47 protein-coding genes and 1 tRNA gene are annotated in these 57,452 nt (G+C 73.1%); 20 read left to right on the forward strand and 28 right to left on the reverse strand.

What is annotated here, in order from left to right:
* The first annotated feature begins 169 nt into the window (after positions 1-169).
* The 4 genes from EDJALFJO_RS17190 to xerC all read left to right on the forward strand — a co-directional run bounded on the left by EDJALFJO_RS17190 (position 170) and on the right by xerC (position 4,171).
* Positions 170-679 carry a hypothetical protein gene (locus EDJALFJO_RS17190; protein ID WP_088287461.1) on the forward strand — a complete coding sequence of 170 codons (510 nt, stop codon included), beginning with the start codon at positions 170-172 and terminating at the stop codon, positions 677-679.
* A gap of 203 nt (positions 680-882) precedes the next feature.
* On the forward strand, positions 883-2,706 hold the full coding sequence (locus EDJALFJO_RS35040) for a replication initiator (protein ID WP_088287463.1): 1,824 nt from the start codon (positions 883-885) through the stop codon (positions 2,704-2,706).
* A gap of 14 nt (positions 2,707-2,720) precedes the next feature.
* A complete protein-coding gene (locus EDJALFJO_RS17200) occupies positions 2,721-2,960 on the forward strand; it encodes a helix-turn-helix domain-containing protein (protein WP_088287465.1) in 240 nt (79 codons plus the stop codon).
* Entirely contained in the window at positions 2,960-4,171 is a 1,212-nt protein-coding gene (gene xerC / locus EDJALFJO_RS17205) for a tyrosine recombinase XerC (RefSeq protein WP_088287468.1), read from the forward strand. Before EDJALFJO_RS17200 ends, xerC begins: the two co-directional genes overlap by 1 nt.
* Before the next feature lie 27 nt (positions 4,172-4,198).
* On the opposite strand, the gene EDJALFJO_RS17210 is transcribed toward xerC, so the two are convergent.
* The 9 genes from EDJALFJO_RS17210 to dnaA all read right to left on the reverse strand — a co-directional run bounded on the left by EDJALFJO_RS17210 (position 4,199) and on the right by dnaA (position 17,363).
* Positions 4,199-4,275: transfer RNA gene (locus EDJALFJO_RS17210), tRNA-Ile, on the reverse strand.
* A 116-nt stretch (positions 4,276-4,391) separates the two neighbouring features.
* A complete protein-coding gene (locus EDJALFJO_RS17215; RefSeq protein WP_233149909.1) occupies positions 4,392-4,895 on the reverse strand; it encodes a DUF3566 domain-containing protein in 504 nt (167 codons plus the stop codon).
* A 250-nt stretch (positions 4,896-5,145) separates the two neighbouring features.
* Positions 5,146-7,728, reverse strand: a complete 2,583-nt coding sequence (gene gyrA / locus EDJALFJO_RS17220) for a DNA gyrase subunit A (RefSeq protein WP_088287534.1) — start codon at positions 7,726-7,728, stop codon at positions 5,146-5,148.
* Positions 7,729-7,946: 218 nt separating this feature from the next.
* Entirely contained in the window at positions 7,947-9,935 is a 1,989-nt protein-coding gene (gene gyrB, locus EDJALFJO_RS17225; RefSeq protein WP_233149911.1) for a DNA topoisomerase (ATP-hydrolyzing) subunit B, read from the reverse strand.
* Positions 9,936-10,329: 394 nt separating this feature from the next.
* On the reverse strand, positions 10,330-10,647 hold the full coding sequence (locus EDJALFJO_RS17230; RefSeq protein WP_233149919.1) for a DciA family protein: 318 nt from the start codon (positions 10,645-10,647) through the stop codon (positions 10,330-10,332).
* 393 nt (positions 10,648-11,040) lie between these two features.
* On the reverse strand, positions 11,041-12,189 hold the full coding sequence (gene recF, locus EDJALFJO_RS17235) for a DNA replication/repair protein RecF (protein ID WP_088287474.1): 1,149 nt from the start codon (positions 12,187-12,189) through the stop codon (positions 11,041-11,043).
* 140 nt (positions 12,190-12,329) lie between these two features.
* Positions 12,330-13,241 carry a phosphogluconate dehydrogenase (NAD(+)-dependent, decarboxylating) gene (gnd, locus tag EDJALFJO_RS17240; RefSeq protein WP_088287477.1) on the reverse strand — a complete coding sequence of 304 codons (912 nt, stop codon included), beginning with the start codon at positions 13,239-13,241 and terminating at the stop codon, positions 12,330-12,332.
* A 223-nt stretch (positions 13,242-13,464) separates the two neighbouring features.
* Positions 13,465-14,595 carry a DNA polymerase III subunit beta gene (gene dnaN, locus EDJALFJO_RS17245; protein ID WP_088287479.1) on the reverse strand — a complete coding sequence of 377 codons (1,131 nt, stop codon included), beginning with the start codon at positions 14,593-14,595 and terminating at the stop codon, positions 13,465-13,467.
* A 1,124-nt stretch (positions 14,596-15,719) separates the two neighbouring features.
* Positions 15,720-17,363 carry a chromosomal replication initiator protein DnaA gene (gene dnaA / locus EDJALFJO_RS17250; RefSeq protein WP_088287481.1) on the reverse strand — a complete coding sequence of 548 codons (1,644 nt, stop codon included), beginning with the start codon at positions 17,361-17,363 and terminating at the stop codon, positions 15,720-15,722.
* A gap of 527 nt (positions 17,364-17,890) precedes the next feature.
* Here dnaA and rpmH point away from each other — a divergent pair.
* From rpmH to EDJALFJO_RS17295, 9 genes are all read left to right on the forward strand, one after another.
* Complete coding sequence (gene rpmH / locus EDJALFJO_RS17255) at positions 17,891-18,028, forward strand: 50S ribosomal protein L34 (RefSeq protein WP_088287484.1); 138 nt, start codon at positions 17,891-17,893, stop codon at positions 18,026-18,028.
* A gap of 23 nt (positions 18,029-18,051) precedes the next feature.
* Positions 18,052-18,429, forward strand: coding sequence for a ribonuclease P protein component (gene rnpA, locus EDJALFJO_RS17260; protein ID WP_088287486.1), 378 nt, complete (start codon positions 18,052-18,054; stop codon positions 18,427-18,429).
* A gap of 83 nt (positions 18,430-18,512) precedes the next feature.
* The gene (gene yidD / locus EDJALFJO_RS17265; protein ID WP_088287536.1) at positions 18,513-18,812 is read left to right on the forward strand and encodes a membrane protein insertion efficiency factor YidD; all 300 of its coding nucleotides are present in this window, start codon (positions 18,513-18,515) and stop codon (positions 18,810-18,812) included.
* Between the two features lie 12 nt (positions 18,813-18,824).
* Entirely contained in the window at positions 18,825-20,015 is a 1,191-nt protein-coding gene (gene yidC / locus EDJALFJO_RS17270) for a membrane protein insertase YidC (RefSeq protein ID WP_088287488.1), read from the forward strand.
* 374 nt (positions 20,016-20,389) lie between these two features.
* Complete coding sequence (locus tag EDJALFJO_RS36465; protein ID WP_198950398.1) at positions 20,390-20,866, forward strand: R3H domain-containing nucleic acid-binding protein; 477 nt, start codon at positions 20,390-20,392, stop codon at positions 20,864-20,866.
* 11 nt (positions 20,867-20,877) lie between these two features.
* Positions 20,878-21,624, forward strand: coding sequence for a 16S rRNA (guanine(527)-N(7))-methyltransferase RsmG (gene rsmG, locus EDJALFJO_RS17280; protein WP_198950392.1), 747 nt, complete (start codon positions 20,878-20,880; stop codon positions 21,622-21,624).
* A gap of 787 nt (positions 21,625-22,411) precedes the next feature.
* On the forward strand, positions 22,412-22,669 hold the full coding sequence (locus tag EDJALFJO_RS17285) for a hypothetical protein (protein WP_088287492.1): 258 nt from the start codon (positions 22,412-22,414) through the stop codon (positions 22,667-22,669).
* Between the two features lie 781 nt (positions 22,670-23,450).
* A complete protein-coding gene (locus EDJALFJO_RS36470) occupies positions 23,451-26,168 on the forward strand; it encodes an AAA family ATPase (protein WP_369812547.1) in 2,718 nt (905 codons plus the stop codon).
* Positions 26,165-27,334, forward strand: coding sequence for a ParB/RepB/Spo0J family partition protein (locus tag EDJALFJO_RS17295; RefSeq protein WP_088287494.1), 1,170 nt, complete (start codon positions 26,165-26,167; stop codon positions 27,332-27,334). Before EDJALFJO_RS36470 ends, EDJALFJO_RS17295 begins: the two co-directional genes overlap by 4 nt.
* Positions 27,335-27,441: 107 nt before the next feature.
* On the opposite strand, the gene EDJALFJO_RS17300 is transcribed toward EDJALFJO_RS17295, so the two are convergent.
* Both EDJALFJO_RS17300 and EDJALFJO_RS17305 read right to left on the reverse strand, forming a co-directional pair.
* Positions 27,442-28,437, reverse strand: coding sequence for a D-alanine--D-alanine ligase (locus EDJALFJO_RS17300; protein WP_088287496.1), 996 nt, complete (start codon positions 28,435-28,437; stop codon positions 27,442-27,444).
* A 62-nt stretch (positions 28,438-28,499) separates the two neighbouring features.
* Entirely contained in the window at positions 28,500-29,834 is a 1,335-nt protein-coding gene (locus tag EDJALFJO_RS17305; protein WP_088287497.1) for a PLP-dependent aminotransferase family protein, read from the reverse strand.
* Positions 29,835-30,068: 234 nt separating this feature from the next.
* On the opposite strand from EDJALFJO_RS17305, the gene EDJALFJO_RS17310 reads away from it, so the two are divergent.
* Genes EDJALFJO_RS17310 through EDJALFJO_RS17320 form a run of 3 tightly spaced genes read left to right on the forward strand, consistent with a single transcriptional unit; the run spans position 30,069 to position 31,420 of the window.
* The gene (locus EDJALFJO_RS17310) at positions 30,069-30,317 is read left to right on the forward strand and encodes a hypothetical protein (RefSeq protein WP_088287500.1); all 249 of its coding nucleotides are present in this window, start codon (positions 30,069-30,071) and stop codon (positions 30,315-30,317) included.
* Positions 30,317-30,973 (forward strand): GNAT family N-acetyltransferase, encoded by a 657-nt coding sequence (locus EDJALFJO_RS17315; protein ID WP_088287502.1) that lies wholly within the window; start codon positions 30,317-30,319, stop codon positions 30,971-30,973. Before EDJALFJO_RS17310 ends, EDJALFJO_RS17315 begins: the two co-directional genes overlap by 1 nt.
* Before the next feature lie 6 nt (positions 30,974-30,979).
* Complete coding sequence (locus EDJALFJO_RS17320) at positions 30,980-31,420, forward strand: hypothetical protein (RefSeq protein WP_088287504.1); 441 nt, start codon at positions 30,980-30,982, stop codon at positions 31,418-31,420.
* Positions 31,421-31,453: 33 nt separating this feature from the next.
* On the opposite strand, the gene EDJALFJO_RS17325 is transcribed toward EDJALFJO_RS17320, so the two are convergent.
* The 10 genes from EDJALFJO_RS17325 to EDJALFJO_RS17370 form a co-directional block, all read right to left on the reverse strand.
* Positions 31,454-32,653, reverse strand: coding sequence for an N-acetylmuramoyl-L-alanine amidase (locus EDJALFJO_RS17325; protein WP_233149915.1), 1,200 nt, complete (start codon positions 32,651-32,653; stop codon positions 31,454-31,456).
* A gap of 8 nt (positions 32,654-32,661) precedes the next feature.
* Positions 32,662-32,985 carry a thioredoxin gene (gene trxA / locus EDJALFJO_RS17330; protein ID WP_088287506.1) on the reverse strand — a complete coding sequence of 108 codons (324 nt, stop codon included), beginning with the start codon at positions 32,983-32,985 and terminating at the stop codon, positions 32,662-32,664.
* Between the two features lie 203 nt (positions 32,986-33,188).
* Positions 33,189-34,217, reverse strand: coding sequence for a thioredoxin-disulfide reductase (gene trxB / locus EDJALFJO_RS17335; RefSeq protein WP_233149916.1), 1,029 nt, complete (start codon positions 34,215-34,217; stop codon positions 33,189-33,191).
* A 177-nt stretch (positions 34,218-34,394) separates the two neighbouring features.
* Positions 34,395-35,759, reverse strand: coding sequence for a hypothetical protein (locus EDJALFJO_RS17340; RefSeq protein WP_143448627.1), 1,365 nt, complete (start codon positions 35,757-35,759; stop codon positions 34,395-34,397).
* Between the two features lie 5 nt (positions 35,760-35,764).
* A complete protein-coding gene (gene sigM, locus EDJALFJO_RS17345; protein WP_088287546.1) occupies positions 35,765-36,385 on the reverse strand; it encodes an RNA polymerase sigma factor SigM in 621 nt (206 codons plus the stop codon).
* A 49-nt stretch (positions 36,386-36,434) separates the two neighbouring features.
* The gene (locus EDJALFJO_RS17350; RefSeq protein ID WP_088287510.1) at positions 36,435-38,510 is read right to left on the reverse strand and encodes a protein kinase family protein; all 2,076 of its coding nucleotides are present in this window, start codon (positions 38,508-38,510) and stop codon (positions 36,435-36,437) included.
* Positions 38,511-38,720: 210 nt separating this feature from the next.
* Positions 38,721-39,092, reverse strand: a complete 372-nt coding sequence (locus EDJALFJO_RS17355) for a hypothetical protein (protein WP_088287512.1) — start codon at positions 39,090-39,092, stop codon at positions 38,721-38,723.
* Between the two features lie 55 nt (positions 39,093-39,147).
* Positions 39,148-41,253, reverse strand: a complete 2,106-nt coding sequence (murJ, locus tag EDJALFJO_RS17360) for a murein biosynthesis integral membrane protein MurJ (RefSeq protein ID WP_198950393.1) — start codon at positions 41,251-41,253, stop codon at positions 39,148-39,150.
* Complete coding sequence (locus EDJALFJO_RS17365; RefSeq protein ID WP_088287514.1) at positions 41,250-43,760, reverse strand: DUF6049 family protein; 2,511 nt, start codon at positions 43,758-43,760, stop codon at positions 41,250-41,252. The genes murJ and EDJALFJO_RS17365 overlap by 4 nt, the downstream gene beginning before the upstream one ends.
* Positions 43,757-44,242 (reverse strand): NUDIX hydrolase, encoded by a 486-nt coding sequence (locus EDJALFJO_RS17370; protein ID WP_088287550.1) that lies wholly within the window; start codon positions 44,240-44,242, stop codon positions 43,757-43,759. Before EDJALFJO_RS17370 ends, EDJALFJO_RS17365 begins: the two co-directional genes overlap by 4 nt.
* Before the next feature lie 154 nt (positions 44,243-44,396).
* On the opposite strand from EDJALFJO_RS17370, the gene EDJALFJO_RS17375 reads away from it, so the two are divergent.
* A complete protein-coding gene (locus EDJALFJO_RS17375; protein ID WP_369812548.1) occupies positions 44,397-45,845 on the forward strand; it encodes a CCA tRNA nucleotidyltransferase in 1,449 nt (482 codons plus the stop codon).
* A gap of 24 nt (positions 45,846-45,869) precedes the next feature.
* On the opposite strand, the gene EDJALFJO_RS17380 is transcribed toward EDJALFJO_RS17375, so the two are convergent.
* The 3 genes from EDJALFJO_RS17380 to EDJALFJO_RS17390 form a co-directional block, all read right to left on the reverse strand.
* Positions 45,870-46,925, reverse strand: a complete 1,056-nt coding sequence (locus tag EDJALFJO_RS17380; RefSeq protein ID WP_088287518.1) for a GNAT family N-acetyltransferase — start codon at positions 46,923-46,925, stop codon at positions 45,870-45,872.
* Positions 46,912-48,021, reverse strand: a complete 1,110-nt coding sequence (locus tag EDJALFJO_RS17385) for a GNAT family N-acetyltransferase (protein WP_088287520.1) — start codon at positions 48,019-48,021, stop codon at positions 46,912-46,914. Before EDJALFJO_RS17385 ends, EDJALFJO_RS17380 begins: the two co-directional genes overlap by 14 nt.
* 67 nt (positions 48,022-48,088) lie before the next feature.
* Complete coding sequence (locus EDJALFJO_RS17390; protein WP_198950394.1) at positions 48,089-49,381, reverse strand: MFS transporter; 1,293 nt, start codon at positions 49,379-49,381, stop codon at positions 48,089-48,091.
* A gap of 344 nt (positions 49,382-49,725) precedes the next feature.
* Here EDJALFJO_RS17390 and EDJALFJO_RS17395 point away from each other — a divergent pair, with 344 nt between their 5' ends.
* Positions 49,726-50,109: a hypothetical protein gene (locus EDJALFJO_RS17395; protein ID WP_088287522.1), complete on the forward strand. Its 384-nt coding sequence runs from the start codon at positions 49,726-49,728 to the stop codon at positions 50,107-50,109.
* A gap of 137 nt (positions 50,110-50,246) precedes the next feature.
* On the opposite strand, the gene EDJALFJO_RS17400 is transcribed toward EDJALFJO_RS17395, so the two are convergent.
* The 4 genes from EDJALFJO_RS17400 to EDJALFJO_RS17415 form a co-directional block, all read right to left on the reverse strand.
* Positions 50,247-51,320, reverse strand: a complete 1,074-nt coding sequence (locus EDJALFJO_RS17400; RefSeq protein ID WP_088287524.1) for an inositol-3-phosphate synthase — start codon at positions 51,318-51,320, stop codon at positions 50,247-50,249.
* Positions 51,321-51,413: 93 nt separating this feature from the next.
* Entirely contained in the window at positions 51,414-52,028 is a 615-nt protein-coding gene (locus tag EDJALFJO_RS17405) for a PadR family transcriptional regulator (RefSeq protein ID WP_088287526.1), read from the reverse strand.
* A 291-nt stretch (positions 52,029-52,319) separates the two neighbouring features.
* Positions 52,320-53,867, reverse strand: a complete 1,548-nt coding sequence (locus EDJALFJO_RS17410; protein ID WP_088287555.1) for an SPFH domain-containing protein — start codon at positions 53,865-53,867, stop codon at positions 52,320-52,322.
* 146 nt (positions 53,868-54,013) lie between these two features.
* Complete coding sequence (locus EDJALFJO_RS17415) at positions 54,014-54,502, reverse strand: hypothetical protein (RefSeq protein WP_088287528.1); 489 nt, start codon at positions 54,500-54,502, stop codon at positions 54,014-54,016.
* Positions 54,503-54,814: 312 nt separating this feature from the next.
* On the opposite strand from EDJALFJO_RS17415, the gene EDJALFJO_RS17420 reads away from it, so the two are divergent.
* Complete coding sequence (locus EDJALFJO_RS17420) at positions 54,815-57,193, forward strand: transglycosylase domain-containing protein (RefSeq protein WP_088287530.1); 2,379 nt, start codon at positions 54,815-54,817, stop codon at positions 57,191-57,193.
* A gap of 73 nt (positions 57,194-57,266) precedes the next feature.
* Positions 57,267-57,452 (forward strand): hypothetical protein (locus EDJALFJO_RS17425; RefSeq protein ID WP_143448628.1); only part of this gene is annotated, 186 nt, incomplete at its 3' end.

The raw sequence follows: 57,452 nt of genomic DNA on the forward strand, positions 1-57,452 counted from the left end.
CCCCCACGACCCCGTCGTCCCCGCCGACCCGGGAGGAGATCCCGATGGCCGTCTTCATCTCGCACCGGTCCCTTCGCCGCCCGATCGGCTACCTGCTGGCCCCGCTCGTCGTCCTCGGCACCGTGTTCGTGGCCGCCGGCATCGACCTGCTCGTCCAGGCGGTGACCCGATGACCGCCAACCTCGCGGCCGTCGAGCCGCACACTGCGTCCCGCGTCGTTCCGCTGGCCGTCGGTTCGGACGTCGACCCCGACACTGACCCGGATGCCGCGGTGGTCGTCGACCTGGGCCCGGACTGGGCCGGGATCCGTTCCTTCGCCGCCTCGATGGGCGCTGTCGTGCTGGGTGGTCCGGTCGTCGGGCACGCGGTCGCCGGCCCGGCAGGAACCGTCATCGGCGCCGGTGCCGTCGCGGCGTGCCTGTTCGTCTGGGCGCACGTCTGGGCCTGGCTCCGGACCCGCCGCGTTGACGCGTACGCAACAACTGCACCCGCACAAACGTTATCTGTCGCAGCGGGTCCGGCCGGGTGGGCGTGGTTCTGCGACACCTGCCGGACCGTCTCTGTGGAGGCCTCGTCGCCGGCCGAAGCACTCGACCTCGCCACCGTCCACGACGGCCTGCACCACGGCCGCCCGACCGCACGCGTCACCCGCGCCGCACTCACCCGGGAACCGGCATGACGGCGGCCGACACCGCGACGGCTGAGCGGGCCTGTGGCGGGGACACGACCCGGTCGGTGCTGGCGTCCTGGCGGGACCGTCCCGGGCCGTCGAGCGTCAACAGCGTCTTGACACCTGACAGTCACCCGGCGGGGGTGCCTGGTGTGGAGTGGGTGCGGCCTGGTTCGCGGGAGGACCGGGCTCGTCAGCCTCGTGCGAAGACGGTGCTGCGGGACGTCGCGGTCGAGTTCGGGGTCTGCGTCCGCCCGGTCCTGCTGCGTCGTACCGACACCGCGACCGGTGAGACGACCGTTGTGGAGACGCCGTGCGGGTCGACCCGGGACAAGCAGTGCCCACCCTGCGCCAAGCGCGCCCGAGCCCTACGCGCCCAGCAGTGCCGCGAGGGATGGCACCTCACCGAGGAACCCGACCTCACACCCGACCCTGGCGACGCTGGTCACCGCGACCTCGTCAAGGAACGCGCGGACCTCGTGGACGCCCGGGAGCAGGCCGTCGAGGACGCCGCCCTCGACCCGGACGACCAGGGCAAGGCCGACGTCCTCGCCGCGGTTGAGCAAGCGCTGGCCGAGCTGGACGAGCAGCTCGCCGGCAAGGGCGTGAAAGGCCGCCCCGAACCGGATGCGGTGAAGCGGCGGGCACGGTCCACCCGACGCCGGCACGACGTCCCCGATCTCCCGAAAATCCCGGCCACGGCCAGCACCCTGGGCCGGACCTACGCCGACCCCGTGCGTGGGATCGAGTTCCGGCCCTCGATGTTCCTCACCGTCACCCTGCCCTCCTACGGACCCGTCCGCGACGACGGCACCCCCGTCGACCCCACGACCTACGACTACGCCCGCGCCGCGAAGGACGCGTTGCACTTCGGGAAGGGCATCGACCGGCTCGCGCAGAACCTGCGCCGCGTCGCCGGCTACCAGCTTCAGTACTTCGGCACCGTCGAACCCCAACGCCGCCTCGCCCCACACGCGCACTTCGCCATCCGGGGCACGCTCCCGCGGGCCGTGGTCAAGCAGGTCGTGGCGGCGTCCTACTCGAACGTGTGGTGGCCCTCGACCGATCGGGTGGTCTACGACGGTGTCACCGTCCCGGTCTGGGACCCCGGCGTCGTCGACGACCAGGGCGCCACCGTCGGCGGGTACACCGACCCCGGCACCGGGACCGTCCTGCCGACCTGGGAGCAGGCGATGGACGACCTCGACGCAGAGCACGCCGCCGCGGGGGAGGCCGGGGAGGCGATCGAGCCGCTGCACTGCGTCCGGTTCGGGACCCAGGTCGACGTCAAGGGCGTCCTGGCCGGCAGCCCGGAAGCGGACCGTCTGCTGGGGTACCTGGTGAAGTACCTCGTCAAAGACCTCGGCGACGACCTCGGCGACGACGACGAGCACACCCCCGACCCCACCGGCGCGCGCCTCGACACCCTCACCGACGGCGGAGTCCAGCCTTCGGCGGAAGCCAGCGACGGCCCGGGCACGGATGCGCCCCGTGTGCGTCGTCGTGCTCGAACCCCGGAGGAGCGCGCGTCCGCCGCCCGCCGCGCCGACCACCGCACCCGTCTCGTCGCTGCTCTGCGTCATGAGCCGTGCTCGCCGCGGTGCGCGAACTGGCTCCGGTACGGGATCCAGCCCAAGGGTGCCAAGCCGGGACTGCGCCCGGGGGCGTGCAAGGGCAAGGCGCACCGGCCGTCCCATCTCGGGTACGGCGGGCGGCGGGTGCTGACCTCGAGGAAATGGACCGGCAAGGACCTCACCGACCACCGCCACGACCGCAAAGCCCACGTCCTCGCGGTCCTCGGCAAGACCGACGAACTGACCGCCCACCTCGCCGGCGACCCCCACCCCGGCGGACGACACATCGCATGGGAACTCGCCCGACCCACCGACCCCGACGTCGCCCCCGCTGAGACCCGGCTCTACCTCGCCGTCGCGAAACGCGTTCGGCAACGCAACGCCTACCGCGCCGCACATGCCGCCCGCGACCACGACGACGGCGCACCGCTCGACAGCTCGGCATCCGACCCCGCCGCCTGACCGAAGGAGACACCATGCAGACCGCTCGTGACGACGTTTCGTCAGTCGACCTGTTCGGCAGCGGAGGCCAGCTCGGTGCACCCGTCTTGTACCGCGTGGCGGATGTGACCGCGCTGCTCAGCATCAGCCGGACCGTTGTCTTCGACCTGCTCCGCACGGGGCGCCTTCGCTCCGTCAAGGAAGGCCGGACACGGCTCATCCCGGCGGCCGCCGTCCGGGAGTACCTCGCCCTGCTCGAGCGAGAGGTCGCCTGATGGCCACTCGACGAAGCCGCGGTGACGGCGGCCTGCACTGGGACGAGAGTCGGCAGCGATGGATCGCCACTGCCAGTCTCGGCTTCGACCCGGCCGGCAAGCGTGTCGTCAAGCGCGGCAGCGGCCGGACCAAGACGGAGGCAAAGGCCAAGCTCAAGGCGATCTTGCGGGACTACGAGGACGGCCTGGCCATCGCGCCCACCGACTACACCGTCGGGGACGCGGTTCGGGAGTGGCTCGCGCACGGGTTGGGCGCACGGGACGCCAGCACGCTGACGACGAATCGGTGGCTGTGCGAGAAGCACGTGCTGCCGTACCTGGGGGCCCGCAAGCTGCGCGACCTCAGCGCCGACGACGTCGACCGATGGCTCGCGGACCGGTCACGGCTCCTGAGCAAGAGCACCTTGTCCAAGCTCCACTCCGCGCTGAACCGGTCGATCAAGCGGGCCATGGCGCGGGACAAGGTCAAGCGCAACGTCGTGCAGCTCTGCTCCGTGCCGGACGGTCGGCCTGGTCGCCCGTCGAAGGCTCTCACCTTTGTCCAGGCGGAAGCCGTCCTCGAGGCGGCCGAGGCGTCACCCGTTCGCGCGTACGTCGTGCTCTCGCTGCTTACAGGGGCGCGGACCGAGGAGCTCCGGGCGCTGACCTGGGCGAACGTCGACCTGCTCGGCCGCCCTGACCTCGACCCGCCGGTGCCTCCGAACATCCAGGTCTGGCGCTCGGTCCGTGCCCACGGCGACACGAAGACCCAGACCTCACGGCGCACCCTCGCCTTGCCTCAGCGCTGCGTCGAGGCGCTCTCGGACCACCGCCGTGGGCAGGTGCTGCGCCGCCAGGCTCGCGGGCTCGTCGACGTCCGGTCTGACCTCGTGTTCTGCACAGTCGAGGGCAAGCCGCTCGCCGCCGGCAACGTGCGACGGTCGTTCCGGTCCGCGATCGAGGCCGCAGACGGGGTGAACGCCTCAGACTGGACGCCACGTGAGCTGCGTCACAGCTTCGTCTCGCTGCTGTCGGACTCGGGTGTCCCGCTGGAGGAGATCTCCCGGCTCATCGGCCACAAGACGACGGTCGTGACCGAGACGGTCTACCGCAAGCAGCTGCGTCCGATCATGCAGTCCGGTGCGGTGGCGATGGACGGTCTCTTCGGCCAGAGGGCCGGGACAGTCACTCAGGTAGTCACTCAGTCACAGGCCGAGGGGCGGAACCGATGACCCTCGTGCCTGTGACCTGGTGCTTCGTGGTGGGCCTAAGAGGACTTGAACCTCTGGCCTCTTCCTTATCAGGGAAGCGCTCTAACCGACTGAGCTATAGGCCCGATGCACTGCCGCCGCAGCGGCTGCGCCGTAGGAGACTACCCCAGGTCGGGGTGAGGTCCCAAACCGGTTCGCCCCGACGGGTTCACCGTCCGGCGGAGCCGTGGAGAGGGGGCTGTCAGTCGTCGGAGAGCGTGACGTGCAGGCCGCCGACGAGGCTGGACGCGATGTTGTAGAGGAACGCGCCGAGGGTCGACAGCGCCATGATGATGACGACGTTGATGACCCCGATGAAGGTCGACAGCGAGATGACCCGGCCCAGCCCGACGTAGTCGTAGAGGCTGAACGTGGAGTTGCTGCCGTCGATGTCGCGGAGCACCTTGTTCACCGAGTCGAGCACGCCCATCGAGTCGATGACCGACCACAGGACGATCGCGCCGGTGACCAGGCCGATACCGAGGGCCACGGACAGCAGGAACGACAGCTTGAGCACCGACCACGGGTCGACGCGGGCCAGGGTCAGCCGCACGGTGCGCGGGCCGGCCACGGGCACGGCACCCGTCGGCGGCGCGGGACGCGCTGCGGACGACATCATGTCGGGCCTGGCCTGCGGCATCGCCGCGGCGGGCGCCGGCCCGGCGGTGCGCTCCTGGCGCCCCGCGGACGTCGGAGCGCCCCCCACACGAGGCGCACCCGCTGGCTGGTAGACCTGTTCGGACGGGCTCACGCCTCACCTCCGCTGGAACTGCTCTCACCTCGACGGTACGCCATGGGCGACGTCCCGTACGTCGTTCGAGAACCAGCGGTGCTCATGCCCCACCGCCCAGTAATCGCCACGATGCTACCCGTCAGACGCCTGCCTGGCCGCAGAGGTTGCGCCCGTCACCCGGCCGGCGACCCGCGGGTGCGGGCCGCCGGACCGGGCGCCGTGCTCAGGCCTCGTCGTCGTCCGGGGTGTCGCCGTCCGTGTCGCCGTCCGTGTCCTCGTCCGTGGCGGCGTCCTCGTCGGGCGCCTCGCCGTCGGCAGCGCCGGACGGCGTGACCGGCTCGGTCACCGCGTCGGCGACGACCTCGCCGTCCGCACCCTCCCCGTCGAGGTCCTCGTCGTCCCCGCCGAGCGCGCGCTCGGAGTTGCGGGCGACGGCGATGATCCGGTCGCCGTTGTCCGGCTTCGCGAAGACGACACCCATCGTGTCCCGGCCCTTCGCCGGGACGCCGGTGACGGGCGAGCGGACGACCTTGCCGTGCTCCATGACGACGAGCACCTCGTCGTCCTCGCCGACGACCATGCCGGCGACGAGGTCGCCGCGGTCGTCGTTGAGCTTGGCGACCTTGATGCCGAGGCCGCCTCGGCCCTGCACCCGGTACTCGCCGAGCGCCGTCCGCTTCGCCCAGCCGCCCTCGGTGACGACGAAGACGAATGCGTCGTCGTCGTTGACGACGTCCATGGACAGCAGCCGGTCGCCCGCGCGGAACTTCATGCCGGTGACGCCGGACGTCGCCCGGCCCATCGGGCGCAGCGCCTCGTCGTCCGCGGTGAACCGGACGCTCATGCCCTTGCGGGAGACGAGGACGATGTCGGCGTCCGCGTCGAGCAGGCGGGCCGAGACGAGCTCGTCGTCGTCCATGAGGTTGATCGCGATGACGCCGCCGGAGCGGTTCGAGTCGTACTCGGACAGCCGGGTCTTCTTCACCTTGCCGTCGCGGGTCGCGAGCACGAGGAACGGCGCGTGCTCGTAGTCGGGGATGTCGAGCACCTGGGCGATCTGCTCGCCGGGCTGGAAGGCGAGCAGGTTCGCGACGTGCTGGCCCTTCGCGTCCCGGCCGGCCTCGGGCAGCTCGTAGCCCTTGGCCCGGTAGACCCGGCCGAGGTTGGTGAAGAAGAGCAGCCAGTGGTGCGTCGTCGTGACGAAGAAGTGCTCGACCACGTCGTCGCCGCGCAGCTGGGCACCCTTGACGCCCTTGCCGCCACGGCGCTGGGCCCGGTAGTTGTCCGACCGCGTCCGCTTGGCGTAGCCGCCGCGGGTGATCGTGACGACGACCTCCTCCTCGGGGATGAGGTCCTCGACGTCCATGTCGCCGTCGAACGGCAGGATCGTCGTGCGCCGGACGTCGCCGTACTTCTCGATGATCTCGGCGAGCTCGTCGGAGATGATCTGCCGCTGCCGCGCCGGAGAGGCGAGGATGTCCTTGTAGTCGGCGATCTTCAGCTCGAGCTCGGCCAACGTGTCGAGGATCGACTGCCGCTCGAGGGCGGCGAGCCGGCGCAGCTGGAGGCCGAGGATCGCGAGCGACTGGTCCTCGTCGATGTCGAGCAGCGCCATGAGGCCGTTCTTCGCCTCGTCGGCGGACGCCGACCGGCGGATGAGCGCGATGACCTCGTCGAGCGCGTCGAGCGCCTTGGCGAAGCCTCGGTAGATGTGGGCGTCCGCCTCGGCCTTGTCGAGGAGGAACTGGGTGCGCCGGACGATGACCTCGATCTGGTGCTCGACCCAGTAGCGGACGAACTTGTCGAGGCTCAGCGTGCGCGGGACGCCGTCGACGATCGCGAGCATGTTCGCGCCGAACGTGTCCTGCAGCGACGTGTGCTTGTAGAGGTTGTTGAGGACGACCTTCGCGATCGCGTCCCGCTTGAGGACGAGGACGATCCGCAGGCCGGTCTTGCCGGAGGTGTCGTCCTTGAGGTCGGCGATGCCCGCGATCCGGCCCGAGTCGACGAGCTCGGCGATCTTCATCTTCAGGTTGTCGGGGTTGACCTGGTACGGCAGCTCGGTGACGACGAGGCAGGTCCGGTTGTGGATCTCCTCGACCTCGACCTTGGCCCGCATCGTGATCTGGCCGCGGCCCGTGCGGTAGGCGTCCTCGATGCCGCGGGTGCCCATGATGAAGCCACGGGTCGGGAAGTCCGGGCCCTTGACCTTGAGCAGGAGCTGGCCGAGGAGCTCCTCGTCGTCCGCCTCCGGGTTCTGCAGGAACCACTGGACGGCCTCGCCGACCTCGCGCAGGTTGTGCGGCGGGATGTTCGTCGCCATCCCGACCGCGATGCCGGCCGAGCCGTTGACGAGCAGGTTCGGGAACCGGGCCGGCAGGACCGTCGGCTCCTGGGTCTTGCCGTCGTAGTTCGGCGCGAAGTCGACGGTGTTCTTGTCGATGTCGCGGACCATCTCCATGGCCAGCGGCATCATCCGGCACTCGGTGTACCGCATGGCGGCGGCCGGGTCGTTGCCCGGGGAGCCGAAGTTGCCCTGGCCGTCGACGAGCGGGTAGCGCAGCGCCCACGGCTGGGCGAGCCGGACGAGGGTGTCGTAGATCGCCGAGTCGCCGTGCGGGTGGTAGTTGCCCATGACGTCGCCGACGACGCGGGCGCACTTGGAGTAGCTGCGGTCCGGCCGGTAGCCGCCGTCGTACATCGCGTAGAGCACCCGGCGGTGAACGGGTTTGAGGCCGTCCCGGACGTCCGGCAGCGCGCGCGACACGATGACGCTCATCGCGTAGTCGAGGTACGAGCGCTGCATCTCCAGCTGGAGGTCGATCGGCTGGATGCGCCCGTGCACGATCTCGCCCAGGGGCTCGTCGGGGAGGTTCGGCTCGTCCGGTGGCTGCGTCACTGTCGTCCTTCGTGCGGCGTCGGTGTACTTCTACACACGTTGTGGGTCGTGCTGTGGATCGTGGTACTGATGCGGAACCCGTTGTCCACCAACGGGTCCACAGGGTGTGGACCCAGGTCCCGGACTCAGATGTCGAGGAACCTGACGTCCTTGGCGTTGCGCTGGATGAACGACCGCCGGCTCTCGACGTCCTCGCCCATGAGCACCGAGAACATCTCGTCGGCGGCCGCGGCGTCCTCGAGCGTGACCTGGAGCAGCACCCGCTGGTTCGGGTCCATCGTCGTGTCGGTGAGCTCGTCCGGGTTCATCTCGCCGAGACCCTTGTAGCGCTGGATCCCGTCCTCCTTCGGCAGCTTCTTGCCGGCGGCGATGCCCGCGGAGACGAGGGCGTCACGCTCGCGGTCGGAGTACGCGTAGTCCGGCGTCGCCTTGCTCCACTTGAGCTTGTAGAGCGGCGGCTGCGCGAGGTACACGTACCCGTGGTCGACGAGCGGGCGCATGAAGCGGAAGAGCAGCGTCAGCAGGAGCGTCCGGATGTGCTGGCCGTCGACGTCGGCGTCGGCCATGAGGACGATCTTGTGATAGCGCAGCTTCTCGAGGTTGAAGTCCTCGCCGACCCCGCAGCCGAAGGCGCTGATGAGCGCCTGGACCTCCTGGTTGGCGAGCACCTTGTCGATGCGCGCCTTCTCGACGTTGAGGATCTTGCCGCGGATCGGGAGGATCGCCTGGGTGCGCGGGTCGCGGCCGGACTTCGCCGAGCCGCCCGCCGAGTCACCCTCGACGATGAAGATCTCGCACTCCTCCGGGTTCGTCGACTGGCAGTCCGACAGCTTGCCGGGCAGCCCGCCGCCGCCGAGCAGGCCCTTGCGCCGGGTGGCCTCACGCGCCTTGCGGGCGGCGAGCCGGGCCGCGGCGGCCTGGAGCGACTTGGAGATGATGTCCTTGGCCTCGCGGGGGTTGCGATCCAGCCAGTCCCCGAGCTCGGCGCGGACGACGCGCTGCACGAACGCCTTCGCCTCGGTGTTGCCGAGCTTCGTCTTCGTCTGGCCCTCGAACTGCGGCTCGCCGAGCTTGATGGAGATGACCGCGGTGAGGCCCTCGCGGATGTCCTCGCCGGAGAGGTTGTCGTCCTTCTCCTTGAGGATGTTCTTCGTGCGCGCGTACTCGTTGACGAGCGTCGTCAGCGCGGCGCGGAAGCCCTCTTCGTGGGTGCCGCCCTCGTGGGTGTTGATCGCGTTCGCGTACGTGTGGACGCTCTCGCTGTAGCCCGTCGTCCACTGCATGGCGATCTCGACCGAGAGCGTGCGCTCCGGGTCCTCGGCCTCGAAGTCGATGATCTCGGCGTTGACGACGTCCGTCTTCTTGCTGCTGTTGAGGTGCCGGACGTAGTCCATGAGGCCGTTGTCGTACTTGAAGGTCACCGACGGCGCGGTGCCCTCGTCATCGAAGTGGTCCGGGCGCTCGTCGACGAGCGTGATCGCCAGGCCCTTGTTGAGGAAGGCCATCTGCTGGAACCGCGAGCGCAGCGTCTCGAAGTCGAAGACGACCGTCTCGAAGATCTCGTCGTTCGGCCAGAAGGTGATCGTCGTGCCGGTCTCCTCGCTGTCCCCGAGGACCGACAGCGGCGACTTCGGCACGCCGCTCGCGAACTCCATGCCGAAGATGTGGCCCTTCTGGCGCACCTCGACGACGAGCCGGTGCGAGAGCGCGTTGACGACCGAGGAGCCGACGCCGTGCAGGCCGCCGGAGACCTTGTAGCCACCGCCGCCGAACTTGCCGCCGGCGTGGAGCTGGGTGAGGACGAGCTCGACCGCGCTGACGCCCTCGGTCGGGTGGATGTCGGTCGGGATGCCGCGGCCGTCGTCGATGACCCGGACGCCGCCGTTGGCGAGCAGCGTGATCTCGATGGCGCTGCAGTAGCCGGCGAGCGCCTCGTCGACCGCGTTGTCGACGATCTCGTAGACGAGGTGGTGGAGGCCGCGCTCGCCCGTGGAGCCGATGTACATGCCGGGCCGCTTGCGCACGGCCTCGAGACCCTCGAGGACCTGGATGGCGCTGGCGTCGTACTCCGGCTCGACCGTCTGCTCGGCGGGCGGCGTCAACTGGTCTGTCACGAGTGGCTCGGCTCCCTCGACTGCGTCGGCCTCGCGGCCGGAGTGCTGCGGTGCGGGCGCCCGGTGGCGCCCACGACCTGTACCCGGACGGCGAGAAACCGGCGCTGAGACCGGCTCCCCCCGTGCACGGACCGGCGGCCCACATCCCGGAGGACGCACGGCCGCCGCTACCGGCTCCATTCTACCCCTTCGAGGGCCGCGCACCCGCCGTTCCGCGGCCTCCGAGGGCGTGTCTGGCGGCGCAGCCCGGGGTGACCTGACTCCCGATACGCACCTGGGGGGCTCAGCGGCTCTCAGGGTCGCTCCGGCGGTCCACCCCCGACGCTTCGACCAAGATCATCGGCTATGCCCCGGAATGGTCGCCGGAACCACCCTCCGGGTCCGCGGACGGCGATCAGCCGTAGGTGTCGCGGGGGCCCTGGCTGCCCGGGGCGACCCGCGGGCCGCGCTTCCACGAGGGGGCGGTCGGGCCGTGGACGACGACCTTCGTCACCGTGCTCTCGCCGACCTCCTCGGCGAGGCGGCGCATGAGCGCCGGGACGAGCAGCCGGACCTGGGTCGCCCAGGCGGTCGAGTCGGCCCGGACGACGAGCACGCCCTCCTCGAACGACTCCGGCGCGCAGTGCTCGGCGACATCCGCGCCGACGACCGCGGGCCAGCGGCCGAGCACGCCGCCGACGGCGACGGGGGTGTGCCAGCCGCGCTCGGCCACGAGCCGGTCGATGTTCGAGCCGACGAGCTGGGGGTCGCGGGCGTCCGGGCCCGCGCCGGAGCGGATCCCGGGGTCGAGGGCGCGCCGGCGGCGGGCGTCGACGGCGGACCGGGCGGACGGCGGGGCCGGGCTGCCGGGGCGCAGGCCACGCGNGCCGGCGCGCCCTCGACCCCGGGATCCGCTCCGGCGCGGGCCCGGTTGAGGGCGGCCTTCACGGCGTCCGGACCGGAGTCGTCGTCCGCGTCGTCGGTGCCACCGGCGGTCCCGGTGCCTGCGGGTGCGGGCAGGCGGACGTCGTCCGGTGCGTCGTCCGCGGCCTGCTCGCGCGCCGACGGCTCGAGCGGCAGCCGGCCCGACGGCGTCCCGTCGTCCTGCTCGTCGGGGCGGCGGCCGTCAGCGGACACGGCGCACCTCGCCCGCCATGACGTCGACCCGCGCCCCCTCGAGCGCCTCGGGGACGTCCTGCGGCACGGCCGCGGTGACGAGCACCTGCTCGGCGCCCGCGACGAGCTCGGCGAGCCGGTCGCGGCGGCCCACGTCGAGCTCGGCGAACACGTCGTCGAGGATGAGCACCGGCTCGCCGTCGCCGTCCGACCCGATGTCGGCGCGGAGCAGCTCGTACGACGCCAGCCGCAGCGCGAGCGCCAGCGACCACGACTCGCCGTGCGAGGCGAACCCCTTCGCCGGGAACGGCCCGAGCGAGATGACGAGGTCGTCGCGGTGCGGGCCGACGAGGCTCACCCCGCGCTCCAGCTCCTGGTTGCGCACCTTGGCCAGTGCCTCGAGCAGCCGGGCCTGGAGGAGCTCGCGGCCGGGGGCGTCCTCGGGGACGATGTCGTCGCCGAGCGACGACTTGTACGCCAGACCCGCCGCCCCCTGCCCCGCCGAGACCTGCTCGTACGCGGTCGCCATGAACGGGGCGATCGAGTGCACGAGCTTGAGCCGGCCGGCGAGGATGTCGGCCCCGACGGTGGCGAGGTGGGTGTCCCAGACGTCGAGGGTGCGGACGTCGCCGTGGCCGGCCTTGATCGTGCGGCCGGCCGACTTGAGCAGGGCGTTGCGCTGCCGGAGCACCCGGTCGAAGTCGGAGCGGACGCCGGCGTACCGCGGGGCGCGCGCGACGAGCAGGTCGTCGAGGAAGCGCCTACGGGTGTCGGGGTCGCCCTTGACGAGGGCGAGGTCCTCGGGGGCGAAGAGCACCGTCCGCAGCAGGCCGAGCACCTCGCGCGCCCGCGGCACGGGGGAGCGGTTGATCCGGGCCCGGTTCGCCGCCCCCGGGACGATCTCGATCTCGACGAGGTTCGACCGGCCGCCGCGCTCGACCGCGGCCCGGACGACGGCCCGCTGGGCGCCGAGGCGCACGAGCGGGGCGTCGTTCGTCACCCGGTGGCTGCCGAGCGTCGCGACGTAGCCGACCGCCTCGACGAGGTTCGTCTTGCCCTGGCCGTTCGGACCCACGAGTGCCGTCACGCCCCGCTCGAGCGGGAGCTCGGCGGTCGCGTAGGAGCGGAAGTCCCCGAGGGACAGGTGGGTCAGGTGCACGTCAGGATGCCGTCCGGGCGCAGGCGGGATGGTCCTCGCATCCTGTCACGCACGCCTTCCGCGGGCTCGTCCTCTGGCGGGTTCTCGACGTCGAAACACGCTTTTGGGGTGCGTGACCCACCAGAGGACGGCGGGGAGCGTCAGGAGGTCGAACCCGCGCCCGAGGTCGGGCCGGCGGAGGTGACCGCGTGGCCGCCGAACTGGTTGCGCAGGGCGGCGACGGCCTTCATCGCGGGGGAGTCGTCCTGGCGCGAGGAGAACCGGGCGAACAGCGCCGCGGTGATGACCGGCATCGGGACCGAGTTGGCGATCGCCTCCTCGACGGTCCAGCGGCCCTCGCCCGAGTCGTTGACGTAGCCGCGGATCTGGGCCAGGTCGGGGTCGTCCTCGAGGGCCTTGACGAGCAGGTCGAGGAGCCAGGAGCGGACGACGGTGCCCCGGGTCCACGCCTTGAAGCACCCGTGGACGTCGGTGACGATGTCCTTCGCCGCGAGCAGCTCGTAGCCCTCGGCGTACGCCTGCATGAGGCCGTACTCGATGCCGTTGTGGACCATCTTCGCGTAGTGGCCCGCGCCGACCGGGCCGGCGTGGACGAAGCCCTCCTCGCGGGGGCCCTCCGGGCGCAGCGCGTCGAAGACCGGCATCGCGCGCTCGACGTCCGCGGCGTCGCCGCCGACCATGAGGCCGTAGCCGTTCTCGAGGCCCCAGACCCCGCCGCTCACGCCGCAGTCGAGGTACTTGACGCCCTTCTCGGCGAGCAGCGTGGCGTTCACGGTGTCGTCGGTGAAGCGGGAGTTGCCGCCCTCGATGACCATGTCGCCCTCGGAGAGCACCTCGGACAGGGCCTTGACGGTCGCCGTCGTCGGGTCACCCGACGGGACCATGATCCAGACGATCCGCGGCGCCGGCAGGGTCGCCACCATCGCCGCGAGCGACTCCGCGTCGCTGACGTCGGGGTTGCGGTCGTAGCCGGTGACCTCGATGCCGCCGTTGCGCAGGCGGCTGCGCATGTTGCCGCCCATCTTGCCGAGGCCGACGAGTCCGATGTGCACGCTGTCTCCCGAGGTCCCGAGATGCCACTGGTGGGGGTGGTGGAGGTGATCGTTGGGCGCGACCACCTTGCCACTGCGGCCCGTGCCCGGCAGGTCGGCACGCCCGAGCGGGGAGTGCGTCGTCCGGCGGGCCGCCCCCGGCGGCGGTGGCGGGGAGAGCTGGAACAGGTGTTCCGCGAACGGTCGTTCGCTCGCGGTGGTGCTCGTGCGGTGACTCGGCCGGTCAGCCGGCGAGGCGGACCGGCATGATCAGGTACCGGTAGGTCTCGTCGTCGTCGCCCTCGGCCTCGGCCTGGCCGGAGATGACGGCCGGCTTCTGCGCCTGGGTGAACGACAGCCGGGCGAACGGCGTGGTGAGCGCGCCGAGCCCGTCGAGCAGGAACTGCGGGTTGAAGGCGATCGAGATCTCCTCGCCGGTGAGCGTGCACTCGACGGCCTCGGAGGCCTGCGCGTCCTCGCCCTGGCCGGCCTCGAGCGTCACGACGCCGTCGGTGAAGCCGAGCCGGACCGGGGTGTTCCGCTCGGCGACGAGCGCGACGCGGCGGACGGCCTCGATGAGCGCGTGGGTGTCGACGACCGCGTGCGTCGGGGACTCGGCGGGGAACAGCGAACGGACCTTCGGGTACTCGCCGTCCACGAGCAGCGACGTCGTCCGCCGGCCCGCGGCCTCGAAACCGATGAGCTCGGTGCTGCCGCCGGTCGAGAGCGCGAGGTTGACGTCGCCCGCGGCGCCGAGCGCCTTGGAGACCTCGGAGAGGGTGCGGGCCCGGACCAGCGCGACGGTGCTGACGCCCGGGGTGGACGGCCGCCACGGCAGCGTGCGCATCGCGAGCCGGTACCGGTCGGTCGCGAGCAGCGTGACGACGTCGCCCTCGATCTCCATCCGGACGCCGGTGAGGATCGGGAGCGTCTCGTCGCGGCTCGCGGCGATCGTCACCTGGGCGACGGCGTGGGTGAAGACGTCCCCCGCGATGGCGCCGGTGCCCTCGGGCATCGCCGGCAGCGTCGGGTACTCGTCCACCGGCATCGTCAGGAGCGTGAACCGGCTCGCGCCGCACGTGAGCGAGACCCGGGAGCCGTCGGTCGAGACGTCGACCGGCTTGCCGGGCAGCGAGCGGGAGATGTCGGCGAGGAGCTTGCCGCTCACGAGCACGGTGCCGCCGTCGGAGACCTCGGCCGGGACCTCGACCCGGGCGGAGACCTCGTAGTCGAAGCTCGAGAGCCGCAGCACGCCCTCGGGGTCGGCCTCGAGGAGCAGGCCGGCGAGCACGGGGACCGGCGGCCGGCTCGGCAGCGCACGCGCCGCCCAGGTCACCGCGTCCGCCAGGACGTCTCGTTCCACCCGGAACTTCACGCCGAACCCGCCTCTCGTCCGTACCCGGTCACTGCTGCCGCCGCGTCTGTGCCGACGGAGGTCCCACGTGCGGTGGGGCCTCGTGGTTCCCGATGACGGACCGCGGGGAAGGACCGGGGTGGTCCGGGTGCGACCTCGCCGGCACCTGGGGGCACCGGCAGTCGGCGGTCGGGGTCGAACGGTGTGCATCGACGCGGATGCAGGGCACGACAGTACGCGAGTCCGGGGGTGGGCGTGAACCGGACGACGGACCTGGTCCGCGGGGTGCCCGGGGGTCGTGACCGGGAGGTGAACGAGGGTTCGCTCCGGGCCCGGTCCGGGCCTGCTCGGGAGGGATCGGGGAACTGTGGGTGGATGTCGAGAGAGGAATTGACTCTTCAGGGTTTGTCATAGCGCCTGTGGATCCTGTGGAGAACGGTCGTTCGCGCAGGTCGCGTCGTGAGTGGCCTGTCGACGGACTGAGGACGACGAGGGGTCGAACGGGGGACGTCCCGTGGACGACGCCGGCCCGTTCACAGACCCCGGTTCTTGTCATGCACTTTGACCATGGCGCCGGTCCACAGGTGGGACGTGGATGTCCACCGATATCCACAGGTTGTCCACCGGCCTGTGGGTTGTGCGGCTGCAACGATTACCGTCCGGCAGTTATCCGTCGGTGATGTGGGCATCGCGCTGTGTCCACAGAGTTGTCCCCACGCTGTGTACGAAACCGGGCACTTGACGTGCGACGTGTACTGAAAGTGGTTTGCAGACCACTCAGAGATATGTTCTTGTGCACAAATATCCGAGATGTCCGTATGCACTCGTGACTGTCATCGTGGGCCGTGTGCACCCTGTGGACTGTGGACAAACCCTGGGGACAGTCGCCGTCCGTCGTCCTGGCCTGCACTTCGTCCGATTTCGCCGACTCGCGTCGTCTCTCCGGATGACGTCGAGTTACCCACACGCCCTGTGGACAAAGCCTGTGGACGACGTGACTGGAGTGCTCAGGAGGGGCGGTCGGTGCACACGTGGGACGGCCCGTGCAGCGCGCAGCACCGTCCCGGCGGCCCGGGAGAGGGCGCCGGCGGGTGCTGGCGGGGTGCTGGCGGGTGCGGGCGGACGAACCGGGGAGCGACGAGGGCTCAGCCGCGCGACGTCTGCTTGATGCGGTTCGTGAGCTCGGTGACCTGGTTGTAGATCGAGCGCCGCTCGGCCATCAGGTGCCGGATCTTGCGGTCGGCGTGGATCACCGTGGTGTGGTCGCGGCCGCCGAACTGCTGACCGATCTTCGGCAGCGACAGGTCGGTCAGCTCCCGGCACAGGTACATGGCGATCTGACGGGCGTTGACGAGGACCCTGGACCGGGAGGACCCGCAGAGGTCCTCCATCGTCAGCCCGAAGTAGGCCGACGTCTGGGCCATGATCGTCGCGGCCGTGATCTCCGGGGTGTCGTCCGCCGGGATGAGGTCCTTGAGGACGATCTCGGCGAGCGACAGGTCGACCTGCTGCCGGTTGAGGCTGGCGAACGCCGTGACGCGGATGAGCGCGCCCTCGAGCTCGCGGATGTTCGTGGAGATCTTCGAGCCGATGTACTCGAGGACGTCGTCGCGCACCTGGAGCCGCTCGCCGATGGCCTTCTTGCGGAGGATGGCGATCCGGGTCTCGAGGTCGGGCGGCTGGACGTCGGTGATGAGACCCCACTCGAACCGGCTGCGCATCCGCTCCTCGAAGCCGGACAGCAGCTTGGGCGGCAGGTCGGACGTGATGACGACCTGCTTGTTCGCGTTGTGGAGCGTGTTGAAGGTGTGGAAGAACTCCTCCTGGGTCTGGACCTTGCCCTGGAGGAACTGGATGTCGTCGATGAGGAGCACGTCGACGTCGCGGTACCGGCGCTGGAACGAGCTCGCCTTGTCGTCGCGGATGCTGTTGATGAAGTCGTTGGTGAACTCCTCGGAGTTCACGTACCGCACCCGGACCCCCGGGTAGAGGCTGTGCGCGTAGTGGCCGATCGCGTGGAGCAGGTGGGTCTTGCCCAGCCCTGACTCGCCGTAGACGAAGAGCGGGTTGTACGCCTTGGCCGGGGCCTCGGCGACCGCGACAGCCGCGGCGTGCGCGAAGCGGTTGCTCGCACCGGGGACGAAGTTCTCGAACGTGTACTTCGGGTTCAGCCGCGCCGGCTCGGAGGCCTGCCGCGGGTTCGAGGAGCGACCGGTGCCGGGCCGGGCGAGCTCGCCCGGCTCCAGCTCGGGGTGGGCGAGCTCGGGGTAGGCGAACGTCGGCTCGTCGCGGTGGACCGGGGCGACCCCGGCCGGCGCCGTATAGCCGTTCGACGTGCTCGTCCCGTTCGTGCCCTCGTAGGAGCGGACGTCGATGACGCCGTCGATGCCGTAGCTGCGGCTCGGGCCGAGCCGGCCGGTGTCGTCGAGGTCGTCGGTGCCGCGGGCGGTGGCCAGACCGCCGGTCGAGGGGCCGCCGTCCGGCCCGCTCGTCGCCGGGTTCGAGGTCTCCGCGGGGCCTGCGGCCAGGCTCGGGTCGACGGTGACCGCGAGCCGGACGGGCCGGCCGAGCTCGGCGGAGAGCGCGTCGGTGATCGTCTCGCGCATGCGCTGCTCGAGCAGGCCCTTGGTCAGCTCGTTCGGGGCGGCCAGGAGCGCCGTGCCGTCGAGGAGGCCGACCGGGCGGGTGAGGCGGACGAACGCCCGCTGCTGCGGCGTCACCCCGGCGGCGTCGAGGGCCTCGAGCGCACGGAGCCAGATCACCGGGAAGTCTTCCGGGGACGTCGTCACCGCTGAACACCTGCCTCTTGCGTCACGAACGGGTCCTCTCGGTCCACACAGTTGTCCACATCCTGTGTACGAGAGCCGTCGTGCCAGGCCTCAAGGGCGGTCCGGCGACGCTCTCCGACGGGAAATACCGTGTGGATCGGTCGCCAGTCCCCGTGTGTGCGGCCTTCGTGCACCTCACCGATGATGTCTATCGGCGTGTCGCACGCTCCCGAGACCAGCACCACAGGACCATAGCCTGTTGGCCTTGCTTCCGTGACCCGGACAGGGATCCTACTCTGCGTGGTGTAGAGGCTACGCACAGTTCACAACGTTGCTCGTGCATTGCCCGCGCACGGCCCGTCGGCGCTCAGTTTGACCCTGTGCTGCGCCGCGCCGTACCGTGTTGAGGCTTGACAGCGACAGGTGACCGCTGCCCGGAGACGGGTCCGCGATCCTGTCTTCCCCCGATGTTCCCGAGGCAGCTGTTCTGCCCTTCCGGCAGACGATCCGGCGCCCGGGCCCGTACGCAACGACTGTGGAGTACTCAGGTGAGCAAGCGGACGTTCCAGCCGAACAACCGGCGTCGGGCGAAGACCCACGGCTTCCGGCTGCGCATGCGCACCCGTGCGGGTCGCGCCATCCTGGCCGCGCGTCGGCGCAAGGGCCGCGACGAGCTCTCCGCCTGACGCGGACGGGCCGGCAGACGCCCGTGCTGCCCGCGCCGCACCGGATGCGAGCCGGCACCGAGTTCGAGGCCGCCGTCCGTCGCGGGCGGCGGGCCGGGAGCCCGCGCGTCGTCGTCCACACCACGACCTCGGCCGTCCCTGACGGTCCGCGGGTCGGCTTCGTCGTGTCCAAGGCCGTCGGCGGCTCCGTCGTCCGGCACCGGGTGGCCCGTCGTCTGCGCGAGACGGTCCGCCCGCACCTCTCGTCGATCCCTGCGGACCGGCTCGTGGTGCTGCGGGCCCAACCGGCCTCGGCCACGGCGTCGTTCGCCGAGCTCGAGGCCGACGTCGCACGGCTCCTGGGCCGACTGGGCGTCGTCCGGGCCGCTGCACCGGACCGGGCAGCGGGTGGTGCGTCGTGAGCGGCACGGCCGAGCGCCCGTCTGATGGCAAGGCTCAGGCCTTGCGGCGTGTCCTCCGGCTCGCCTGCCGCTTCGTCGTCGGGCTGCCCGCCCTGCTGCTGCGCGGGCTCTTCCGGTTGTGGCAGCTGCTCGTCTCCCCGACGTACGGCGACGTCTGCCGCTTCTACCCGTCGTGCTCCGCGTACGGCGTCGAGGCGGTCCGCACCCACGGGGCCCTCAAGGGTGGTTGGCTGGCGCTGCGCCGCATCGGCCGCTGCCACCCGTGGAACCCCGGCGGCGTCGACCCCGTTCCTCCTGCCGGCGGCCGTCGCGGCGCTGCGCACCTGTGCGCGTCGTCCGACGGCGCCCCCGACATCGGACTGTCGTCCCGACAGGCCACGTGACCCGAGGACACCATGATCGACTTCTTCACGTCCCTGCTGCGACCGCTCGAGCTCGCGGTCGCGTACATCATGGTCGGGTTCCACTCGGCGCTCACCACCATCGGCATGGACCCGGCGTCCGGGTGGACCTGGGCCCTGTCGATCGTCGGCCTCGTGGTCGTCATCCGGATCCTGCTCATCCCGCTCTTCGTCAAGCAGATCAAGGCGTCGCGCGGGCTGCAGCTCATCCAGCCCGAGATGAAGAAGATCCAGGAGAAGTACAAGGGCAAGACCGACCAGGCGTCCCGGCAGGCCATGAGCCAGGAGACGATGGCGCTATACCGCGACACGGGGACGAACCCGCTCGCGTCCTGCCTGCCGATCCTGCTGCAGTCCCCGATCTTCTTCGCCCTGTTCCGGGTGCTCAACGGGATCGGCAAGGGCACGGCGATCGGCCCGCTGGACGCCGGCCTCGTCAAGCAGGCGGACGACGCCACGCTCTTCGGTGCCCAGATCTCGGACACCTTCATGAAGGCCGGCGGCAACCTCAACGTCCAGATCCTCACCGTCGTCCTCATCATCCTCATGTCGGCGTCGACGTTCACGACCCAGCGCCAGCTGATGATGAAGAACATGCCGGCGTCCGCGCTGGACAACCCCTTCGCGCAGCAGCAGAAGATCCTGCTCTACGTCTTTCCGGTGATCTTCGCCGTGTCGGGCGTCAACTTCCCGATCGGTGTCCTCATCTACTGGCTCACGACGAACGTCTGGTCGATGGGGCAGCAGTTCTACGTCATCCGCCGGATGCCCGCCCCCGGCTCGCCCGCCGCGAAGGCGCTCGAGGAGCGCCGCCGGCGCAAGGGCAAGGGCGAGCCGGACGCCGCACCCGGCACCGAGGACGAGACGTCCTCGACCGGTGGTCCGACCGGTGGCCAGCGTCAGCAGCCGAAGCGGCAGCCGAAGCGCAAGCGCACCCCGCCGCCCGCGTACGGGACCCCGCCGGCCAAGCCCGCCGAGGGCACGGGCGCGGACGAGACCGAGGCCGGGGCCGGTGACGCGCCGCAGGGCGAGGAGCCGAGCAGCGAGCCCCCGACGCCGAGCGGACCGACGACCGGTGGCCCCCGGGCGAACGGTGCAGCGCCGTCCGCCGGTGCTGCCGGCGGGGCGAGCAAGCGACCCGGCACCAAGCCGCGCCGCGGGAAGCCCAGTCAGCCCAAGCGCTGACGGCAGCGGCCGCGCGCCGCGAACGACCCGGGACGACCGGGTCCACCAACCTGACGGGCATCGCCCGTGAAGACCGACACGTGGGAGGAAGCATCGTGAGCGACACGCACGCGGTGGAGGACACGCGGGTGACCGACGAGGACGCGCTCGTCGACGTGCCGGCCGGCACCGAGGTCGCCGGGGGCGCCTCCGGTGAACCGTCCGCAGTCGTCGAGGAGGTCGTCGAGGACGTCGTGGAGGACGTCGACGACGAGTCCGACGAGGACTCGGACGACGAGTCGGACGAGGACGACGAGGACGACGACACCGAGGACGGCGCCGAGGGGACGTCGTCCGGTACGCGCAGCCGGCGGAGCAGCCGCGGCGGCGAGTCGCTGCGTCGTCTTGAGGAGGAGGGCGAGGTCGCGGCCGACTACCTCGAGGAGCTCCTCGACATCGTCGACCTCGACGGCGACATCGACATCGACGTCGAGAACGGCCGGGCCTCGGTCGCGATCGTCGCCGAAGGCGGGTCGGACCGTGAGCTCCGCAAGCTCGTCGGCCCGGGCGGCGAGGTGCTCGAGGCGCTGCAGGACCTGTCCCGGCTCGCCGTCCAGGCGAAGACGGGGGAGCGAAGCCGGCTCATGCTCGACGTCGCCGGATTCCGCGCGGCCCGCCGCAAGGCTCTCGAGGAGCAGGCGGCGCGGGCGTGCGAGGAGGTCCAGCGGACGAGCCAGCCGCTGCGCCTGGAGCCGATGTCGGCGTTCGAGCGCAAGGTGGTCCACGACGTCGTCGCGGACGCCGGGCTCGTGAGCGAGTCCGAGGGCGAGGACCCGGCTCGCCGGGTCGTCATCTTCCCGGCCTCGGCCTGAGCGGCAGGCACGTGACCGGCGACGGCCGGACGACGACGGCGCCACCCGCACCGAGCGGGGGCGCCGTCGTCGCGTTGTTCGGCGACCGGGCCGCGCTGGCGGAGCGGTTCGCGGCCCACCTCGCGACGACCGGGGTGGAGCGCGGGCTCATCGGGCCGCGTGAGGTCCCGCGGCTTTGGGAGCGGCACGTCCTCAACTGCGCGGCGGTGGCCGAGCTGCTGCTGCCCGGCGAGCGGTGCGTCGACGTCGGATCCGGTGCCGGGCTGCCGGGGATAGCCCTGGCGATCGCGCGCCCCGACGTCACGGTGACCCTCGTCGAGCCGCTGCAGCGTCGCGTCGTCTGGCTCGAGGAGGTCGTCGCGGACCTCGGGCTCGGGACGGTCGAGGTGGTCCGCGCACGGGCGGAGGAGCTGCACGCAGCGGGACCCCGGTTCGACGTCGCGACCGCGCGGGCGGTCGCTGCGCTCGACAAGCTCGCCGCGTGGTGCCTGCCGCTCGTCGTCCCCGGCGGCCGGCTGCTCGCCCTCAAGGGACGTTCCGCGGCCGTGGAGCTGGAGGCCGCCGACGGTGCACTGACCCGGCTCGGTGCCCGGTCCCGCTCGATCGTCGAGTGCGGCGCGGGGGTCGTCGAGGAGCCGACGACGGTCGTCGTCGTCGAGGCGGGGGAGCCGGTGTCCCGGCCCGGCCGTACGGGGCGGAAGACTCGGACCGGCGGGACGGCGGCCCGCGGATCGGGTCGGACGCGTCCCCGTTCGTAGGGCGCCCGGCCGCGGTCGACTGCCCGCGCGGCACCGTCGGGCTCGTGCGGACCGGGGCATCTCGCCGGGCATCTCGCCGGGCGTCCGGCGCGCTCTGCGGGGGGCCCGACCCAGGTGCTCCGTCGGTCGGTGCGCGGCCGCGTCTCTGGCTCTGGACCGCCAGGTTCGACGAGGTGTCTCCGATGGAGTCACCGGCCATCGCGCGGAGTGCCACGGTCTACTGCGTCAGGTCAGGAAGCCGGAGAGTTCGACGGTCTCTGCCCGGGGAAGCTCGTGTCGGGGCAGGAGCCCGAGCTGGTCGACCGCCGATGGGCACGGCGACCGTAGGGTCGCCGCGGCGCTGTCCCGGTCGATGTCGATGGGCCGGCCGGTGATGTCGACGTGACGCTGTTTCACGGGAAACACGGGAGCGCGGGGCGGACGCAGCGCAGGTACCGCGCGCCGAGGGCGGCCTCACAGAACCGCTAGAAGCACGGCGGTCGCTAGAAGCACAGCGGTCGCAGGGACGAGCCGGACGACAAGACCCTCGACCGACAGTGCGGTGCGCGGTGGACCAGGACCCGCCCGATCGTCCACGGCCGTGGCCGCTCGCCGGTGACGACGGTCTCCCTCTGCCGGGCCGGTCGTGCACCTGCTCTGCTGCCGATACTCGCCGAGCTGCGCGTCGCGATCCGCGACCCCGGACCTGCAGCGGTGCCGTCCTCCTGGCGGCCGTCCCCTCTGGCTGCGATGACGCGAGACGAGGGCTCGCGTGCCGTTACGGGGTGGTGCTGCGCATGCTGACGCCATGACCGAGTGGGAACCGGATACCGGCAGCATGGCTCCGCGGTGGCTGGTCGCCGGCGCCCGCGTTGGGCACCGTGGCTTCCGCTTCGGGATGGTCGCCCACGTGGGCGCCAAGGGCGCTCCCGGTGTCTGGATCGACGTCGACTTCGGACAGACCAAGGCACTGGCGCCGGGGGGCGACTTGCCGTTCCTCTCGTGCCTGTCGCTGCCTTCGTCAGCGGAACGGAGGCAGGCGCGGCGGACTGTTGTGGCGTTCTAGACGGTGACAGGGGCACCGTGGGTGCCATCCATGCCTGCCGAGCAAGATGGCCACGTGTCGACGGATCTGGGTACCGCCGCCAGATTGAGTACAGATGGGGGACCAGGCCCTTGCTCGAGAGGGAGACCCGCCGGAGGTGGCAGGTGCTGCGATCGGGCGCGTGGTCCCGCGGGCGGTTGTCCGGCGCGCGATGGCGGCTGTTGTTTCACGGGAAACGCGACGCACCTTGGTCTCCCGCCCGCTCGATGGCAGGGGTCGGAGCCCGACCGTTCGTCACCGCTGAGACTCGTGGTCGGGTCCACAAGCAACGGGATGATCGGCCCCGCCTCTGGTGATGGCTCGGGGCTTGCGGCGGTCATTGCGTGACGATGACCAACCAACGCCCGGCAGGGCTGGGGCCCGCCCTCTCATGCGTCCTTCGGCCGTGGGTCCTCCGGGAAGCCGGCGAGTACCGGACTCGGTCGTTTCACGGGAAACAACGCGTCGCGCGGGTCGACCCAGTCGAGTCCGGACGACAGGTCGGCGAGGGACGACCAGGATCCGACGTTGCGCGACTGAGGCAATTGCGACCGCTCGCCGCGTCTCCGAACGGGCAGCCGGAACGACCTCCGAGGCGCACGTGGTCGAGGCTGTTGATGCCGATGCCCCATCCCTGGGCGCGTTCGTTGCGTCTCGGAGCCGAACCCTGCTTGGCTGGCGGAGGAACATCCGTTGTCGGCACATAGGGTGCAGTTGCCGCAGGGCGGAGCCACAGCGGGGAGTGGACACGGGAGGATGGCGCGTGAGTGGGATCGGCTGGCCGACACAGGGGACCGTCACCGAGGACGGAGGGCTGGGATGGCCGGTGGTCGCGGATGACGCGGACCTCGAGACTGACGCGCCGGCCATGACGCCGAGCGGCGCCGACCCCGCCGCCGACCCCGCCGCCGACCGGTCGGCCGCGTCCGAGGGTGCGGTGTGGTGGGAGGCCCTGCACGCTGACGATGCCATGGCGGCGGTCGAGACGGAGGTCGTCGTCGAGACGGCGTCGACGTCGTTCGTTCCGGTGGCGGCGTTGCCGACCAGGGTTGAGACCGCCGTGCCGGGACCGGTGGCCGCGCTGCCTGCGCCGACCCGGGAGGTCGACGTGCGGGCCCAGGAATGGGGTGGTCCGGCAGCGCCGACCCCGGCTCTCGTCGGTGAGCTCCGCCGGCAGGGTCACGACGGGTCGCCTCAGCAGATCAGCGGGCCGCCGTCCGCGTTTCACGTGGAACCGCTTAATGAGGTCTCCCCGACAGAGCCGGGCCGATGGGGACGGTGGCGGGACTCGGTCGACGAGGCGCCACGGGCGCTGTTCGAGGGAGACCTGCCCGCGTCCGAGGAGACGGACCGGACCGAGCCCGTACCTACCTCGGGGCCGGAGGGCCGGGTCGTCGGGACGACAGCGAAGCCGGAGTGGGTGCCCGACGGGTCGTCGGCGGGGGCCCGGTCCTGGCGGGAGCAGGAAGCGAATGCTCCTTCGGTTCCCGGCGCCGGCGCTCCCGCGGACGACGAGCGAGCGTTCTCTCCCGGTAGCAGCGGGCACCGCTCGGCCGACGCTCTGACCGACTCACAGGGTCTGACCCCTGACCCTGACGGGGCGACCCGCCCTCGTCTGGTGGACCTGCTCAGTGGCGGCACTCCGGAGGGGGAGGCTGCTGCTCCTGGTGAGCTCTCGGACGCGGACGCCACGGTGGCCACCGAGGGCGAAGGGCCGCACCTGTCGGAGGCACCTACAGGCGAGGTTTCCCGTGAAACGGTCGCACCGGTGGACGGTCCACGCGACGTGGGTAGGGCGCCGGCGGGGGCGGTCCTGGTGCCGCCCGGCCGGGACGAGAGTGGACTGACCGAGGAGTCCGTGGCCGTCGGTCGTCCGGCGATGGATGCTCCAGCAGTTGACGCCCCCGCGGAGGACGCCCCTGTGGAGGACGCCCCCGTGGTGGACGTCCCACCGGGTGGGCTCGACCGGTCGGCCTCGGTTTCCCGTGAAACGACGCGTCTGGATGACGAGCAGGAGGAGGTCGACGGGGACGCGGGCGTGACGCCGTCCGACGAGCTGCCGCCCCTGGAAGACCTGGGGGAGATGTCGGAGGCCCGCCGGCTCCCCACGATCGACGACTCGCCGGCCGAGGCCCCGAGCCGGTCGATCGACCAGGGTGCAGCCGCCGAGGCTGTTTCCCGTGAAACCGACACGCCCGGCCCTGGTGCGGCAGCCGGTGACATGAACGGAACCGTCACCCCTGCGTGGGAAGATCGGGCCGCGGGAGACGGTGCTCAGACCGAACCCGTGGATATGTCGCACGACCCACGCGGTGACGTACCCGCAGGGCAGACTGCACCCGCGGAGCTTTCGCACTCGGAGGCTCCGGGACCGATGGATGGGAGCGCCGGCATGGACGAGCGCGCAGGCGACGGGGGAGTCCTCGTCGCAGGTGCCGCGCCGTCGGGGCCGCAGGAGCAGATGAGCGAGTACGGACACATGACGACCACCGGGTCGACACCGGCACGGGTGGGCTACGAGGAGCACGAGCGCGTGGACCTGGTCCGCTCGCTGCCGTCGGTGGACGACTCCACGCCACTCGCGGTCGAGGTCGCCGAGGACGCGCGCCGCCGGATCACCCTCTCCGGCCGGCCGTTCCCCAAGCCGCCGCACACCCGGATCATGACGGTGGCCAACCAGAAGGGCGGCGTCGGCAAGACGACGACGACCGTGAACATGGCGGCCGCGCTCGCCCAGGCGGGGCTCAACGTCCTGGTCCTCGACATCGACCCGCAGGGCAACGCGTCGACCGCTCTGGGGATCGACCACCACAGCGACATCCCCAGCCTGTACGACGTGGTCGTCGAGGGGATGCCGCTCGCGGACGTCGTGCAGCCGTGCCCCGACGTGCCGAACCTCTGGTGCGCCCCGGCGACGATCGACCTCGCCGGCGCCGAGATCGAGCTCGTGTCGTTGGTTGCACGTGAAACACGACTGCAGCGGGCGCTCGCCACGTACCTCGACGAGCGCATCAACGCCGGGCTGCCGAACATCGACTACGTCTTCGTCGACTGCCCGCCGAGCCTCAGCCTCCTCACGGTCAACGCCTTCGTGGCGGCCCGTGAGGTGCTCATCCCGATCCAGTGCGAGTACTACGCGCTCGAGGGGCTCTCGCAGCTCCTCAAGCACGTCGAGCTCATCCGGGGGCATCTCAACCCGGAGCTCCACGTCTCGACGATCCTCCTGACGATGTACGACGGCCGGACCCGGCTGTCGTCGCAGGTGGCCGACGAGGTGCGCGAGCACTTCCCCGAGCAGGTGGTGAAGACCTCGGTGCCGCGCAGCGTGCGCATCTCGGAGGCGCCGAGCCACGGCCAGACCGTCATGACCTACGACCCGGCCTCGAGCGGGGCGCTGTCGTACCTCGAGGCGGCCCGCGAGCTCGCCGAGCAAGTGCTCACGTGGAACGACCGGCCGACGACGACTGAGGAGCGAGTGTGAGCGAGAAGCGACGGGGACTGGGCCGCGGACTCGGTGCACTGATCCCGAACACCACCGGGACGAAGACCGCGGGGGACCGTCCTGTCGACGTGTTCTTCCCGGGGAAGACGGAGAGCGCGCCCGCCGTCGTCCCCGAGGCCCGTGCCACCCCGAACGGCGAGACGCCGGGGACCGGCACCGCCGCACCGACGGGCGCACCGGACGCGGGCACCGGCACCGCATCGACGAACGGCGTGGCGACCGACGGTGCCACCTCCGCGGTCGTCGACCTCGACGCCGCAGCCGGCTCGGCGTCCTCTTCGGCCGGTACCGGTGACCTGCTGCCGGTCCCGGGGGCCCGGTTCGCCGAGCTGCCGGTCATGTCGATCCGGCCGAACCCGCGCCAGCCGCGGCAGGTCTTCGACGAGGAGGCCCTCGCCGAGCTCGTCCACTCCGTCAAGGAGATCGGCGTCCTGCAGCCGGTCGTCGTCCGCGAGGCGGCGAGCGAGGACGGCGAGGCCCGCTACGAGCTCATCATGGGTGAGCGCCGCTGGCGGGCCACCCAGGAGGCCGGCCTCGAGACGATCCCCGCGATCATCCGCGAGACGGCGGACGACGTCCTCCTGCGCGACGCGCTCCTCGAGAACCTCCACCGCAGCCAGCTCAACCCGCTCGAGGAGGCGGCCGCCTACCAGCAGCTGCTCGACGACTTCGGCTGCACCCACGAAGAGCTCGCGACCCGGATCGGCCGTTCGCGGCCGCAGATCAGCAACACGATCCGGCTCCTCCGGCTGCCTCCGCTCGTCCAGCGCCGGGTCGCCGCGGGAGTCCTGTCCGCCGGTCACGCCCGGGCGCTGCTCGGCCTCGACGACGCGGCGGCGATGGAGCGGCTCGCGCAGCGCATCGTCGCCGAGGGGCTCTCGGTCCGGATGGTCGAGGAGATCGTCGCCCTCGGGGACGGGCCCGTCGCCAAGCCCGCGAAGAAGAGGCCGCGGGCCGGCGGTCACACCTCCGAGCTCAACGACCTCGCGTCGCGGCTCGGGGACCGCCTCGACACGAAGGTCAGCGTCGCGCTCGGGCGGAGCAAGGGTCGGCTGAGCATCGACTTCGCCAGCGTCGAGGACCTGAACCGGATCATCGGCCTCATGTCTCCCGAGGTGAAGGGCGTCTTCCAGGAGGTGCGCTGACCGCGCGCCGACGAGGTCCCGAACGACGAGAGCGGCCCCGCACCGTGAGGTGCGGGGCCGCTCCCGTGTCTGTCGTACCGCGCCCGTGCCGGGCCTCTGCGGGGGGCTCAGACCCCCGAGGGGGCCGCCGGCTCCGTCGGGGCCTGCTCGGCCCCGGACGCGCCTGTGGCGGCCTCCACGAGCCGCCGGTAGAGCGCACCGGCGTCCTCGCCGGCGGCCTCGACGGACTGCGGCAGCAGCGACGTCTCGGTCATCCCGGGGGCGACGTTCACCTCGAGGAACCACGGGGTGCCGTCCCGGTCGACGATGAGGTCGGTGCGGGACAGGTGCCGCAGGCCGAACGCCTGGTGCGCCCGGACCGCGACGTCGGCGGCCGCCCGGGCCGACGCGTCGGTGAGGCGGGCGGGGCAGAAGAACTCGGTGGCGCCTGCGGTGTAGCGGGCGTCGTAGTCGTAGACCCCGCCGTCCGCGACGATCTCCACGGCCGGCAGGGCACGCAGCCCGTCACCCGCGTCGACGACGCTCACGGCGACCTCGACGCCCTCGACGAACCGCTCGACGAGCGCGACGTCGCCGTACGCGAAGCAGTCGACCATGGCGCGGGGGAGGGCACCCGCCTCCCGGACGACGCTCACCCCGAGGGCCGAGCCGCCCCGCGCCGGCTTGACGACGAGCGGCAGCCCGAGCCGCTCGACGAGGGCCGCGAGCACCCCTTGCGCACCCAGCTCCCGGAAGGTGCCGTGCGGCAGGGCCACCGAGTCCGGCACCCGGAGGCCGGCCGCTCGGGCGACCGACTTGGCGACCGGCTTGTCCCAGGCCATCCGGCAGGCGGCCGGTGTCGCACCGACGTACGGCAGCCCGAGCAGGTCGAGGACGTCGCGGACCGCGCCGTCCTCACCGGTCGCCCCGTGGAGCAGCGGCCAGACGACGTCCGGCTGCTCGGCCTGCAGCGCGGGCACGAGCTGGGCGTCGACGTCGCGGACCTCCACGAGGCAGCCGGCGTCCCGCAGCGCCTCGGCCACACGCCGTCCGGAGCGCAGCGAGACCTCGCGCTCGTGGGAGAGGCCGCCGGCGAGGACGACGACCCGGGGTGGGTGTTCCACGTGAATCCTCCGTGCTGGCTGGGCGGGCTGATCGCCGGCTGGGCCGGCCGACCGGCCCGACCTCAGGTGAGGTCGGGCGAGGGGGACTGCACCTGCCGGCGGCCGGCCGCGCCGTGCGCGAGACCGGTCGGGGCGGTGGGACCGCCGAAGGTCTCGAGCAGCTCGAGCTCGGCCTCGACGACCCCGGCGAGCCGGCGCACCCCTTCGCGGATGCGCTCGGACGTCGGGTAGCAGTACGACAGGCGCAGGTTCTGCCGGCCCTGGCCGTCGGCGTAGAACGCGGTCCCGGGCACGTACGCGACGCGCTCGGTCACCGCGCGCGGCAGCATCGCCGTCGCGTCGAGACCGTCGGGCAGCGTGACCCAGACGTAGAAGCCGCCCTTGGGCGTCGTCCAGCGGGCGGCCGGGAGCATGTCCGCGAGGGCGTCGAGGGTGGCGACCGACCGCTCCCGGTACAGCTCGCGGAACACCCCGACCTGGTGCTTCCAGTCGTGGGTCTCCAGGTAGGTCGCGACGGCGAGCTGGCTGAACGAGCTCGGGCACAGGATCGCCGACTCGCTCGCGAGGACGAGCTTCTCCCGGACGGCGTGCGGCGCGACCGCCCAGCCGACCCGGAAGCCGGGGGCGAAGGTCTTCGAGAACGAGCCGAGGTAGATGACGCCCTCGGGGTTGAGCGAGTGCATCGAGGGGAGCGGGTCGCCCTCGAAGCCGAGCAGGCCGTACGGGTCGTCCTCGAGGACGAGCACGCCGTACCGCTTCGCGATCTCGACGATCTGCGGACGGCGCTCGGCGGACAGCGTCACGCCGGCGGGGTTGTGGTGGTTGGGCACCGTGTAGAGCAGCTTGACCCGGCGGCCCTCGCGGGCGAGCCGGGCGAGCGTCTCCTCGAGCGCGGCGGGGATGAGCCCGTCGTCGTCGAGCGGCACGTGGACGACGTCCGCCTGGTACGAGCGGAAGACGCCGAGCGCCCCGACGTACGAGGGCGCCTCCGCGACGACGACGTCGCCCGGGTCGACGAAGATCCGGGTCACGAGGTCGAGCGCCTGCTGGGAGCCGGTGGTCACGACGATGTCGTCGGGGTGGGCGTCGACCTGCTGCGGTGCCATGACGTCGAGGATCTTCTCGCGCAGGCCCGGGTCGCCCTGGCCGGAGCCGTACTGCAGGGCGACCGTGCCGCGCTCGGCGACGAGCTTGGCGAGGGCGTTGCCGACGACGTCGAGGGGGAGCGCGGAGAGGAACGGCATGCCCCCGGCCAGGGAGACGACCTCCGGGCGGCTGGCGACGGCGAACAGGGCGCGGATCTCGGAGGCGGTCATGCCCCGGGTCCTGGCGGCGTACGTGTCGACCCAGCGGTCGAGCCTCGAGCCGGCGGCGGCCTGGTGTCCCTCCGGTGGCATGTGCGTGCGCCTCCAATCCCTGTGTTCATCGACGGGTCGCTGCTGAGGTCGCCCGGCAGGTGCCCGGGCGTCGTCCGATCCTTCCGGCTGCCGGCGCCCGCCGTCATCCGGAATACGCAGGGGAGTCAATCGATCACCCAGTGTGTCCTTCACTGGAACGAGACCCGCTGCGTACGATGTCCACAGGGTTCCCGGTGTGTCCGATGCCGGCCCCTCCACTGCAGGGAGTGTCGCATGCGACTCGGACGGCTCGTCGCAGCGGGCCTCGTCGCCGGTGCCGTCGCCGGCTTCGTCGGAGCACTGCTCCGCCCGCGCACCGTCCCGGCCTACGGCTCCGGCCCCGGTCCCGGCGCCCCGGGCGTCGCGACCGAGGTCGCGACGACCGCTGCCCCCCACCGCCGGCTCGACGTCGACGCCGCCCACGAGGGGCCGCCCGACCACGTCGTCGCCGCCGCCGCTCGCGCGCGCGGGGCGGCGGGCTGATGGGGCGCCGGCTCTCGCCCCTCACCCTCGACACGCTGCAGGACATCCCGGACCCGTGCCGGTCCTGCGTCACGTGGGAGCTCGACCCGGTCGCCGCGCGCCGGGCCGGCGAGGCCGGGGACACCGCCTTCGAGAAGGAGGCCTGGGTCTCCGCGACGCTCCTCGAGTGGGGCTCGTGCGGCCGTATCGCGTACGTCGACGAGATGCCCGCCGGGTTCGTGCTCTACGCCCCGCCCGCGTTCGTGCCGCGCTCGATGGCGTTCCCGACGTCACCGGTGAGCGCCGACGCGGTGCTGCTCATGACCGCCCGCGTCCTGCCGCTGTGGTCCGGGGGCGGGCTGGCCCGGATGCTGATCCAGGCCGCGGCGAAGGACCTCACGCGCCGCGGCGTCCGGGCGGTCGAGGCGTTCGGCCTCGCCGTCGAGAGCGACGGCCCGGACGGCGACGGGCCGGGCTCGCAGTGCCTGGTCCCGGCCGACCTGCTGCTCGCCGTCGGCTTCAAGACCGTGCGCCAGCACCGCCGGTACCCGCGGTTGCGGCTCGAGCTCAAGACCGCGCTGTCGTGGCGGGAGGACGTCGAGCAGGCCCTCGAGCGGATCCTCGGCACCGTCCGGACGCCGGCGCTCACGAGCCAGAGCTCGCACCCCGGCGTCTGACGACGCGTGGAGACCGGCCCGGCCTGGGGGACGCCCGACTCCGTCCCCGAGCGCGCGCCCGACCGGGTGGACGTCGCGACCCGGGTCGCCGGTGTCCTGCCGCTGGTCGGGCTCGTTCTCGCCCTGGTGCGTCGACCACTGCTGACGCCCGCGCCCGGGCGCTACACGTGGTCGTTCACCGCCCGGGGGATCATCATCTGGAGCGCGGGCGGTACCCCGGCGCCGTCGCGTGGTGACGGGTCCGCCGGCTCGTCGACGAGGATGCTGCGCCCGTGGAGCCATGTCGCCCGGCTCGAGGTCGACGACCTCCGGTTGCACGTGCTCACGAAAGACCGTCGGCGAGGAACGCTGCCGACGTCCGGCACGGACGTCGACGACCTGCGTCACGTCGTGCGCTGGGCCCGTGCGGCCGGCGTCGAGGTCAGCGGCGAGCCGACCCGCGTCTGAGGTGACCACGCCGGCGCACGGACGGCGAGCGGGTCAGGTCAGGCCGGCGTGCGCGAGGACGTCGGCGAGGCGGAGCGAGCCGGTCACGGCGTCGTCCTCGGCGAGGTAGAGCCGCTGGACGGCGACGACGATCGCCTCGGCGACGGTGTCGCGGAACCCTGGGTCGGCCAGGCGTGCGGCGTCACCGGGGTTCGACAGGTACCCGAGCTCGACGAGGACGGCGGGCATCCGGGTCACGCGGACGATCTCGATCGCGCAGGCGTGGGTCCGCAGGTCGGTCATGCCGGTGCGGGCGACGACCTCGCGCTGGATCCGGTTCGCGAGGGCCTCGCCGGTCGCCGAGCGGGCGCCGACCCGGACGTCGCCCCAGAAGAACGTCGCGACCCCGGACGCCTCCGGGTTCGGGTGCCAGTCGCACGCGAGCGAGACGAACAGGTCCGCGTGGACGCCCCGCGCGAGCGAGGCCCGCGCCTGGTCGTCGGGGCAGGTCGTCGCACCACGGGTGAGCACCGGGGTGGCGCCGGTCGCGGCGAGCCGGCCCTCGATGCGGTACGCGAGGTCGAGGGTGACGTCCGCCTCGGTGAGGTCGCCGGCGCGCGGCCCGGTGCGGCCGAGGCCGCCCGCGGCGTCGAGGACGACGACCTTGCCGGCGAGGCTCTTGCCCGCGACGGCGACGTTCGCCTGCTGCCGCAGCGCCCACGGGTCGCCGCCGCCGACGGCCCGGGAGAGCGAGCCGAGCGCGCGGAGGGTGCCGGGACCGCACAGGCCGTCCGGCTCGAGGCCGAGGCCGCGCTGCAGCTCGCGCAGCGCCTGCTCGGTCGCGACGCCGAAGACGCCGTCGACCGGGCCGCCGTGGAACCCGAGGGTGACGAGCCGCTCCTGGAGCGCGGACACGTCGTCCCCGCGCATGAGGTGCCCGGGGGTGAAGAGCAGGATCCGGTCGCCGAGACGCCAGCGCGCCCCGTCGAGGACCCGCGCCGTCTGGGCCCCGACGACGCCGTCCGAGACGAGGCCGCGGCGCTGCTGGAAGGCGCGGACGGCGTCCTCGAGGGTCGAGTCGAAGACGTCCTGGTCCGTGACGGGCGCGGGCGTCGGGTCGGCCACGCCGCCGTCGGCCCCGCCCGCCCGGTCGAGCATCGAGCGCAGGGCGACGACGAGCGGGCCCCGGTCCCCACGGCGCAGAGGTGCGGCCGTGGCCGCCTCCGCCTGTCCGAGCGTGCGTCCGGAAGTCACGCGGCCGCTCAGCCGATCCAGTCCGCGAGCTCGCGCAGCAGGATGACCTTCGGCTTGGCGCCGATGATCGACTTCACCATCTCGCCGTTCTGGTAGACGGCGATCGTCGGCAGCGCGGTGACGCCGTACTGCGCGGCGACCTTCGGGTTCTCGTCCGTGTTGATCTTCACGATGTCGATCTTCTCGGCGTACTCGCCGGCGATCTCGTCGAGGATCGGGGAGACCTGGCGGCACGGGCCGCACCACGGAGCCCAGAAGTCGACCACGACCGGCTTGGACGACTGGAGGACGTCGTTCGCGAACGTGTCGTCGGTGACGGTCTTGCTGCTCATGGGTGCTCCCTCTCCTCGTGGCGGCCGGGGCGTCGTACCCCGGTGCCGGTGGTGCGCCGTGACTGTCGGTGGAGCCGTGCGACCTGGGGTCACCAGGTCTCGGCCGTCCGGGTGAGTGCCCGGACGATGCTGCCAGATCCCGGGCGCGCTGCGGCCCAGGCGGACCGGCCGGGTCGTGAACTCTCGGTGCGGATCAAGCCGTCTCAGGCGCTGACGGCGGCCGCGGTGACGGCCGCGGAGTGCGCGGCGCCCTCACGGTCGGCGTCGCTCTCGTCGGCCAGCGCCGCGAGGTACCGCTCGGCGTCGAGTGCGGCCGCGCACCCCGAACCGGCCGCGGTGATGGCCTGCCGGTACTCGTGGTCGACGACGTCGCCGCAGGCGAAGACGCCGGGCACCGACGTCCGCGAGGTGCGGCCCTGGACGGCGACGTAGCCGGCCTCGTCGAGGGACACCTGGTCGGAGAACAGCTCGACCCGCGGGTCGTGGCCGATCGCGACGAACAGGCCCGTGACGTCGAGCGTCGAGACCTCGCCGGTCTTGAGGTTGCGCAGCGACAGGCCCGTGAGCTTCGCGTCGCCGAGGACGTCGACGACCTCGCTGTCCCACGAGAACTTCAGCTTGGGGTCGTTGAAGGCGCGCTCCTGCATGATCTTCGAGGCACGCAGGCTGTCGCGGCGGTGCACGAGCGTCACCGACCGGGCGAACCGGGTGAGGAACGTCGCCTCCTCGATCGCGGAGTCGCCGCCGCCGACGACGGCGATGTCCTGGTCGCGGAAGAAGAAGCCGTCGCACGTCGCGCACCACGAGACGCCGTGCCCGGAGAGCCGCTTCTCGTTCTCGAGGCCGAGCTCGCGGTAGGCCGAGCCGGTCGCGAGGATCACGGCGCGGGCGCGGTGGGTGGTGATCCCGCCGTACTGCTCGTCGCCGGTGTCGACCTCCTTGACCTCGCCGTCGAGCCGGACGGCCACGACGTCCTCGGGCCGCAGGTCGGCGCCGAAGCGCTCGGCCTGGCCGCGGAGGTTCTCCATGAGCTCCGGGCCCTGGATGCCGGCCGGGAAGCCGGGGAAGTTCTCGACCTCGGTCGTGTTCATGAGCGCGCCGCCGGCGGTGACCGAGCCCTCGAAGACGAGCGGCTTGAGGTCGGCCCGCGCGGCGTAGATCGCCGCGGTGTACCCGGCGGGGCCGGACCCGATGATGATGACGTCCCGGATCGTGCCGGCGTCGGTGCTCACGTCGTCTCCCTGCGGTGCTCGGCAGGCCCGGTCACCCGGGCGTACGGGCCGCCGCGTCCGCGGCACCCGGTCATCGTCAACCGATCGTACGGGGCCGGTGTTCCCCCGGGCGCCGTGATCCCGGAGTGCGACCGGACACCCTGCGGCATACCCCCGGTCGTACTCCCGGTCGTACCGTCATGCCTTCGGGACGACGACGAAGTGCAGCGGGGCCTCGTCGCCGGAGCCGCAGTCGCGGGAGACCGCCCACACCTCGTAGCCGCCGTCCTCGCCCCGCAGGACGATGATCGCCGCCTCCCGGTTCTGGTACTGGGCGATGTCCACGGCGAGCGGGGTCTGGTCGCCCGCGTTGAGGGCGTCCAGGCAGCGGGCGAGCACGGCCGGCTGCGACAACTGGGTCCCGTTCGCCGCCATCGAGGCCCCGACGCTCGGCCTGCTGCTCGAGGCCTCCTTGGCGAGCTTGTCGGCGTCGCCTCCGAGGCTCTTCTCCGTGTAGTTGCGGCCGCTCGCGAGCACGGGTGCGGACACCGGGGGCAGGGTCGGGGGGGCGGCCTGGCCGCCGTCGCCCGCGTCCGAGCCGCCGCCGAGCGCCGTCCAGACGATGCCGCCGAGGCCGACCGCGACGACGACACCGGCCGCGGCCGCGAGCAGCGGGGCGCGCTTGCCGAGGTCGACCTTGCGCAGCCGGGTCACGACGCCGTTCTCGGCGCGGCTGCTGTCGCGGACGTCGCGCCGGCTCGGGCCGCCGGCCCGGCCGGGGCGCCGCAGGCCGGAGACCCGGCTGCTGCCGAGGGCCGGCAACGTGCTCGTCGTCTCCGCCGAGCGCTCGCCGCCGGGCGCCGACGGGTTGAGCCCGGACGGGTTGAGGTCGCCGACGGGGCGGATGACGCGGGTGTACCCGGTGGTCTCGTCGCCGTCGGCGGCGCCACCGCCCGCGGGTGCGGCCGCCGGGGCCGCGACCGGGGCGTCGTCCGGCGCCGCCCGCCGGGCGGTGGAGCCGGCCCGCAGGTCGAAGCTGTCCCACATCTGCGTGGCGTCCCAGGTCGGGTCGTGCGCGGGGACCTGCGGCTGGACGGCGTGCTGGTCCCGGACCGTGCCGTCAGGGGCGGCCGCCGCGGCGGCGGCACCGCCCGGGTCGAGCGGGCTGCGGTCCCAGCCGTTCTCCTGGCCGGTCCACGGCGCGGCCGCCTCGCCCCACTCGGGGGCCTGCGTGACCTGCCAGTGCTGGTCCCACGGCGCGGCCTCGGGGGCGGGCACCGGGGACATCGGGACCGGGGGGCCGACCAGCGCCGACCGGGCGGCGGCCTCCTCCGCGACGGCACCGGACAGTCGCGCCCAGACGTCGTCCGGCATGGGGCCGACGTCGTCGGAGAGGAGGAGGGGTCGCACGCGCTCCGCGTCGGCGAGGAGGTCGGCGCAGTCGGGGCACGCGATGACGTGCGCCTCGACCGCGCGGGCCTCCTCGACGGGGAGGACGTCGGCCGCGAGGTCCGCGAGCGCGTTGACGTCGGGGTGCATCGCACCCGATCCGTCGCTCGTCACGTGATTCACCAGCCCTTGCCGTCGGTCACCGAGGTCGGAGGCACCGTGTCGCCAGGGGGCGCCTCCGGGTGTGCGACGTGCGGGGCCGGTCCGCGGTTCCCACCGTTCTGGCCGGTCGCGACGGCCCGCTGCGGGCGCAGGATCAGGGCGAGGGCGGCCCGGCCGCGCGAGCAGCGCGACTTCACCGTGCCCTCGGCGACGCCGAGCACCTGGGCGGCCTCGGCGACGGACATGTCCTCCATGTCGACGAGGACGATCGCGGCCCGCTGGGCGGGCGGCAGGGTCGCGAGCGCCGCCCGGACGTCGAGCCGCACCTCGGTCGAGTGGTGGTCGTCACGGCGGTGCGCGACCTCGGTGTCCCCGAGCGGGACGGTGGGGCGGGCCTGCCGGCGGCGCACCCGGTCCAGGCAGGCGTTGACGACGACGCGGTGCAGCCACGTCGTCACGGCCGCCTCGCCGCGGTAGCTGGCCGCGTTGCGGAAGGCCGAGATGAGGGCGTCCTGGAGCGCGTCGGCCGCCTCCTCGCGGTCGCCGAGCGTGCGCATGGCCACGGCCCAGAGCCGGTCCCGGTGCCGGGCGACGAGGACGGCGAACGCCCCTGCGTCGCCGGCCACGTGGTCGGCCATCAGGGCGCGGTCGTCCCGCGGGTCGGTGGTCACGGCCGGGCTCCTCGGGTCACCGCAGCTGGATGTCGGAGACGAACAGCTGCCCCTGGCCGTCGACCTCGGGCAGCCGCGTCACCCACAGGATGAGCCACTGGGAGGCGATCGGGGTGGTCGGCCGGAGCACGGCCCTGCCGTCCGAGATCGGGGCGCTCGCGATGACCGTCGACCCCTCGAAGTCCGGTCCGTCGGCGAGCCTCAGCTCGAGGACGCCGTCGCTGCCCCGGGTGTCGATGTCGACCTCGGTGACGGTCGCGCGCTCCTCGAGCTTGAGCGCGAGCCCGAGGCCGTCCTTGAGGCCGCCGAAGGACTGCGTCTTGTACTGCGAGCTGCGCCAGGCGGTGTCCGGGTCGCCGTCGACGGCGCGGGAGACGAGCGCGTCGTTCTCCTCGTCGTCGCCCAGCGGGTCGAGGGCGCGGACGCCGTCGATGACGGGCGGTGCCGACGACGCCGTCGGGGACGTGGACGGCGAGGGGCTCACCGACGAGGACGGCCCGGAGGACGGCGTGGGCACCGACGGGCCGGACGTCGACGGCACCGGCGTGACGCCGCCGGCCTCGTCGCCGCCGCTGCCGAAGTCGCGCAGCGACCACAGGGCCACGGCGAGCAGCACGACGACGACCCCGGCGACGATCCCGAGGACGAGCCGGGACTGGTCACGGGTCGGCCGGGTCAGCGGTGCGGGCGGCAGGAACGGCCCGAGGTACTCCTCGCCCTCGTCCGCCTTGCCGAAGCCCGTCCACGGACCGCCGCCGCCCGCCGTCCCGACGACCCCGAAGGGCGCGTCGGAGTACGGGTCGGTGCCGTTCGTGGCGTAGCCGTAGCCGGCACCGTTGTCGGCCGCGGGCTGGAAGAGGTCGGCGGCCCGGCGCTGGACCCGCTCGGGGGCGGGCTGCTGCTGGGCGTGCTGGGGCTGCTGCTGGGGCTGCGGCAGCGCCGACGGCCGGGACGCGGCCGGCGCGCTCGGGGCCGCCGAGACCGGCGCCGGCGTCTGCGGCAGCCGGATCTCGGCCGGCGGCGTCTGGACGGCGGCCGGTGCCGAAGGCTGGTGCGCGGCGGGCCGGGCGTGGTGCGGTGCCGGGCGGGAGCGGTCGGGCGACGGCTCCGGGAACGGCGGCACCACGGGACGGCCGCCGGCGGGACGGCGCACCGGCGGCGGTGGCGCCACCGGAGCGGCGGGCCTGGCCGCGGGCCGGACCGGCGGGTGCTGCACCGGCTTGGGGGCCGGGCGCGGCGCGGGCCGGTCCGGGCTGTTCAGCGCGAGGCCGCGCGGGTCGGTGAGCTGGGCGCTGCGGGCCCACGGGGCCAGCTGGTCGGCGAGCTCGGCCGGGGTGCGCGGGCCGTCGTCGTGCGGGCCGAGCGTCACCGAGCACAGCGTGTCGAGGTCGTTGGGGATCCCGGCGACGAGGTCGCCCGGGGCGACCGGCCGGCCGTTGACCCGCGGGGCGGCCCCGAGCGCCGTCGTCTGGTCCCCGGGCCAGCGGCCGGTGATCGCCGCGTAGAGGACGCTGACGAGCCCGACGGTGTCCGCCCGCTCGGCGGCCTGGGACGTCTCGAGCTCGATCCCGGCGACCGAGGCGTCGATCGCCGTCCCGGAGACCTTGACCGACCCGTCGCTCGTGATCCACACCGATCCGGGGTCGAGGCGCATGTGGTGCAGGCCGCGGCTGCCGGCGCGGGCGAGCGCCTGGGACGCCTCGCCGATGATCCGGCGGGCCGTCTCGGCGCGCAGCGGTGCAGCGGCGACGGCGTCGGCGAGGCTGCGGCCGTTGACGTGCTCACTGACGATGTACGTCGCGTGCCCGCGCGGGACGGCCTGCGAGCCGACGTCGAGGATGCGGACCAGGCGGGGGTCCTCGGCGAGGGCCGCGCGCCGCGCGGCGTCGACGATGTCCTCGGACTGGGGGTGGGCCGCGTCGAGCACCCGGACGACGACCGGCCGATCGAGGGTCTGGTCGACGGCACGCCACAGCGACCCGCCGGAGCCGGCCTGGAGCCGCTCCTCGAGTCGGTACCGTCCTGCGAGGACGTATCCCTGGCCGACGCCGTCCAGCCCCGTACTCCCCTCCGAAGACGCCGTCAGCCCCATCCGAAGGCATCCGGCGGCCCCCATGCTAGGCCGACCGGCGCCGTACTGGCACCGTCGAGAGTCCCCGGACGTCGCCGCACGGTGCGCCGGAGACGCTCGGTGGTCGGCGCCTACGCTGCGCGGCCAGCGAATCCGCGGGACGCGTGACGTGGGGTAACGATTGCGGAACGGATCGTGGTGGTCCGGATCCCTGGCTCCCGTGCGCCCGGGTCAGGGCGCCGGGGGTGTGCTCCCGTCGACCTCGACGACCGCGCGGTCCCGCAGCGCGGGCACCCGGGCGAGCAGGTGGGTGCGGGCCGTCCGCCGGACGACGAGGTGCACGCCGCCGTCCGCGTCGACCCGGAAGCTCTCCCGCGGCACGGTCGCCGTCGGGTCGCTCTCGTGCACCCGCACCACGCCGTCCGCGTAGGCGCGCTCGACCGAGCCGGTCCGCGCGAGCGTGCCGCTCGCCCGGGACGCGGCCGCGGCGGCGAGGTCCGCGCCGGAGAGCCGGGTCGCCCCGACCGAGACGGCGTCGAAGCCGACGAGGGACACCGCGGCGAGGGCGACCCCCGCCGTGAGCCAGCCCGTCAGCCCGGTCATGGACGACTGTGTCGGCGCGACACACCTCGGGGTTGAACGGAACCACCCGTGCGGGTCAGCGGCGCCGCAGCCGCCCGACGAACGGCTCGACGAGGTCGTCGAGCTCGCGGACCTGGAGCACCTTGAGCACCGCGACGTACACGACGACCATGACGAGCCCCGCGACGACGAGCCCGAGGGCGACGGCCCCGGCACCCTGGCCGAGCCACGCGAGGACGAACACCTTGACCGACCAGCCGGCGACTGCCGCGAGGGCGGCACCGACGACGAGCCGCACGTGGGTCCGGACGATCTGCGCGACGCCGACCCCGCCGAGATGGACCCGCACCTGGGCCAGCGACATGGTGGCGCCGACGACGAGCGAGAGCGCGAGCGCGGCACCCGCGCCGACGACGATCTGGGCGCCGTCCAGCTGCCAGCGGACGAGCAGCACCCCGCCCACCCACACGAGGGTCTGCACGAGCTGGACGCCGAACGGGGTCTTCGCGTCCTCGTAGGCGTAGAACACCCGCTGCGCCAGGTACTGCGCGGAGTAGGCGACGAGCCCGATGCCCATCGCCGTCGCGGTCCAGCCGATGACGTCGGTCTGCTCCCGGCTGCTCGCGCCGAACATGACGAAGGCGAGGTCCCGGGCGAGCACGAGGAACCCGGCCGCGGCGAGCACGGTCGCGATCCCGACCGTGCGCAGGCCGAGCGACAGGTCGGCGCGGACGTCGTCCCGCCGGCCGTCGGCCGCCGCCCGGGACATCCGGGTGAAGATCGCGGTGACGAGCGAGACGGCGACGAGCGAGTGCGGCAGCACGAAGATCAGGTAGGCGCTGTCGTAGATGATCCGGCCGGCGCCCTTCCCGCCGTTCGTGGCCGCGGCGACACCACCGGCGTTCACCGTCTTCGACGCGACGATGTACCCGAGCTGGGCGACCAGGACGGCGGCGAAGGTCCAGCCGGCGACCGTGCTCGCGGTCCCGAGACCGACGCCGCGCAGGCCCCAGCGGAACCGGAACGTGAAGCCGCTGCGCCGCAGCACCGGCACGAGGACGAGCGCCTGCGAGGCGACGCCGAGGGTCGCCGTCCCCGCGAAGAGCGCGATGAGCCCGGGCGACCACGCCGACATCGGCTGGTCGCCCTTCGGGTCGGCGCCCGCGACGGCGACGAAGCAGAGCACGCCGAGGATCGCCACGACGTTGTTGACGACCGGGGCCCACATGTACGGCCCGAACGAGCCGCGCGCGTTGAGCACCTGCCCGAGCAGCGTGTACAGCCCGTAGAAGAAGACCTGCGGGAGGCACCAGAACGCGAACGCGACGCCGAGCGCGAGCTGCTCGGGCCCCCACTTGTCGGAGTACAGGAGGACGAGCAGGGGTGCCGCCGCGGTGATGAGCAGCGTCGCGACCGCGAGGATGACGACCGACATCGACAGCAGCCGGTCGACGTACTCCCGGCCCGGCTCGCCGCGCTTCATCGCCCGGCTGATCTGGGGCACGAGGACGGCGTTGAGCGCGCCGCCCGCGATGAGGATGTAGAGGTTGTTCGGGATCGTGTTCGCGGTCGTGAACGTGTCACCGACGAGCTCGAGGCCGATCGCCCATGCGACGACGATCGCCCGGGCCATCCCGAGGATCCGCGAGACGAGGGTGCCCGCGGCCATGAGGGCGCTGCTGCGCATGACCGCGGCGGTGGACCCGGCCCCCGCCGCGTCCTGCTGCCCGTCCCGCGCTCCCGGCACTGTCGGTGCTCCGGACGCCTCCGCGTCGCCCGCAACCCCGCCCGGTGCCGGACCGCCTGGTCCGCCCGGTCCGCCTGGTGGTCTCGGCAGCTCGTCGACGCTGGTCGCGGCGCCGGCGGCCCGCAGCGACCGGCGGCTCGGGTACGGCCGGCTGCCGGGGGTGCCGACCGGGCCGGCGGCCGCGACGTGCTCGGCGTAGGCGGTCCGGGCCAGGTCCGACAGGTCGATCCCGGTCGGGATCGTCTCCGGCGGCTGCATGACCGGCGTCGCTCCGGGGGCCGCCGGCGGGAGCGAGACCTCCCAGTCCCATTCCGAGGTCCGCTTGTCGGCGACGTGCCGGCCGCGGCCGCGGGCCCTCGGCGCGCTGCGCTGCACGGGCCCGGTCCACTCGTCCTGGCCCGGGCCGGGTCGCCGGTCGGGTCGTTGGTCGCTCATCGGGCACCGTCCCGGGGGACGACGTCGAGCGGCCGGGCAGCGGGCGGTGCATCGTCCGCCGGGGTGTCGTCCGCCGGGGTGTCGTCCGCCGGGGCGCCGTCCGCCTCGGCGAGCACCCGGCCGGTGTCGTCGACGAGGACGCGCCCGACGTCGTCCGGGTCGGGCACGGTGTCCAGCGGCACCGAGGGCCGGCGGCCGCGACGGACGCCGCGGACCAGGCCGACGACGAGCAGCAGCACGAGGCCGCCGCCGACGACGGCGATGCCGCGGTTCTCCCAGTCGCTGCGCACCCGGACCGGGATCGTCACGGGCTCGGTGACCTGCCGCAGGTCCGGCGTGAGGAGCGTGACGTCGACGTCGACGTCGCCGTCAGCGATGGCCCGCACCGGCACGAGGGCCTGCCGCTGGGCCTTGGCCCCGACGGTCACCGGCACCGCCTCGTCGACGACGAGCCGGCCGGACCGCGGCCGCAGCGCGACGACGACCCGGACGTCGACGTCGAGGTCGTTCTGCACGGTGACAGGCAGGTTGCCGGTCTGCGCCAGCAGGTTCTTCGAGCTCCCGACGGCGACCCGGACCCCGCCGTAGAGCCGGTCGACGGCCCGCCCGAGGTTGCGGGTGCGGGCGTCGAGGCGCTGCGGGTCGCTGCGCCACGCGGTGCCGGCCAGGGAGAGCGACTCGCGCTCGAGCGGCCGGACGACGGGGTCCGGGTCGACGAGCGCGGGGGCGAAGCGGGCCAGCCGGCGGCGGGACGACGCGACGAGCCGCAGCGCGTCGGCGGCGAGCTCGGCCTTGCGCGCGGCGGCGGGGTAGCTCAGGGTGCGGGCGCTCGTCCGGCCCGCGGCCTCGGTCCGCAGGCTGCCGGCCGTGGTGAGCGCGACCCAGGACGTCGACCGCAGCGTCGCGAGCACCTGGGACAGGCTCGAGCCGTCGACCCGCCAGTCCCGGGGGGCGACGACGAGCACGCTGCGCCCGGTGCCGCCGGCCGCCGCGGGGGCGTCGAGCGACTCCCGGGCGGTCGCCGCGAGGTCGGCGACGAGCCGCTGCTGGGCCAGGGCGTCGCCGCCGCGGCCCGCGGCGGCGAACGCCGAGGACATCACGTCGTCCGCGACGAGCCCGCCGACCGTGCCGTCGGTGACCGTGACGCTGCTGCGGGGCAGCGGCGTGACGTCCGGCCCCCCGGTCGAGGGCTGCGCGGCGCCGGCGAGGACGAGGTCGGTGAGCCCGGTGCGGGCGACCAGGTCCGCCGTCGCGCGGTCGGCGAACCCGTCGACGGGCCAGGCGAGGCCGGACGGCAGCGCCGCGCCGAGCGCCGTCCGGGCCGCGCTGTCCCCGGCGGTGAGCGCGGCGGTGAGCAGGTCGGGCTGCTTGGCGCGGGCCAGCGCGGCCAGGTCGGGGTCGCCGAACGGCAGGGCGCGGACGTCCTGCCGGCCGATCGACTCCTTGACCGTCGAGAGCCACTCCTGCGCGCCGGGCACCTGGGCCGAGACGTCCCCGGACGTCGTCCCCGCACCGTCGCCGCCCGTGCCGCCGGCCCCGGCGGACGTCGTGGGCGCGCCGTCCGCGGGGGCCGAGGCCGTGCCGGACGGCGTCGCCGTGGCGGTCCCGGTGCCGGTGCCGTCGTCGTCGGCCCGGCCCGCGCGGTAGGCCGCGAGCAGCAGCGCGGGGTCGACGGCCCAGGTCAGCCCCGGGGTCGTCGCGGCGACCCGGGTCAGCCGGCCGATCCGGCCGGTGGGGGAGAGGTCCTCGAGGGTCTGCGCGTCGGGGGCCGAGACGTCCGGGACCGGGCGGGTGGAGACGAGCGGCACGAGGACGCCGAGCCGCAGCGTCGGCGGGGCCGCCTCGGGGCTCCACACGGTGAAGGTCCGCTGCGCGCCGACCACGCTGCGGCGCCCGGCGGCGTCCGCGCTCGCGGGCGTGCCGGCCCGCACCGCCGCACCGACGAGCTCCACGGTGACGCCGCGCGGCCCGAAGGACGCCGACCCGTCGGGCAGGCCGAACGAGGTGTCGACCTCCTTGCGGGCGGTGAAGGTCGCGGTCGCGCCCGGGGCGAGCCGCCCGGCGATCTTCGTCGTGACGACGATCTTGCCGGGGAACTCGTCGCCCTCGCCCGCGGCCCACGCCTCGATCGCGGCCCGGCTGCGGATCCGCTCGGGCCGGATGTGGACGTCGACGCTCAGCGCCCCGAGCGTCGACCGGGTCGTGTTGCGCACCGTGCCGGTCACCGTGAGCACGGCCCCGGGCACAAGGGTGCCCGGGGTGAGACCGGTGACCGTGACGGCGCCGTCGCCCGTGGACGTCGCGGACCGCTGCGGCGCCGCGTCGGCGATCGCGGCGGCGGCCGGCGGCGGTTCGGTGAACGGGGTCGCCAGGGCGGCGCCGGGGGAGGCCGCGGCCAGCACCGTCGCGACGGCGCCCGCCGCGGCGGCCAGCACCCGGACCAGACCCGGCAGACCCGGCGGCCCCGGGGTCCGGACGGCGGCGCCGGTCACCGCGGGGGCGTTCACGCGGTGTCCGCGAGGCGCGCGGTCGCGGCCCGCGCGATCTTGCGTTCGTTGGGGAACTCGAGCACGCGCCCGAGGTCGTCGAGCGCCACCCAGGCGACGTCGACCGCCTCCCGGTCCGGGTCGCCCTCGACCGTCAGCTCACCGCCGGTGGCCTCGAGGAGGTAGTGGTGGACCCGCTTGTGGATCCGCCGGCCCTCGGCGGAGAACCAGAAGTCGATCGTCCCGAGCGCGCAGATCAGCCGGCCGTGGATGCCGGTCTCCTCGGCGATCTCCCGGACGGCGGCCTGCTCGGGCGTCTCGCCGTCCTCCAGGTGGCCCTTGGGCAGGCACCACTCGACCCGGCCGGCCCGGTTGACCCGGGCGATCACGGCCGCGCACGGCCGGGCGCGCGCGAGGTCCACGACGAGGCCGCCCGCGGAGAGCTCCTCGACCGTCGGCATCGACCGTCGCTGGTCGCGCGAGGGCCGGGACGGTCGGGACATGCCCTTCACTGTAATGGGGCACCCCCTTCACCCGGCCGCCCCCGAAGGTCTGCCGCGACCGATCCTGCGACCGGTCCGCAGGAATCCGGTCAGGGACGGGCGCCGGGATCTGGCAGGCTTGACGGTCGTGCCGCCGTCCCCGTCCCTGCTGCTCGTGCCGTCGTCCGTCGACGAGGCACGGCGCCGGCTCGCGGCCGCCCTCCTCGTGCTCGACCCGGTCGTCGGCGAGCTCGGCGTGCTCTTCGAGCGGGCGGGCCACCGGCTGGCCCTCGTCGGCGGCCCGGTGCGGGACGCCGTCCTCGCCCGCAGCTCGCCCGACCTCGACTTCACGACCGACGCCCGCCCGGACGACACGATCGCCGTCCTCAAGCGGTGGGGCGACGCCCACTGGGACATCGGCAAGGAGTTCGGCACGATCGGCGCCCGCAAGGGCGACGTCATCGTCGAGGTGACGACGTACCGGTCCGAGGAGTACGACCCGACGTCCCGCAAGCCCCAGGTCGTGTTCGGCGACTCCCTCGAGGGCGACCTGCGCCGCCGCGACTTCACCGTCAACGCGATGGCCGTCGAGCTGCCGTCGATGACGTTCGTCGACCCGCACGACGGCCTCGCCGACCTCGTCGCCCGCCGGCTGCGCACCCCCGGGACCCCGCAGGAGTCGTTCGGCGACGACCCGCTGCGGATGATGCGGGCCGCCCGGTTCGCCGCCCAGCTCGGCTTCGCCGTCGACCCGGACGCCGTCCGCGCGATGCACGACATGGCCGACCGCCTGACGATCGTCGCCGTCGAGCGCTCGCGGGTGGAGCTGGAGAAGCTGCTGCTGGCGCCCGACCCGCGCCCGGGCATCGAGCTGCTCGTCGACACCGGGCTGGCCGCGCACGTCGTCCCCGAGGTGGGGGCGCTCAAGCTCGTCGTCGACGAGCACCACCGGCACAAGGACGTCTACGAGCACTCGCTCACCGTGCTCGCCCAGGCGATCGCCCTCGAGGACGGCCCGGACGGCGCCGTGCCCGGCCCGGACCTCGTGCTGCGGCTCGCGGCGCTGCTCCACGACATCGGCAAGCCGGCGACGCGGCGGTTCGAGGAGGGCGGCGGGGTCTCCTTCCACCACCACGAGATCGTCGGCGCCAAGCTCACCGCGAAGCGGCTCAAGGCGCTGCGGTTCGACAAGGAGACGGTCAAGGACGTCGCGCGCCTCGTCGAGCTGCACCTGCGGTTCCACGGCTACGGCGAGGGCGCCTGGACCGACTCCGCCGTCCGCCGCTACGTCACGGACGCAGGCCCGCTCCTCGACCGGCTCCACAGGCTGACCCGTTCGGACTGCACGACGCGCAACCGGCGCAAGGCCGCCCGCCTCGCCGGCGCCTACGACGACCTCGAGGCCCGGATCGCCGCCCTGCGCGAGCAGGAGGAGCTCGACTCGGTCCGCCCCGACCTCGACGGCAACGCGATCATGGAGGTCCTCGGGATCGGCCCGGGCCGCGACGTCGGCCGGGCCTGGACCTTCCTCAAGGAGCTGCGGCTCGACCGCGGGCCGCTCGACCCCGACGAGGCGCGCACGCTCCTCGTCGAGTGGTGGAAGACCCAGCAGCCGACCGGCTGACCGCCGGCCGGCCGCCCGCCGGCCTCAGCCGAGCGTCTTCTCCCAGCACGTCTCCCGGGCCACGGGCCGGAACCCCATCGCGAGGTTCACCCGGAGCATCGGGGCGTTGGACGCCGCGTTGTACGTCGTGATCCGCCGGACCTGCGGGAACCGCTCGACGGCCGCGCGCAGGTTGGCGGCCTTGATCGCCATCCCGAGCCGGTGGCCGCGGTGCTCCCGGAGCACGAGGGTGTTCCACTGGTAGGCGTGCTCCTGGGCGGCCGACGGCACCCCGATCTGGGTGAACGCCACGAGCCGGCCGGACGGCACGTGGAGCACGGCCGTGTCGACGACCGCCCGGCCCTGGGCGGTGGCGGTGCCCTCCCAGGCCCGGACCCGCTCGGCGTCCCAGCGCTGCTCCTCGGACGTCATGTCGCCGGTCGGGGCGTCCGTGCTCATCCGGCGCTGGAGGTGGGCGCGCTCCTCGAGCCAGGCGTGCGGCTCGCGGTCCCACCACCACGTGACGAGCCGGTAGTCGGGGTCGAGGTGGTCACCGGCCTCCGCGTCGAGCGGTGCGAGCGCCCGGTCGAGGGCGGTGGCGTCGTCCGGGTCGAGGTCGAGGTCGCTGCGCAGGCTCGGCAGCGTCGACCGGTAGCCGTGCCGGGTCGCGAACGCGGTCGTCGGGTCCTCGTCGCCCTCGCCGGCGGGCAGCAGCTCCCAGGCCTGGACGACGCCCCGTCCGGTCTCGCGGACGATCGCCTCGGCGTGCTCCAGGAGCCGGGTGCCGACACCCTGCCGGCGGTGCCCCGGCGCGACGCTCAGCCCGACGTCGGCGACGTCGAGGTTGTCGTGCCGGGAGAAGGTCAGCCCCCACGTCGCGACCGGCTCGCCGTCGACGAGCCCGACGCCGATCCGCTTGTCGTGCGCGGCGTCGGTGCGGACCCACGCGAGGACCTCGTCGGCCGTCCGGGCGCCGTGCCGGTCGCCGAGGAGCAGTCGCGCCGACGCGACGTCGGCGGCGTCGTGGGCCCGGCGGTAGAGCGCCGCGTCCTCCTCGCGGTCGACGTCGAGCTCGGCGATCGTCAGGTCACTCGTGAGCATGGGTGCCCGTCCTCTTCTCCCAGCACGTCGTCCGCAGCACCGGGCGGAACCCCATCGCGCGGTTGACGCGCAGCATCGGTGCGTTCGACTCGGCGTTGTACGTGGTCACCCGGCGCAGCCCGGACGTCCGTGCGGCGAGCGCCCGCAGGTTCGCGGCCTTGATCGCCATCCCGAGCCGCTGCCCGCGGTGCTCGCGGAGCACCAGGGTGTCCCACTGGAACGCGTGGTCCGGCAGGTGCTTGGGGACGGCGAGCACGGTGAACGCGACGAGCCGCCCGGAGGGCACGTGCACGGCGGCGGTCTCGACGACGGTCTTGCCCTGCGCCTGGCTGATCGCCTCGTTCTCCCGGACCCGGGCGCCGTCCCAGCGCTCCTCCTCGATCGTCATGTCGCCGGCCGGGGCGTCGGTGCTCATCCGCTGGATCAGGTAGGCGCGGTCGTCGAGGTACTCGTCCGGTACGGCGTTCCACCACGTGACGAGCCGGTACTGCCCGTCGGCGCTCACCAGGCGGTCTGTCGCGGCGTCGAAGCGGCCGGCGGTCTCGGCGTCGAGCGGGGCGAGCGCCCGGGCGAGGCCGTCCGGCCCCGGGTCGAGGTCGAGGTCGTTGCGCAGGCTCGGCAGGGTCGAGGTGTACCCGTGCCGGGTGGCGAACGGGGTCGTCGGGTCCTCGACGGCCGGGTCGACGGCGGTGCCCTGCCAGGTCTGGACGACGGACCGGCCCGCGGCGCGGACGAGCGCCTCGGTGTGCTGCACCAGGATGCTGCCGATGCCCCTGCGACGGTGCTCCGGGTGCACGGTGACGTCGACGAAACCGATGTCGAGGTTGTCGTGGACCGTGAGCTCGACGAGCCAGGTGCCTACCGGTGAGCCGCCGTCGTCGAGGGCGACGCCGCGGGTCGTGCGGTAGCTCGTGGTCTCGCGCTCGGAGACGAGGGTGTCCTCGGCGGAGCGCGGTGCGGACCGGTCGCCGAGCAGGTGCCGGTCGGCGACGAGGTCGACCTCCCCGTACGCCCGGTGGAAGAGGACGACGTCCGCCGGGTCGTCGAGGTCGAGCGTGCGGAGGGTCACGGCACCGCGCCGGGTCGTCGTGGACATCCCCCCAGTCCAGCACCGGGCATATCGGACCCGCCACGGGTTTTCCGCCCGGCGGCCCGGGCGCCGCTCACCGGCGCCGGTGGAACCGGCCGTAGAGCACGGCGGTGAGCGCATAGAGCAGCGTGATCCCGACGTAGACCCCCGGCGAGTACCCGTCGGCCGGCAGCACGGTGGCGCAGACCGCGGCGGAGACGACCGACGCGACGTTGAACACGACGTCGTAGAACGACATGACCCGGCCGCGGAAGGCGTCCTCGACGCTGCCCTGGACGATCGCGTCGACGCAGATCTTCGCGCCCTGCGCCGCGGTGCCGAGGACGAAGGCGCCGACGAGGGCGGTCGTCACGTCGAGGAAGACGACGAACGTCGCCTCGACGAGGGCTGCGGCGACGAGGCAGACGACGATCCACGTCTCCATCCGCATCCGCCGGGTCGCGACCGGCGTCACGAGGGCCGCGACGAAGAACCCGACCCCGGACGCGACGAAGATCGACGCGAGCAGCGCCGCGCCGGCGTCGGTGTCCGCCGGGTCGGTGAAGTAGTTGCGGCACAGCAGGATGATGACGACGGTCGTCGCGCCGTAGGCCAGCCGGTGGCCGCCGATCGCGGCCAGCGCCAGCGTCGGGCGGCGCTTGTGCCGCAGGTAGTGCAGGGCCTCGACGAACCCGCGCGCGACCCCGGCCGCCGCCTCGGCGACGTCGTGCCACGGCAGCCGGCGCGCGCCGTCCGGCCCGAGCAGGTCCTTGTCCATGAGCCGCGCGACCTGGGACGCCGCAGCGAACCCCGCCGCCGCGAGGAGGAGGATCACCGCGTCGGTGCCGTTGCCGGGGGAGAGCGCGAGCCGGACGCCGACCCCCACCCCGCCGCCGAGCAGCGCGGCGAGCGTGCCGCTCGTCGGGGAGACCGCGTTCGCCATGACGAGCTCGTCCTCGGGGACGACGTGCGGCAGGCTCGCGCCGAGCCCGGCGAGGATGAACCGGTTGACGGACAGGCACACGAGGACGGCCACGTAGAGCGGCACCCCGACGACGCCGGCACCGACGAGCGCGGCGACCCCGACGACGAGCGCGGCCCGCACGAGGTTCGCCACGACGAGCACCTGCCGGCGGCGCCAGCGGTCGAGGAGCACCCCGGCGAACGGGCCGACGAGGGTGTACGGCAGGACGGCCACCGCGAACGCGGTCGCCACCGCACCGGCTGTCGCGGCCCGCTCGGGGGAGAAGAAGAACAGGCTCGCGAGCCCGGCCTGGAACGCGCCGTCCGCGGCCTGGGAGACGAGGCGGGTCGCGAACAAGCGGCGGAAGTCCCTGCCCCGCAGGACGATCCGGAGGTCGCCCAGGTAGGTCCCGCCGGTCGTCACGGGGGCAAGGCTAGATCCCTGCGCACCGTGACGACGACGGCAGGGCGCCCAGATCGGCCCCTCAGAGGTAGATCACCGTGCATATCGAGAGCGATCTCCCTCTGAGGGGCCGGAAAGGGGGTGTCAGGCGGGCTGGAGCCCGGCCTCCGCACCGGTCCGCGTCCACCTGGTCCTGCGTGAACGTCGATGTCCGGGAAGTGACCTCTCCAGCTACGTCTGCATGTCGTGGCTCACCGTCAGCGTGCTCGCTCTGCGGAGCCGTCGGTGTCCAGGTGCCCATCGGCGCTCAAGACGGCCACCGTCGCACCCGACCTCCCCGGTAGACCGGGAGGAGAGGAGCACCGATGGCGGCGACCTGTGAGTGGCGCGAGCACGACGGTGTCCGCTACCTGTTCCTGTGCCCCGCCGGGTCCGGCCGGGAGCAGCTCGCCGAGCTGGTCCGCGACCTGAGCGTCCTCCTGCGCGAGGAGCCGCCCGGCCTGGTCCGGCTGCTCATCGACCTGCGGCCCCTCGGCCGGTACGTCCCCGCCCCGGGCGAGCTCGCGGAGTACAAGCGGATCCAGCACGGGCTGCTGCAGACCCACACGTTGCGGGCCGGTCTCGTCGGCGTGACCGGTCTCAACGCCGCCGTGATGCGGGGCATGAGCGCGATGAGCGGGCGGATCACGCTGCTGGGCGTACCGACCCTCGAGCGCGGGATCGAGTTCGTCGCCCGCGACGCGCACTGAGCGCCGCGCCCTCCGCCCGGTGTGAACCGGCACCGGCGGCCCGCGGTGCCTCGGCATGACGACCCGGCTCGGGCACCTGCCGCCGCCGGCGCGGCACCCGGGTGGGTGCCGCGCCGCCGGCGGTGGTGCGTCGGGGCTCAGCCCTCGTTGCGGATGAACGCCTCGAGCTTCTCGCGGCCCTCACGGTCCTCGATCTGCACCGGCGGCGACTTCATGAGGTACGCCGACGCGGAGATGACCGGACCGCCGACGCCGCGGTCCTTGGCGATCTTCGCGGCGCGCAGCGCGTCGATGATGACGCCGGCCGAGTTCGGGGAGTCCCACACCTCGAGCTTGTACTCGAGGTTGAGCGGGACGTCGCCGAACGCGCGGCCCTCGAGGCGGACGTACGCCCACTTGCGGTCGTCGAGCCACTGCACGTAGTCCGACGGGCCGATGTGCACGTTCTTCGCGCCGAGGTCGTGGTCGAGGTTGCTCGTCACGGCCTGCGTCTTGGAGATCTTCTTCGACTCGAGACGGTCGCGCTCGAGCATGTTCTTGAAGTCCATGTTGCCGCCGACGTTCAGCTGGTACGTCCGGTCGAGGACGACGCCGCGGTCCTCGAACAGACGCGCCATGACGCGGTGCGTGATCGTCGCGCCGACCTGGCTCTTGATGTCGTCACCGACGATCGGGACGCCGGCGTCCTCGAACTTCTTGGCCCACACCGGGTCCGACGCGATGAAGACGGGCAGCGCGTTGACGAACGCCACCTTCGCCTCGATGGCGCACGTCGCGTAGAACTTCGCCGCGGCCTCGGAACCGACGGGCAGGTAGCAGATGAGGACGTCGACCCGCTGGTCGCGCAGCACCTGCACGACGTCCACCGGCTCCTCGTCGGACTCGGTGATCGTCTCGCGGTAGTACTTGCCGAGGCCGTCGAGGGTGTGGCCGCGCTGCACCGGCACGCCGAGCGGCGGCACCTCGCAGATCTTGATCGTGTTGTTCTCGCTGGCGCCGATGGCCTCGGACAGGTCCAGGCCGACCTTCTTGCCGTCGACGTCGAACGCGGCGACGAACTCGATGTCGCTCACGTGGTACTCGCCGAACGTCACGTGCATGAGGCCGGGCACGGAGCCCGCCGGGTCGGCGTCCCGGTAGTAGTGCACGCCCTGGACGAGCGACGCGGCGCAGTTGCCGACGCCGACGATGGCGACGCGGACGGATCCCATGTGGTGCTCCTCTTCTGGTGCGGGTCCCCACTCGGTGGGTGAGTGGGCGGGGGCGCAGGCCCGTGCGCCTGGTGGGCGCCCGGGCACGAACGGTCAGGTGGGCGGTACCGCCCTGGGGTCGGACGGATCCGGCTTGTCGGGGTCGTCGAGGTGCGTCATGTTGCTCGCGCGCTCGGAGTCGATGAGCTCGCTGAGCCAGCGCACCTCGTGCTCGACCGCCTCCTCGCCGAGGGACTTCAGCGCGAGGGTGTACTCGTCGAGGCGCTCGCGGTTGCGCAGCCTGGCCTGCCGCGCGGTCTCCATCCGCTCGGTGAGCCGCAGCCGGCGGTTCTCCAGGATGCGAAGCCGGGTCGCGGCGTCCGTGCGGGCGAAGAACGCGAAGTGGACGTCGAACGTGCCGTCCTCCCACGCGTCCGGGCCGGGGGAGGAGACGAGGGCCTGGAAGTGCTCCTTGCCCTCGGCGGTGATCTCGTAGACGATCCGCGCCCTTCGGCCGAGGGTCGGGCCGTCGACCTCGGTCGCCGCGCTCTCCCGGATCCAGCCCCGCGTCAGCAGGGTGCGCAGCGCGGGGTAGAGCGTCCCGAAGGACAGCGCCGCGAAGACGCCGAGCCGGTCGTTGAGCCGCTTGCGCAGCGCGTAGCCGTGCAGCGGGGACTCCTGGAGCAGCCCGAGGACGGCGAGCTCGAGGACGTCGGACCTGCGGGCCACCGTTCCTCCTCCGCTCGTCGCCGGACCAGTCGTCAGGTCTGTCGTCGTGCACGTCACGTGGCGACCGTCTGGTGATCCGGCGCACGTGATGTTTCACTGCTGGTCACACGCTCGGACCTGACAAGCGTGCATCCATGTCTGCATCGCCATGATGTATCGGCTCGATATATCTGTCCAGTCGACCGGGCTGTGAACCGCGCCATGACGCGACGAGGCCCGGACGGCGGACCGTCCGGGCCTCGTGGGTGTGTGCGGCGCTGCGGGTGCTGCGGGGTGCTGCGGGCTCGCGCGTCAGTCGGTCGGCGGCTTCTCGGCCCCCAGCGCCTGGCCGGCCACCGAGCCGTTCGTGCCCGTCGTCCCGGGAGCGACGCCGGACGCGGCACCCGCCGCGGCCCCGGCGAACTTCTGGACGATCTGCCCGAGGTCCAGGCCCGTCGTCGTCTTGAGCATCGCGAGGGTCTGGGTCAGGTTGTCGGCGACCTGTCGGGGGAGCGCGGCGGCGCCGTCCGTCGAGAGCACCGTGAGCGAGTCGATCGCGGCCATCGGGGACGCCACCTCCTTGGCGACCTTCGGCAGCACCTCGACGAGCATCTGGAGGACGGCGGCCTCGTTGTACCGCCCGTACGCCGTCGCCTTCTTCTCCATGGCCTCGGCCTCGGCGTTCCCGCGCGCGAGGATCGCTGCGCCCTCCGCCTCGCCCTCGGCCCGCAGGGCGTCGGCCTCGGCGACCCGGCGGGCCTTCTCGGCGTCACCGCGCCGCGCACCCTCGATCGCCTCGGCGTCGGCGAGCGCCGTCCGGCGGGCCTTCTCGGCCTCACCGGTGATGCGCGCCTTCTCGGCGTCCGCCTGCGCGGCCGCGATGGCCGCGGTCTTGCGGGCGTCGGCGTCCGCGATCGCCGAGCTGCGGCGCGCCTCGGCCTCCTGCTCGACCTTGTACCGCTGGGCGTCGGCAGGCTTGCGCACCTGGGTGTCGAGCTCGCGCTCGGTGAGGGCGGCCTGCCGGACGGCGACCTTCTCCTGCTCGGCGAGGATCGCCTGGTCGCGCTCGGCGCGCGAGAGCGGGCCGGCCGCTGCGGCCTGGGCCTGGGCGGCGTCCGTCTCGGCCTTGATCTCGGCCTGCTTGAGGGCGAGCGCGCGCTGCGCGACGGCGATCTCCTGCTCGGCGATGATCCGGGCCTGCTCGGCAGCCCGACGGGCCCCCGCCTCGGCGACGGCTGCCTCCTGCTGGATCCGGGCCGCCTCGGGCCGCCCGAGGTCCATGAGGTAGGAGCCGTCGTCCGTGATGTCCTGGATCTGGAAGGTGTCGAGCACGAGGCCCTGCCCGGTGAGGGACGCCTCCGACTCGTCCGCGACGCGCTGGGCGAAGGCGCCCCGGTCCCGGATGATCTGCTCGACGGTGAGGCCGCCGACGATCGAGCGCAGCGCACCGGCGAGCACCTCGGTCGTGAAGGACTCGATGTCGGCCTGCTGCGTGAGGAACCGTTGCGCGGCGGCACGGATCGAGTCGACGTTGCCACCGACCTTGACGATCGCGACGCCCTCGAGGTTGAGCTTGACGCCCTGGCCGGAGACGGCGCCGCGGATCTGCACCGGGATCCGCCGGCTCGACAGGTCGAGGGTGTAGCGGCGCTGCACGAAGGGCAGCACGAAGACCCCGCCGCCCATGACGACCTTCTGGCCGGACAGGTCGGTGGAGACCGCTCCCGTGTCGGCGTTGCGCACCTCCTTGCCGCGCCGACCGGTGATGATGAACGCCTCGTTCGGGCCGGCCACCTTGTACCGCTGGGTGACGAGCGCGACGACGAGGATGAGCAGGACGGCGATGCCGAGGACCGACATCACGGCCGACGACCCGAACAGGTCCACCCGAGCCTCTTCCTTGGGCCGCGTTCCTGCGGCCCGTCACGCGCCGGAGGACCTCCCCCCGGCGGTTCCTTGCTGTGTCTCGCTTCCTGCGCGGCCGCCCGGCGGCGACCGCTGCCCGGCTACGCCCGGCGGACGACCATGACGGACGTCGGCGACAGGGTCGCGGTGACGCGCACCGGCGTCCCGACGAGGAGCACCTCGTCGGCGCGGGCGTTGAGCTTGGTGAGGTGCCCCGCCACGGTCACGCTGACCTCGCCGTACCCCTGCGACGGCACCTGTGTGACAACGGTTCCGGGCAGGCCCAGGAGATCGGTGCCGGTCGGCGTCGCGTCCGTGCGCGAGCGGGTCAGGCCGCGTGTCAGCCAGCCCGCGACACCCCCGACGAGCGCGCCGGCGACGACGCCCACGCCGGTCGCGCCGGCCGTGCCGAGGCTGCCTACCGCGACGGAGCCCGCGAACCCGAAGGCAGCGAGGAAACCGGCGACGACGGCGGTCGAGAGGACGTCACCGGGCAGGGCGTCGAAGAGGCCGTCGAAGATCTCGCCGACGACGACCGACGCCACGAGCAGCACCAGGCCCACGGCGCCGACGACGATGAACAGGGTCATGCGCTGTGATCGTACGCAGGGCCCGCGTGGTTCCACGGTGATCCGCGGAACCTGCCGGTGCCGCGCCCCGGAAGGGGCCGACGAGCACGCCCCGTGATCGTTCGATGACACTCGGCGGTGCAACCTCGGAGGCCCGCGGGGCGTCCTCCGTGGGCAGGGCATGCTCTGACGTGCACGTTTCGATGCCGCCGGGGGAGTGTGCCCATACTGGGCGGGCACGTGACCGGCCCGGCAACGGTGCCCCACGACGGGCCCCACGGGGGGAGACCGGCGGCGAGGACCGACAGACGGACGACAGAAGGATCAGACATCGTGGCACGGCCCTCCGGCCGACGAGGCGTCTCCCGGGACTTCCCGGGCGGCACCCCCACCCGGGGCAACGCCGGGTATGGCGCCCCCCAGTACGTCGACCCGCGCGGCCGTCAGGGCCTCGGTGGTCCCCCCGGCCGGTCGCCGCAGGGCGGCCGGACGCCGACCGGCAGGACCGGCCGGCCGGGCGGGAAGCCGCCGCGCAGGCGGTTCGTCGACTACCCGCGGCAGGCCCGCCGCGGCTTCACGCGATGGATCCCGTCGTGGAAGCTCGTCGGCTCGCTGCTCCTCGCCGGGACGGCGCTCGTGCTGGGCATGTTCTTCGTCGCCTACGCCTCGACGCCGATCCCTGACGGCAAGCAGAGCGCGACCTTCCAGACGTCGACGGTCTACTTCCGGGACGGCTCGGTGCTCGGCCGCTTCCAGGAGGAGAACCGCACCCTCGTCACGATCAAGCAGGTCCCCGACTCGCTGAAGTACGCCGTCTACGCCTCCGAGGACCGGACCTTCGAGAGCAACAGCGGCATCTCGGTCCCGGGCATGGTCCGGGCGCTGCTCAACAACGCGCAGGGCGGCTCGCTGCAGGGCGGCTCGACGATCACCCAGCAGTACGTGAAGAACTACTACCTGAGCTCGGACCGCACCTACACCCGCAAGGTGAAGGAGCTGTTCATCTCGCTCAAGGTCGGCCGCAAGTTCACCAAGGACCAGATCCTCGAGGGCTACCTCAACACGATCTACTTCGGCCGCGGCGCGAACGGCGTGCAGGCCGCCTCGAAGGCCTACTTCGGCAAGAACGTCGACAAGCTCACGGTCAGCGAGTCGGCCTACCTCGCGGGCATCATCAACGGCCCGGAGCTCTACGACCCGCTGGACGGCGGCGACTCCAAGCCGCGGGCCAAGGAGCGCTGGCAGTTCGTCGTCGACGGTCTCGTGTCCGAGGGCCGGATCAGCGCCGACGAGGCCGCGAAGCTCAAGTTCCCCAAGATCATCAAGTACAAGCCGTCGACGACCCCCGCCGGCTACCGCGGCTACCTGCTCGCCATGGTGCGCAAGGAGGCCGCGGCGGTCCGCACGAGCGAGTACCCGAACGGCATCGACGGCAAGACCCTCGACACCGGCGGCTTCGACATCTACACGACGTTCGACAAGAAGCTCATGGACGACGCCGTCAAGGCCGTCGACGAGACGCTCCCGGCGAAGAAGTCGTGGCCGAAGGGCACCCGGATCTCGATGGCGACGATCGACGTCGCGACCGGTGAGGTCCGCTCGATCTACGGCGGCGAGGACTTCCTCGAGCGGCAGCAGAACGGCGCGACGCAGGACATCATGCAGGCCGGCTCGACGGCCAAGCCGTTCGCCCTCCTCGCCGCGCTGCGCGGCAAGCAGACGATCGGGGCCTGCAAGCCCCGGATCGACGAGGAGACCGCGATCAACCTCGACAGCCGGTTCGACGGTCGCAGCCCGCAGGACTTCAAGGGCTACGAGCGGCCGGTGCGCAACTTCGGCAACAGCCAGTACGGCTTCATCGACCTGCGCAAGGCGACGGCGAGCTCGGTGAACACCGTCTACGTCGCCCTCAACAAGGAGGTCGGCCCGGCGCAGACCCAGGACGCCGCGGTGTGCGCCGGCCTCCCGAGGACGACGAACGGGCTCGAGCCCAACCTCGCCAACGTCCTCGGCACCTTCTCGCCGCACCCGATCGACATGGCGCACGCCTACTCGACGATCGCGAACAACGGCCGGCGGACGACGCAGCACTCGCTCGTGAAGATCGTCGCGCACCAGACGAAGAAGCAGGTCTACAGCTTCAAGGGCAAGCCGCAGCCGGTCTTCGACCCGAACGTCACGGCGAACGCGATCGAGGCGATGGAGCAGGTCGTCAAGCGCGGCTCGGGCACCTACGCCCTGCAGCTCGGCCGCCCGGTCGCCGGCAAGACCGGTACCTCGTCGAGCAACATGTCGGCCTGGTTCACCGGCTTCACCCCGCAGCTCGCCACGTCGGTCGCGATGTACCGAGAGTCCGAGGAGGGCACCCCGGTCGAGCTCGACGGCTTCGGCGGCTTCGGCGAGATCACCGGCGGGTCGTTCCCGGTTCGGGTCTGGACCGACTTCATGTCCCAGGCGCTCGACGGCCAGCCGGTCAAGCAGTTCCCGGACGCCAAGCCGATCGGGCAGAAGATCAACCCGGCGCCGCCCTCGACGCCGACGGCGACGGATCCGGGCACGCAGTCGCCGACGGCGACGCCCACCCAGACCCAGACCCCGACGCCGACGCTCACCGAGAGCCCGACGACCGAGCCGACCCCGACCCGGCCCACCCGGACGAGGCCGACCAGGACGGGCACGCCCACGGTCGCGGTGGGCACCCAGAGCCCGTGACCGGACCGGTGGCCGGGGCACAGCCCTGCCCGAGGCGCGCCCCGGGGGAGGCCCGGCCGGGCATGATGGCCCGGTGACCGCACCCGACGCGCCCGCGGACGGGCCGCACGCCGACCGGCCGGGCGGCGCCGCGCCGTCCGCCGAGGAGCTGTTCAGCACCCTCGGCACGGCGGCGATCGACCTCCCGGACGCCGGCCGGCACGCGCCCGCGCACACCCGCGGGACGACGGCCCTCGCCGGCCCGGCGCCGGTGCCCCCG

This window comes from Kineosporia sp. A_224 (assembly GCF_002198655.1).
Taxonomy (GTDB): domain Bacteria; phylum Actinomycetota; class Actinomycetes; order Actinomycetales; family Kineosporiaceae; genus R-H-3.

Excerpts from the sequence above, each read along its gene's own strand:
- EDJALFJO_RS17190 (WP_088287461.1), top strand. The coding sequence starts at position 170 with ATGACCGCCAACCTCGCGGCCGTCGAGCCGCACACTGCGTCCCGCGTC.
- EDJALFJO_RS17200 (WP_088287465.1), top strand. The coding sequence starts at position 2,721 with ATGCAGACCGCTCGTGACGACGTTTCGTCAGTCGACCTGTTCGGCAGC.
- xerC (WP_088287468.1), top strand. The coding sequence starts at position 2,960 with ATGGCCACTCGACGAAGCCGCGGTGACGGCGGCCTGCACTGGGACGAG.
- gyrA (WP_088287534.1), bottom strand. The coding sequence starts at position 7,728 with ATGCAGCGCTCGTACCTCGACTACGCGATGAGCGTCATCGTGTCGCGC.
- yidC (WP_088287488.1), top strand. The coding sequence starts at position 18,825 with ATGATCGACTTCTTCACGTCCCTGCTGCGACCGCTCGAGCTCGCGGTC.
- EDJALFJO_RS17285 (WP_088287492.1), top strand. The coding sequence starts at position 22,412 with ATGACCGAGTGGGAACCGGATACCGGCAGCATGGCTCCGCGGTGGCTG.
- EDJALFJO_RS17305 (WP_088287497.1), bottom strand. The coding sequence starts at position 29,834 with ATGCCACCGGAGGGACACCAGGCCGCCGCCGGCTCGAGGCTCGACCGC.
- EDJALFJO_RS17310 (WP_088287500.1), top strand. The coding sequence starts at position 30,069 with ATGCGACTCGGACGGCTCGTCGCAGCGGGCCTCGTCGCCGGTGCCGTC.
- EDJALFJO_RS17315 (WP_088287502.1), top strand. The coding sequence starts at position 30,317 with ATGGGGCGCCGGCTCTCGCCCCTCACCCTCGACACGCTGCAGGACATC.
- trxA (WP_088287506.1), bottom strand. The coding sequence starts at position 32,985 with ATGAGCAGCAAGACCGTCACCGACGACACGTTCGCGAACGACGTCCTC.
- sigM (WP_088287546.1), bottom strand. The coding sequence starts at position 36,385 with ATGGCCGACCACGTGGCCGGCGACGCAGGGGCGTTCGCCGTCCTCGTC.
- EDJALFJO_RS17350 (WP_088287510.1), bottom strand. The coding sequence starts at position 38,510 with ATGGGGCTGACGGCGTCTTCGGAGGGGAGTACGGGGCTGGACGGCGTC.
- EDJALFJO_RS17355 (WP_088287512.1), bottom strand. The coding sequence starts at position 39,092 with ATGACCGGGCTGACGGGCTGGCTCACGGCGGGGGTCGCCCTCGCCGCG.
- murJ (WP_198950393.1), bottom strand. The coding sequence starts at position 41,253 with ATGAGCGACCAACGACCCGACCGGCGACCCGGCCCGGGCCAGGACGAG.
- EDJALFJO_RS17370 (WP_088287550.1), bottom strand. The coding sequence starts at position 44,242 with ATGTCCCGACCGTCCCGGCCCTCGCGCGACCAGCGACGGTCGATGCCG.
- EDJALFJO_RS17380 (WP_088287518.1), bottom strand. The coding sequence starts at position 46,925 with ATGCTCACGAGTGACCTGACGATCGCCGAGCTCGACGTCGACCGCGAG.
- EDJALFJO_RS17385 (WP_088287520.1), bottom strand. The coding sequence starts at position 48,021 with ATGTCCACGACGACCCGGCGCGGTGCCGTGACCCTCCGCACGCTCGAC.
- EDJALFJO_RS17395 (WP_088287522.1), top strand. The coding sequence starts at position 49,726 with ATGGCGGCGACCTGTGAGTGGCGCGAGCACGACGGTGTCCGCTACCTG.
- EDJALFJO_RS17400 (WP_088287524.1), bottom strand. The coding sequence starts at position 51,320 with ATGGGATCCGTCCGCGTCGCCATCGTCGGCGTCGGCAACTGCGCCGCG.
- EDJALFJO_RS17410 (WP_088287555.1), bottom strand. The coding sequence starts at position 53,867 with ATGTCGGTCCTCGGCATCGCCGTCCTGCTCATCCTCGTCGTCGCGCTC.
- EDJALFJO_RS17415 (WP_088287528.1), bottom strand. The coding sequence starts at position 54,502 with ATGACCCTGTTCATCGTCGTCGGCGCCGTGGGCCTGGTGCTGCTCGTG.